The organism is Paenibacillus sp. 8b26, from assembly GCF_050626875.1.
Classification (GTDB): Bacteria; Bacillota; Bacilli; order Paenibacillales; family Paenibacillaceae; genus Paenibacillus.
This window is the reverse complement of sequence record NZ_CP192445.1, coordinates 4,528,015-4,585,685: the sequence shown is the minus strand read 5'-3', so window position 1 is coordinate 4,585,685 and position 57,671 is coordinate 4,528,015. Positions and strand designations below refer to the sequence as shown.

The 57,671-nt window shown below is 48.3% G+C and carries 58 protein-coding genes and 1 pseudogene (2 of these 59 only partly in view); 24 read left to right on the top strand and 35 right to left on the bottom strand.

Translation table 11 applies throughout. The features are described 5' to 3' along the window. The 3 genes from ACQ4MX_RS21370 to ACQ4MX_RS21360 all read left to right on the top strand — a co-directional run. On the top strand, positions 1 to 1,409 hold the 3' portion of the coding sequence (locus tag ACQ4MX_RS21370) for a methyl-accepting chemotaxis protein (RefSeq protein WP_431087186.1). Its footprint begins 586 nt before the window's first position; 1,409 of the gene's 1,995 nt are visible here — the last part of the coding sequence; the start codon falls outside the window, past its left edge; the stop codon is at positions 1,407 to 1,409. Between the two features lie 37 nt (positions 1,410 to 1,446). Continuing rightward, complete coding sequence (locus tag ACQ4MX_RS21365; RefSeq protein ID WP_082067275.1) at positions 1,447 to 1,623, top strand: YjfB family protein; 177 nt, start codon at positions 1,447 to 1,449, stop codon at positions 1,621 to 1,623. A gap of 188 nt (positions 1,624 to 1,811) precedes the next feature. After that, the gene (locus ACQ4MX_RS21360) at positions 1,812 to 3,167 is read left to right on the top strand and encodes a dipeptidase (protein ID WP_431087184.1); all 1,356 of its coding nucleotides are present in this window, start codon (positions 1,812 to 1,814) and stop codon (positions 3,165 to 3,167) included. Positions 3,168 to 3,243: 76 nt separating this feature from the next. On the opposite strand, the gene ACQ4MX_RS21355 is transcribed toward ACQ4MX_RS21360, so the two are convergent. From ACQ4MX_RS21355 to ACQ4MX_RS21325, 7 genes are all read right to left on the bottom strand, one after another. Further along, entirely contained in the window at positions 3,244 to 3,621 is a 378-nt protein-coding gene (locus ACQ4MX_RS21355) for a hypothetical protein (protein ID WP_431091379.1), read from the bottom strand. Positions 3,622 to 3,684: 63 nt separating this feature from the next. Next, a complete protein-coding gene (locus ACQ4MX_RS21350) occupies positions 3,685 to 3,948 on the bottom strand; it encodes a hypothetical protein (protein WP_431087182.1) in 264 nt (87 codons plus the stop codon). Between the two features lie 87 nt (positions 3,949 to 4,035). Then, entirely contained in the window at positions 4,036 to 4,527 is a 492-nt protein-coding gene (locus ACQ4MX_RS21345) for a hypothetical protein (RefSeq protein WP_025686288.1), read from the bottom strand. A 136-nt stretch (positions 4,528 to 4,663) separates the two neighbouring features. After that, complete coding sequence (locus ACQ4MX_RS21340; protein ID WP_014277719.1) at positions 4,664 to 5,146, bottom strand: hypothetical protein; 483 nt, start codon at positions 5,144 to 5,146, stop codon at positions 4,664 to 4,666. A 298-nt stretch (positions 5,147 to 5,444) separates the two neighbouring features. Beyond that, positions 5,445 to 5,897, bottom strand: a complete 453-nt coding sequence (locus tag ACQ4MX_RS21335) for a DUF5071 domain-containing protein (RefSeq protein ID WP_431087180.1) — start codon at positions 5,895 to 5,897, stop codon at positions 5,445 to 5,447. After that, positions 5,869 to 6,054 (bottom strand): hypothetical protein, encoded by a 186-nt coding sequence (locus tag ACQ4MX_RS21330; RefSeq protein WP_431087178.1) that lies wholly within the window; start codon positions 6,052 to 6,054, stop codon positions 5,869 to 5,871. Before ACQ4MX_RS21330 ends, ACQ4MX_RS21335 begins: the two co-directional genes overlap by 29 nt. Positions 6,055 to 6,418: 364 nt before the next feature. Continuing rightward, positions 6,419 to 6,646 (bottom strand): helix-turn-helix domain-containing protein, encoded by a 228-nt coding sequence (locus tag ACQ4MX_RS21325; protein WP_007431813.1) that lies wholly within the window; start codon positions 6,644 to 6,646, stop codon positions 6,419 to 6,421. A 304-nt stretch (positions 6,647 to 6,950) separates the two neighbouring features. Here ACQ4MX_RS21325 and efeO point away from each other — a divergent pair, with 304 nt between their 5' ends. The 3 genes from efeO to ACQ4MX_RS21310 are packed head-to-tail and all read left to right on the top strand — an operon-like array spanning position 6,951 to position 11,064. Further along, positions 6,951 to 7,829 carry an iron uptake system protein EfeO gene (gene efeO / locus ACQ4MX_RS21320; RefSeq protein ID WP_134912962.1) on the top strand — a complete coding sequence of 293 codons (879 nt, stop codon included), beginning with the start codon at positions 6,951 to 6,953 and terminating at the stop codon, positions 7,827 to 7,829. Positions 7,830 to 7,833: 4 nt separating this feature from the next. Next, positions 7,834 to 9,219 carry an iron uptake transporter deferrochelatase/peroxidase subunit gene (gene efeB / locus ACQ4MX_RS21315; RefSeq protein ID WP_431087177.1) on the top strand — a complete coding sequence of 462 codons (1,386 nt, stop codon included), beginning with the start codon at positions 7,834 to 7,836 and terminating at the stop codon, positions 9,217 to 9,219. Positions 9,220 to 9,243: 24 nt separating this feature from the next. Next, positions 9,244 to 11,064 carry an FTR1 family iron permease gene (locus ACQ4MX_RS21310; protein ID WP_431087176.1) on the top strand — a complete coding sequence of 607 codons (1,821 nt, stop codon included), beginning with the start codon at positions 9,244 to 9,246 and terminating at the stop codon, positions 11,062 to 11,064. 128 nt (positions 11,065 to 11,192) lie between these two features. Here the strand turns inward: ACQ4MX_RS21310 and ACQ4MX_RS21305 are convergent, their stop codons facing one another. The 12 genes from ACQ4MX_RS21305 to ACQ4MX_RS21250 all read right to left on the bottom strand — a co-directional run bounded on the left by ACQ4MX_RS21305 (position 11,193) and on the right by ACQ4MX_RS21250 (position 23,362). Then, positions 11,193 to 12,479: a type III PLP-dependent enzyme gene (locus ACQ4MX_RS21305; RefSeq protein WP_431087175.1), complete on the bottom strand. Its 1,287-nt coding sequence runs from the start codon at positions 12,477 to 12,479 to the stop codon at positions 11,193 to 11,195. 28 nt (positions 12,480 to 12,507) lie between these two features. Then, positions 12,508 to 13,554, bottom strand: a complete 1,047-nt coding sequence (locus ACQ4MX_RS21300; RefSeq protein ID WP_431087174.1) for a Gfo/Idh/MocA family protein — start codon at positions 13,552 to 13,554, stop codon at positions 12,508 to 12,510. Then, positions 13,551 to 14,711, bottom strand: coding sequence for a UDP-glucuronosyltransferase (locus ACQ4MX_RS21295; protein WP_431087173.1), 1,161 nt, complete (start codon positions 14,709 to 14,711; stop codon positions 13,551 to 13,553). Before ACQ4MX_RS21295 ends, ACQ4MX_RS21300 begins: the two co-directional genes overlap by 4 nt. A gap of 11 nt (positions 14,712 to 14,722) precedes the next feature. Next, positions 14,723 to 16,258 (bottom strand): hypothetical protein, encoded by a 1,536-nt coding sequence (locus tag ACQ4MX_RS21290; protein ID WP_431087172.1) that lies wholly within the window; start codon positions 16,256 to 16,258, stop codon positions 14,723 to 14,725. Positions 16,259 to 16,313: 55 nt separating this feature from the next. Then, entirely contained in the window at positions 16,314 to 17,126 is an 813-nt protein-coding gene (locus ACQ4MX_RS21285) for an ABC transporter permease (RefSeq protein WP_431087171.1), read from the bottom strand. Between the two features lies 1 nt (position 17,127). Beyond that, positions 17,128 to 17,934, bottom strand: a complete 807-nt coding sequence (locus ACQ4MX_RS21280) for an ABC transporter permease (protein WP_431087169.1) — start codon at positions 17,932 to 17,934, stop codon at positions 17,128 to 17,130. Then, positions 17,924 to 18,916, bottom strand: a complete 993-nt coding sequence (locus ACQ4MX_RS21275; protein ID WP_431087168.1) for an ABC transporter ATP-binding protein — start codon at positions 18,914 to 18,916, stop codon at positions 17,924 to 17,926. Before ACQ4MX_RS21275 ends, ACQ4MX_RS21280 begins: the two co-directional genes overlap by 11 nt. A gap of 109 nt (positions 18,917 to 19,025) precedes the next feature. Next, complete coding sequence (locus ACQ4MX_RS21270) at positions 19,026 to 20,156, bottom strand: hypothetical protein (protein WP_431087167.1); 1,131 nt, start codon at positions 20,154 to 20,156, stop codon at positions 19,026 to 19,028. Then, a complete protein-coding gene (locus ACQ4MX_RS21265; protein WP_025682535.1) occupies positions 20,149 to 20,394 on the bottom strand; it encodes an acyl carrier protein in 246 nt (81 codons plus the stop codon). Before ACQ4MX_RS21265 ends, ACQ4MX_RS21270 begins: the two co-directional genes overlap by 8 nt. A gap of 17 nt (positions 20,395 to 20,411) precedes the next feature. Beyond that, complete coding sequence (locus ACQ4MX_RS21260) at positions 20,412 to 21,788, bottom strand: peptide ligase PGM1-related protein (protein ID WP_431087166.1); 1,377 nt, start codon at positions 21,786 to 21,788, stop codon at positions 20,412 to 20,414. Between the two features lie 52 nt (positions 21,789 to 21,840). Continuing rightward, positions 21,841 to 23,034, bottom strand: a complete 1,194-nt coding sequence (locus ACQ4MX_RS21255) for a radical SAM protein (protein WP_431087165.1) — start codon at positions 23,032 to 23,034, stop codon at positions 21,841 to 21,843. Between the two features lie 49 nt (positions 23,035 to 23,083). Then, entirely contained in the window at positions 23,084 to 23,362 is a 279-nt protein-coding gene (locus ACQ4MX_RS21250; protein WP_431087164.1) for an acyl carrier protein, read from the bottom strand. A gap of 497 nt (positions 23,363 to 23,859) precedes the next feature. Here ACQ4MX_RS21250 and ACQ4MX_RS21245 point away from each other — a divergent pair, with 497 nt between their 5' ends. The 3 genes from ACQ4MX_RS21245 to nagA are packed head-to-tail and all read left to right on the top strand — an operon-like array spanning position 23,860 to position 26,674. Then, positions 23,860 to 24,726 carry a MurR/RpiR family transcriptional regulator gene (locus ACQ4MX_RS21245; RefSeq protein ID WP_192510710.1) on the top strand — a complete coding sequence of 289 codons (867 nt, stop codon included), beginning with the start codon at positions 23,860 to 23,862 and terminating at the stop codon, positions 24,724 to 24,726. A 2-nt stretch (positions 24,727 to 24,728) separates the two neighbouring features. After that, complete coding sequence (gene nagB, locus ACQ4MX_RS21240) at positions 24,729 to 25,457, top strand: glucosamine-6-phosphate deaminase (protein ID WP_431087162.1); 729 nt, start codon at positions 24,729 to 24,731, stop codon at positions 25,455 to 25,457. Further along, on the top strand, positions 25,454 to 26,674 hold the full coding sequence (gene nagA / locus ACQ4MX_RS21235) for an N-acetylglucosamine-6-phosphate deacetylase (protein WP_431087161.1): 1,221 nt from the start codon (positions 25,454 to 25,456) through the stop codon (positions 26,672 to 26,674). The genes nagB and nagA overlap by 4 nt, the downstream gene beginning before the upstream one ends. 104 nt (positions 26,675 to 26,778) lie before the next feature. Here the strand turns inward: nagA and ACQ4MX_RS21230 are convergent, their stop codons facing one another. Continuing rightward, positions 26,779 to 27,774, bottom strand: a complete 996-nt coding sequence (locus ACQ4MX_RS21230; protein WP_431087160.1) for a YhcN/YlaJ family sporulation lipoprotein — start codon at positions 27,772 to 27,774, stop codon at positions 26,779 to 26,781. A 193-nt stretch (positions 27,775 to 27,967) separates the two neighbouring features. Here ACQ4MX_RS21230 and ACQ4MX_RS21225 point away from each other — a divergent pair, with 193 nt between their 5' ends. Continuing rightward, positions 27,968 to 29,545 (top strand): esterase/lipase family protein, encoded by a 1,578-nt coding sequence (locus ACQ4MX_RS21225; protein ID WP_431087159.1) that lies wholly within the window; start codon positions 27,968 to 27,970, stop codon positions 29,543 to 29,545. 114 nt (positions 29,546 to 29,659) lie between these two features. Here ACQ4MX_RS21225 and ACQ4MX_RS21220 read toward each other — a convergent pair whose 3' ends face one another. After that, complete coding sequence (locus ACQ4MX_RS21220; protein ID WP_252361499.1) at positions 29,660 to 29,791, bottom strand: hypothetical protein; 132 nt, start codon at positions 29,789 to 29,791, stop codon at positions 29,660 to 29,662. Between the two features lie 23 nt (positions 29,792 to 29,814). Continuing rightward, positions 29,815 to 30,177, bottom strand: coding sequence for a sigma-70 family RNA polymerase sigma factor (locus ACQ4MX_RS21215; RefSeq protein WP_431091378.1), 363 nt, complete (start codon positions 30,175 to 30,177; stop codon positions 29,815 to 29,817). A 185-nt stretch (positions 30,178 to 30,362) separates the two neighbouring features. Here ACQ4MX_RS21215 and ACQ4MX_RS21210 point away from each other — a divergent pair, with 185 nt between their 5' ends. Further along, entirely contained in the window at positions 30,363 to 30,566 is a 204-nt protein-coding gene (locus tag ACQ4MX_RS21210) for a hypothetical protein (RefSeq protein ID WP_431087158.1), read from the top strand. A gap of 73 nt (positions 30,567 to 30,639) precedes the next feature. Here ACQ4MX_RS21210 and ACQ4MX_RS21205 read toward each other — a convergent pair whose 3' ends face one another. The 4 genes from ACQ4MX_RS21205 to ACQ4MX_RS21190 are packed head-to-tail and all read right to left on the bottom strand — an operon-like array spanning position 30,640 to position 34,839. Next, a complete protein-coding gene (locus ACQ4MX_RS21205) occupies positions 30,640 to 31,581 on the bottom strand; it encodes a DUF4340 domain-containing protein (protein ID WP_431087157.1) in 942 nt (313 codons plus the stop codon). Further along, a complete protein-coding gene (locus ACQ4MX_RS21200; RefSeq protein ID WP_431087156.1) occupies positions 31,578 to 32,969 on the bottom strand; it encodes a GldG family protein in 1,392 nt (463 codons plus the stop codon). The genes ACQ4MX_RS21205 and ACQ4MX_RS21200 overlap by 4 nt, the downstream gene beginning before the upstream one ends. Positions 32,970 to 32,974: 5 nt before the next feature. Next, a complete protein-coding gene (locus tag ACQ4MX_RS21195; protein WP_134912943.1) occupies positions 32,975 to 33,697 on the bottom strand; it encodes an ABC transporter permease in 723 nt (240 codons plus the stop codon). After that, positions 33,694 to 34,839 carry an ABC transporter ATP-binding protein gene (locus ACQ4MX_RS21190; protein WP_431087155.1) on the bottom strand — a complete coding sequence of 382 codons (1,146 nt, stop codon included), beginning with the start codon at positions 34,837 to 34,839 and terminating at the stop codon, positions 33,694 to 33,696. The genes ACQ4MX_RS21195 and ACQ4MX_RS21190 overlap by 4 nt, the downstream gene beginning before the upstream one ends. A gap of 432 nt (positions 34,840 to 35,271) precedes the next feature. Here ACQ4MX_RS21190 and ACQ4MX_RS21185 point away from each other — a divergent pair, with 432 nt between their 5' ends. The 4 genes and pseudogenes from ACQ4MX_RS21185 to ACQ4MX_RS21170 all read left to right on the top strand — a co-directional run bounded on the left by ACQ4MX_RS21185 (position 35,272) and on the right by ACQ4MX_RS21170 (position 39,915). Continuing rightward, positions 35,272 to 36,321 carry an NTTRR-F1 domain gene (locus tag ACQ4MX_RS21185; RefSeq protein WP_431087153.1) on the top strand — a complete coding sequence of 350 codons (1,050 nt, stop codon included), beginning with the start codon at positions 35,272 to 35,274 and terminating at the stop codon, positions 36,319 to 36,321. A gap of 166 nt (positions 36,322 to 36,487) precedes the next feature. Further along, a pseudogene (locus tag ACQ4MX_RS21180) lies at positions 36,488 to 37,579 on the top strand (glycosyltransferase). 55 nt (positions 37,580 to 37,634) lie between these two features. Further along, positions 37,635 to 38,765, top strand: a complete 1,131-nt coding sequence (locus ACQ4MX_RS21175) for a tetratricopeptide repeat-containing glycosyltransferase (protein WP_431087151.1) — start codon at positions 37,635 to 37,637, stop codon at positions 38,763 to 38,765. Between the two features lie 115 nt (positions 38,766 to 38,880). Beyond that, positions 38,881 to 39,915, top strand: coding sequence for a glycosyltransferase family 4 protein (locus tag ACQ4MX_RS21170; RefSeq protein WP_431087149.1), 1,035 nt, complete (start codon positions 38,881 to 38,883; stop codon positions 39,913 to 39,915). 9 nt (positions 39,916 to 39,924) lie between these two features. Here ACQ4MX_RS21170 and ACQ4MX_RS21165 read toward each other — a convergent pair whose 3' ends face one another. The 3 genes from ACQ4MX_RS21165 to ACQ4MX_RS21155 form a co-directional block, all read right to left on the bottom strand. Then, the gene (locus tag ACQ4MX_RS21165; RefSeq protein ID WP_431087148.1) at positions 39,925 to 40,176 is read right to left on the bottom strand and encodes a hypothetical protein; all 252 of its coding nucleotides are present in this window, start codon (positions 40,174 to 40,176) and stop codon (positions 39,925 to 39,927) included. Between the two features lie 260 nt (positions 40,177 to 40,436). Further along, on the bottom strand, positions 40,437 to 42,287 hold the full coding sequence (locus ACQ4MX_RS21160; RefSeq protein WP_431091377.1) for a beta-glucoside-specific PTS transporter subunit IIABC: 1,851 nt from the start codon (positions 42,285 to 42,287) through the stop codon (positions 40,437 to 40,439). A gap of 139 nt (positions 42,288 to 42,426) precedes the next feature. Further along, positions 42,427 to 43,707 carry a DUF4038 domain-containing protein gene (locus tag ACQ4MX_RS21155; RefSeq protein WP_431087146.1) on the bottom strand — a complete coding sequence of 427 codons (1,281 nt, stop codon included), beginning with the start codon at positions 43,705 to 43,707 and terminating at the stop codon, positions 42,427 to 42,429. A 244-nt stretch (positions 43,708 to 43,951) separates the two neighbouring features. Here ACQ4MX_RS21155 and ACQ4MX_RS21150 point away from each other — a divergent pair, with 244 nt between their 5' ends. Together ACQ4MX_RS21150 and ACQ4MX_RS21145 are read left to right on the top strand one after the other, a co-directional pair. Continuing rightward, positions 43,952 to 44,980, top strand: coding sequence for a LacI family DNA-binding transcriptional regulator (locus tag ACQ4MX_RS21150; protein WP_431087145.1), 1,029 nt, complete (start codon positions 43,952 to 43,954; stop codon positions 44,978 to 44,980). Positions 44,981 to 45,038: 58 nt separating this feature from the next. Further along, positions 45,039 to 45,257 (top strand): DUF5316 family protein, encoded by a 219-nt coding sequence (locus tag ACQ4MX_RS21145; RefSeq protein ID WP_431087143.1) that lies wholly within the window; start codon positions 45,039 to 45,041, stop codon positions 45,255 to 45,257. Between the two features lie 46 nt (positions 45,258 to 45,303). Here the strand turns inward: ACQ4MX_RS21145 and ACQ4MX_RS21140 are convergent, their stop codons facing one another. Continuing rightward, positions 45,304 to 46,599, bottom strand: coding sequence for an arsenic transporter (locus tag ACQ4MX_RS21140; protein ID WP_431087142.1), 1,296 nt, complete (start codon positions 46,597 to 46,599; stop codon positions 45,304 to 45,306). A gap of 112 nt (positions 46,600 to 46,711) precedes the next feature. Further along, a complete protein-coding gene (locus ACQ4MX_RS21135) occupies positions 46,712 to 47,062 on the bottom strand; it encodes an ArsR/SmtB family transcription factor (protein WP_134912938.1) in 351 nt (116 codons plus the stop codon). A 162-nt stretch (positions 47,063 to 47,224) separates the two neighbouring features. On the opposite strand from ACQ4MX_RS21135, the gene ACQ4MX_RS21130 reads away from it, so the two are divergent. The 6 genes from ACQ4MX_RS21130 (at position 47,225) to ACQ4MX_RS21105 (ending at position 53,951) form a co-directional block, all read left to right on the top strand. Continuing rightward, positions 47,225 to 49,150, top strand: a complete 1,926-nt coding sequence (locus ACQ4MX_RS21130) for a BglG family transcription antiterminator (protein WP_431087141.1) — start codon at positions 47,225 to 47,227, stop codon at positions 49,148 to 49,150. A gap of 185 nt (positions 49,151 to 49,335) precedes the next feature. After that, complete coding sequence (locus ACQ4MX_RS21125; RefSeq protein WP_431087140.1) at positions 49,336 to 49,704, top strand: PTS lactose/cellobiose transporter subunit IIA; 369 nt, start codon at positions 49,336 to 49,338, stop codon at positions 49,702 to 49,704. A gap of 18 nt (positions 49,705 to 49,722) precedes the next feature. Further along, entirely contained in the window at positions 49,723 to 51,018 is a 1,296-nt protein-coding gene (locus ACQ4MX_RS21120) for a PTS sugar transporter subunit IIC (protein WP_134912936.1), read from the top strand. Between the two features lie 90 nt (positions 51,019 to 51,108). After that, positions 51,109 to 52,167 (top strand): mannonate dehydratase, encoded by a 1,059-nt coding sequence (uxuA, locus tag ACQ4MX_RS21115; protein WP_431091376.1) that lies wholly within the window; start codon positions 51,109 to 51,111, stop codon positions 52,165 to 52,167. Then, on the top strand, positions 52,160 to 53,596 hold the full coding sequence (locus ACQ4MX_RS21110) for a glycoside hydrolase family 1 protein (RefSeq protein WP_431087139.1): 1,437 nt from the start codon (positions 52,160 to 52,162) through the stop codon (positions 53,594 to 53,596). Before uxuA ends, ACQ4MX_RS21110 begins: the two co-directional genes overlap by 8 nt. 31 nt (positions 53,597 to 53,627) lie before the next feature. Beyond that, a complete protein-coding gene (locus ACQ4MX_RS21105; RefSeq protein WP_134912935.1) occupies positions 53,628 to 53,951 on the top strand; it encodes a PTS sugar transporter subunit IIB in 324 nt (107 codons plus the stop codon). A gap of 116 nt (positions 53,952 to 54,067) precedes the next feature. On the opposite strand, the gene ACQ4MX_RS21100 is transcribed toward ACQ4MX_RS21105, so the two are convergent. The 4 genes from ACQ4MX_RS21100 to ACQ4MX_RS21085 form a co-directional block, all read right to left on the bottom strand. Continuing rightward, complete coding sequence (locus tag ACQ4MX_RS21100; protein ID WP_431087138.1) at positions 54,068 to 54,847, bottom strand: M15 family metallopeptidase; 780 nt, start codon at positions 54,845 to 54,847, stop codon at positions 54,068 to 54,070. A 148-nt stretch (positions 54,848 to 54,995) separates the two neighbouring features. Then, positions 54,996 to 55,925: an NAD-dependent epimerase/dehydratase family protein gene (locus tag ACQ4MX_RS21095; protein WP_431087137.1), complete on the bottom strand. Its 930-nt coding sequence runs from the start codon at positions 55,923 to 55,925 to the stop codon at positions 54,996 to 54,998. Positions 55,926 to 56,051: 126 nt separating this feature from the next. After that, complete coding sequence (locus ACQ4MX_RS21090; RefSeq protein WP_431087136.1) at positions 56,052 to 56,678, bottom strand: DUF1796 family putative cysteine peptidase; 627 nt, start codon at positions 56,676 to 56,678, stop codon at positions 56,052 to 56,054. Further along, positions 56,671 to 57,318: a DUF1796 family putative cysteine peptidase gene (locus tag ACQ4MX_RS21085; protein ID WP_431087135.1), complete on the bottom strand. Its 648-nt coding sequence runs from the start codon at positions 57,316 to 57,318 to the stop codon at positions 56,671 to 56,673. The genes ACQ4MX_RS21090 and ACQ4MX_RS21085 overlap by 8 nt, the downstream gene beginning before the upstream one ends. A gap of 201 nt (positions 57,319 to 57,519) precedes the next feature. On the opposite strand from ACQ4MX_RS21085, the gene ACQ4MX_RS21080 reads away from it, so the two are divergent. After that, positions 57,520 to 57,671, top strand: partial view of a hypothetical protein gene (locus ACQ4MX_RS21080; RefSeq protein WP_431087133.1) — the 5' portion only. 196 nt of this gene lie beyond the right edge of the window; the window shows 152 of its 348 coding nt (coding positions 1-152); its start codon is at positions 57,520 to 57,522; the stop codon falls past the right edge of the window.

Here is a 57,671-nt window from a genome sequence, read left to right as displayed (position 1 = left end):
GTTATGTCATGATATTGGATAGCACTAAGCGCATCGTTACCCACCCGACAGAAGTCAGCGGAAGTACCCAATTGGGTGAAAAACTGCTGAAACTGTTTGCCTCCAAGGAAGGCAGCTTTGGTTACGATCTGAATGGCGTATCTAAAAACCTGATTTTTAAAACCAATACGCTGACGGGCTGGAAAATTGCCGGAACGATGGACAAGTCGGAAACAAGTGCCTCCGCCAAGCCGATCCTCATCACGACCATCGTGGTGCTGGTCATTTCAGCTATCGTCATCGGTGTGCTGGCGCTGTGGCTAATCAGCAGTATACTCAAACCGATCCAAAGATTGCGTAATTCTATGGATGCTATCAGCCAAGGCAATCTTTCCATCAATGTCGCTACGAACAGCACAGATGAAATCGGCGAATTATCGAGATATTTTCAGCAAATGGTAGATAATCTGCGTACTATGATCAGAGAAATCCAAGCCATGACAGGCAATCTGTCGGCCTCCTCGCAAGAGCTCGCGGCAGGTGCAGAACAAACCACCCGCGCAATTGAGCATGTGACCGAAGCCATTCAGGATGTGGCCGCAGGCAGCGAAAGACAAGCCAACAGTGCCAAAGAAAATCAGGATCGTGTGTCAGGCATGTCAACAAATATCGCAGCCATGACCGAGGCTATGACTGAAATGACCACCTACTCTTCACAGGCCATTCAGGCGTCGGATGCAGGCAGTGAGCATATCGGCAATAGTGTCGTTTCCATTGATGGCATTCGTACTACAGTGGAAGAGCTGGATGCGATTATCGGCGCTTTGAGTGAACGATCCGGGCGAATCGGAACGATTGTCACGGTCATTACAGAAATCGCCAGCCAGACCAATTTGCTTGCCCTGAACGCCTCAATTGAAGCAGCACGCGCCGGAGAGCATGGTAAAGGCTTTGCAGTTGTAGCGACTGAAGTCCGCAAGCTGGCGGAAAATTCAGCTCATTCGGCACAACAGATCCGTGAGCAAATTCAAGGGATTCAAAACGGCGTATCCGAGGCCCTGACCTCGATGGAATCTGCCAAAGAGCGCGTAAGCGAAGGCATTAATTCCGTGGATCTGTCCGGCCGCTCCTTCTCTCGTATTCGTAGAGCGATTGTTAAATCGGCGAAGCAGCTTGACAACGTCACAGCTTCTACAGCAGGAGTAGCACAAGGAACAAGTGCAGTGGTCGGCAGTATGGAGGAAATTACACGTATTGCCGAAGAAGCCGCATCCCATACCGAGACGGTATCTGCGGCCGCAGAGGAACAGCTCGCCTCCATGGAAGAGATCGGTTCCTCTGCCGCAGAGTTAACCCGTCTGGCAGAACAGCTCCAAGATTTGCTGGCACAATTCCAATTGGATGAAACAAATAACAGTTCTGACCGATAAATAGTAAGAGTCTTCACGACAAAGGAGGAATGAAAACATGGATATCGCAGCATTATCAACGGGTATGAGCCAGGCCAGCTTGGCGCAAGCCGTGAGCGTGAAAGTATTGGGCATGGCTAAGGATCAAGCTGGTGAACAGGGACAAGCACTGATCCAGATGATGGAAAAAAGCGTACAGCCTCATCTCGGAGGTCAACTGGACCTTCGAGCGTAGCTTCACCGCTATTCGACGGGCGATCTGTTCGGGTCTAAGCAGACCGGACAGGTCGCCTATTTTTTAACACATCTACCATCGCGATTTTTCGTTCAGCGCAAAACGTAGTAAACTATACATATTATCCACGGCCTTGGTTCGGAGGATAGAGCAAAAACCGCACAATGAAAGAGGAGGATACATAAATCATGAGTTATTCTGCATATTTCGAAAAGGTCAGAGAGCAGCAGCTTGATGAGCTGAAGGAATGGTTGTCCATTCCGAGTATTTCCGCATTATCCGAGCATAAAGGAGACATTAACAAAGCAGCCGATTGGCTTGCCGCCAAACTGACGTCTGCCGGATTGGAAAACGTTGAAATTATTCCGACTAAAGGCCATCCGCTGGTGTACGCGGATTATCTGCATGCACCCGGTAAACCGACGATCCTCGTGTACGGTCACTATGATGTACAGCCGGTCGACCCGCTTCATCTGTGGGAAACTCCACCGTTCGAGCCGTCGTTCCGCGACGGAAAGCTGTATGCGCGCGGAGCTACAGACGATAAGGGTCAGGTATTCTTGCACATTAAGGCGGTCGAAGCCATTTTGAAGCAGGAAGGCAAGCTGCCGCTGAATATCAAATTTTGCATCGAAGGCGAGGAAGAAGTGTCCAGCCCGAGCCTGCTTGAGTTTTTGCAGACAGGTGCAGACCGTCTGGCTGCCGACGCTGTACTGGTATCCGACACCTCCCTGATCGAAAAAGGCAAGCCTGCCATTTGCACAGGTCTGCGCGGATTGTGCTCACTGGAAGTTGCGATCCGCACAGCCAATACGGATCTGCATTCCGGTTCCTTTGGCGGCGGTGTGCCGAACGCATTGCATGCCCTAGTGTCCTTGCTGGCAACGCTGCATGACGACAAGGGACGCGTCAGCATCGACAGCTTCTACGACGATGTCGCGCCACTATCGGCTGAGATGAGAGCAGAGTTCGTGAAGCAAGATTTCAATGAGAGCAAGTTGCAAAAGGATCTTGCGCTTGATTCCCTGTACGGCGAAGAAGGATTCAGCTTCGTCGAGCGTGTCGGGGCACGTCCGACGCTGGAGCTGAACGGCGTGTATGGCGGCTTCCAGGGCGAAGGCACGAAGACGGTCATTCCGAAGGAAGCTCATGCGAAAATTACGTGCCGCTTGGTTGCCAACCAGAATCCGCAGGACATTCTGGACAAAATCGAGCGCCATCTGCGCGCCCATGTTCCGACAGGTGCCACGCTGGACATCCAGCAGGGTGAAAAAGCGAACGCCTTTAACATCGACCCGTCACACGCATTTTTGCAAGCGGCGGCGGATGCTTTTGAGAAGGTATACGGTGTACGCGCCCTGTTTACCAAGGACGGCGGCTCCATCCCAATTGTGGAAACCTTCTCCCGTGTGCTAACCGCTCCAGTCGTACTGATGGGCTTCGGCTTGCCGGATGAAAACTTGCATGCGCCGAACGAGCATTTTAATTTGGAAAATTTCGATAAGGGTCTGCTGACCATTGTGGAGTTTTTGAAATCTGTGTAAGCTTATACCAAAAAAAGCATTCACGACATGTGATCAACCATGCTTCGTGAATGTTTTTTTACATGGCTGCTGTCGCTTAAGAAAAACGGGTGTAGCGCAACAGGTGAACCAGCCGATTCAACCGCTCTATTTCCCGATCCAACTCGTGAAGCGGTTGCCCGGCCAAAGCAGCGTTCGCTCTCAGATCACGCAGCGGGTTCATTTTCCGACCCATAAGTTTTAGCACCGTGGCCTTCCCCATGTTGTTCACAACCGCATATTGCGTTAGCGGGTCAAGCTCAATCCACAATACATGATGCTGCTGAAAAAACGACAATAGTTGCTTTTTCAGCTCTTCAAGCTCACCTGTAATTTGCGGATGATGATGAAAAGCCACATAGCCCATCACCCGCAGGTCACTTATAATTTGTTCCAGATGAAGCGTTTCGTTTATGTACACATTATTCGTCCTCATGCGATTCCTTGCGCCGTTCGTATAATTTTCCCGAATGACGTTCACCACCTGACTATCGTTATATCAAGATTTCTCTTTCCCCTCTTCAAATAGCTGCACAAGCCAGAAGCCTCCAAACAACAATGCTCCTACTGCGAAAATAACAGTATACACCGTGTACAACGTTGTCAGTTCAAACAAGCTATTGTACCGATTAAGCAAGATACCCCACAAGCATAGCAGAAAACTGCTACCATTTTGCTGATGAAAGCGATGCTTGTAGATCTGTTGAATCAAAACAGCCAGAAATCCTATTAACAAAACGTGATTCAGCAAAATACTCCACATTTCCATAAGCCCCCCTTTTCACTATAACGCACTCGGCTTTGAAAAATTAGGATATATACAAACCTTACGTACAAAAAAACAACCGGCTTATACGCCAGTTGTTTCTCGTTCCACAAAATACTTATTGGTCATAAAATGAGCCTTGCCTCTGGAAGTGTCGACCATTCCCTTTTTGTTGTCGAGAAAAACAATTTCCCGGCATTTAGTGCAGTACCACTTGGTCCGCTTAAAGGGAGATTCCGTTACATAGGAGGTGCCGCATTTGCAATCTACTTTGATCAAGGTTTCTGTTGATTTGTAAGCTTGGGACAGCTCTTTCAAGCCAGTATCCGGCTGTTGAACCGGGATAATGACTTCCTGATAGCTTGAATATTGATTATGAACTTTAAAATCAGCCACCAGTTCCGCATGCAGCCCAAAGTACTCTTTGCCAATCTCGGTTACAAATTTCTTGCCGATTCTGTAACACTCAAGCCATTCCTGTATCTGTTGATTAGACAAAGGCACTGTGCCCTTGATACCGCTATTTAATGTGTAAGTCATGATGTATAAAGTATCATCTTGTCTATGTCCGTACATGAGAAGCCTCCTTATAATACACTTGATAATGTACTACAAAGCGCAAAAAACATCAATTTTATTATTTGGCAAAAGGTTATAGCTGATTTATAAAGTTCAGGGAATGGACATATAGAATAAAAGCAACTGACCTAGGTCAATTGCTTTGTCTTTCCACATAGTATTTGTTGGTCATATACCACGCCTTGCCTTTTTCCGTATCCACCATGCCCTTTTTACGATCCAGGAACACAATGTTATTGCATTCCTTGCATGACCACTTGGTTCTTTTGTGCGGCGACTCTTCTATATAGGAAGCTCCGCATTTGCACTCTACCTGAATCAACGTTTTATACTGACTGTACGCCTCTACCAACGGGTCTACGTCTACAGCTTTACTTACCATTGCAGGCTGTATCATGGATATATGATCCCGCTGCTCCGAGTATTCATTATGTACCTTAAAATCTGCTACCAATTCAGGATTCAAACCAAAATACTGTTTACCAACTACCGTTACAAACTTGCTGCCAATTCGATATGCTTTTATCCATTCCTGAACCTGCTTACTGGATAGGTCGACTGTTCCCTTTATGCCGCTGTTCAGCGTATAGGTCATCAAATGTTCGTTGTGTGTCATATGTCTCCCCGTTCACCTCCGATCAAGAATATACTACAGGTAGCTCTATGGAAAAGCTACTTCCTGCTACCTGAAGCAACGAGCCTTTCTGCCTTGTGATCCTATTTCAACATTTTTTTGCAGAGATCTTTACTCGCCTCCTCAGAATACCACAAGATGCATTTTTATCTTTTTATAACTTTGTGGTACAGCCTTCTACATTAATCATTCATATGAGTCGGTGGATGATCTAATGGTAGTTTCTTCCTTCCCTATATAGTACAACACTTATGCACAAATTCCTACATTTTTCAGCGGTTTAATCGTTTAAAATCTCCTTCGCAATCTGATCGATCTCTTCTAATTTATCGTTTTCACTCGGATTGGTGCTGAGTCTGTTTAGTTCGTATGTTAACTTTTCAAGTAAAGCATTGGGAAGCTGCTTACAAAAATGTATAAGCACGAAATACTTCCATGAACTATCGTTTGAATTTAATATTTGCCGGATGACTGGAATTAGCTCCATATCGAACTGAAACAAAATACTTCTTACTTCCGCTGAAATGGGCCAATTACTGTCTTGTAACCAGGCAAAAAGCTCAGGAATTATGGGCCGAATTTCTTCCTTACTGCACAATTTCAATTGATTAATGCTATCAAAATCCGACTTATGTTTAGGGATAAAAGGCTCTATAAGAGTAGCCATAGTAATATCTGATTGTGTGCTTAGTATGACAACTCCATTAAATTGAATTGCCCAACAACTCTTCACTCTCTTTTTTAATTTCCTCAAGACGTAAATCTATTTTATCTAAATCTATGATCGTTTGATCAACACTAGCTGCAAATAATAATTTAAGCCAGAAGGCATCTTTTTGAGCATAATTTCTAATGGCTTGCTCAATATTTTCTGCTGTTAATGACTTCACAATAATGTCTGGTGGAGGGGTGGGAAAGAAATTAATGTTTTCTACGGTAAAATTTTGATCTACTTAAATTCTATTAAAATCTTAACAATGCCCATCTATGTGAACTCTATAATTATAAATATTCCACAAAATAGTTTAATTATTTCGAGTGTATGTTCCAAAACACATTACATTGATAACGCGTTTTGAAACACACACTCGTTAACTTGATGCTCTTGTTCATATCTAGACGATACCATACGACTGTTGTGCATGGTTATCGTTTTTAAATGTATACATTTTTACAAAACAAAAGCCTTCCCGACCAGCCTTCACTTTTGAAGGATCATCGAGAAGACTTTGCACCCCGCAAGGAAACAAGAGGTCAGATTTTTAATTCGCCAAGCCTGATTAATTCCACGACCGCCTGTGAACGACCTTTTACGTTCAGTTTCTGCATTACGTTAGAAATATGGTTACGCACCGTCTTCTCACTAATAAATAGTTGTCCGGCGATGTCACGTGTTGTTTTGTCCTGCACAAGCAGTTCAAATACTTCACGTTCACGGTGAGTTAACAAAAACTTGTTTTTGTGGTCGTTACCCTTCGTCAATTTCACCCCTCCTTGCTCGGGTTTTGTGTGGTGTAACAAGGTTAAGGGATACAGTCAACACATTTTATGTCATGTGCTTAGGTATGGTTCAATATGCGAATAAAAATGGGCTTAGGCACTTATTTCCAGCCTTTGCTGAATCGTTAGACTCTGCGTCTAATTTTATGTATTGACAGGCATATGGGGCAGCCTTATGATAAGAAAAACCGCGACTGATAATCATTATCAAAATAGTGATACATATAGATATCGCGCAACAGACTATTGTTCATGGCCGCTTGGTCAGAAAGGGTGTTCATTAATTATGAAATTACGTTACGCTGTACCGGCCGGAGTGCTGGTTTCTTCTATTCTGTTCGCAGGTTGCGGACAAACCGGAACTGCTACTCAGCAGCCCGCTGCAACGACCAAAGATGCAGGAGCAACAACACAGACAACGACTCCTGCGGCCTCTGCCCCCAATTTTGATCAAGCGGTAGCGGCTTACCGTGCCTATGCCATAGAGCAATGCGATACGTTTGTGAAAAAGACAGAAGAATTCACGAACGCGGTCAAAGCTGGCGAGCTGGACAAAGCCAAGGCGCTGTATGCTCCTGCACGTATGTACTATGAACGGATTGAACCGATTGCTGAAGCGCTGGGCGATCTTGACCCGAATATTGATGCGCGTGACGGTGATGTGGATGCAGCGGATTGGCGCGGTTTTCACCGGATTGAAAAGACATTATGGGAAGAAAATACCACCAAAGGATTGGACGAGTTTTCCGACCGCCTGTTGAGTGATGCAAAGCTGCTGCGTGCCAAGGTGGAGACGGTCAACATTGACGCCAGCCTGATGGTAACAGGCGCAGTCGAGCTGCTGAACGAAGTGTCCACCTCCAAGGTGACGGGTGAAGAAGAACGTTATTCCCACACGGATTTGTACGACTTTGCAGCTAATGTAGAGGGCGCACAAAAAATATATGAGATTTTGAAAACAGATCTGAACCAAAAAGATGCAGCGTTGGAAACGCAAATTGGCGAGCGCTTTGAGGCATTGCAGAAAGAATTGGCTCCTTTCAAGAAAGGCGAAGGCTATGTATCTTATACGAAGCTTAAACCGGAAGAAATTAAAAAGCTGAGCCAAAACCTTGATGCTCTGGCAGAGCCGTTGTCCCAAATGGGAAAATTGTTAGGAGTGTAACGATATGAAAGGCTTTAAGCGGCAAAAGGGAACGAGACAGGAACCGCAGCAGCGTACAGATTCCCGTGAAGAACAGGTTGATCTGGCCAAAAAGAATGCTAAGCCAGAGGATGTTCTGCTAGAAAATGATGTGCTGTCTACAAAGAGTAAATCTGTATCACGCCGGGATCTATTGAAGCTGGCCGGGGTCGGGGGACTGGGTCTCCTGCTCGGCGGCGGTGGCGTGGGGGCTGTGCTGACAGCCAGCCAACGACTCGAAAGCATGATGACGGATGCGGATACCAAGGATGTGGTTCCTTTTTACGGGAAGCATCAGGCTGGAATTGTGACTCCGGCACAGGATTTCATCTGCTTCGCCGCCTTCGATCTGACGACGAGTGACAAGGAACGGGTGCGCAGCCTGTTTAAAGCCTGGACAGAAGCCACCGCTACGATGACTTCCGGCGCGCTGATCGGCAACGATAACGAAAATCTTAACCTGCCTCCGTCCGATACGGGCGAAGCGGCGGGGCTGTCGCCGTCACGGACGACGATTACCTTTGGTGTGGGTCCGTCCTTTTTTGATGGGCGCTTCGGTCTGGCAGGGCTTAAACCTGTCGGGCTCCGTGAGCTGCCCCGTTTTCAAGGGGATGCGCTGGACGACCAATGGTGTGGCGGCGATATCGGGGTACAGGTATGCGCCAATGATTTGCAGGTAGCTTTCCATGCCCTGCGTAATTTGGCGCGTATCGCCAGAGGAACAGCGGTGCTTCGCTGGACACAGGAAGGCTTCCAGCGAACAGCACAGGCCGATCCGGCGGGAAACACGCCACGTAACTTGCTCGGCTTCAAGGACGGTACGGGGAACCCGGATACCTCCAAGGCTGACGAGATGAACCGTCTGGTATGGACACAGGCGAGTGATGGCCCCGCGTGGATGGGCGGCGGCAGCTATATGGCTGTGCGCCGTGTACGCATGCGGGTAGAGGTATGGGATCGCTCGACACTGGGCGACCAGGAGGATACCTTTGGACGCCATCGCAGCAGCGGGGCCCCACTAGGCAAGGCCAAGGAGTTCGACAAGCTCGATCTGGCAGCCACAAGTCCGAATGGCAAGCCGATTACGCCCCCCACCTCTCATGTGGCATTGGCTCATGGGGACGGGAGCATTAATATTTTGCGGCGGTCTTATTCTTATTCGAGCGGATTGGATAAGCAAACAGGACAGCTCGATGCCGGGTTACTGTTCATCAGCTACCAACGTGATCTATTCAAGCAGTTCGTCCACATTCAGGAGAAGCTTGCGCGCAATGACAAGCTGAACGAATATATTGTACACAAAGGCAGTGCGGTGTTCGCCTGCTTCCCGGGTGTATCGCGAGGCGGCTACATCGGGGATACGTTATTTTAGCAGCAGGCCAGGAAGGGGATTTATATGAATCGGCGCAATAAAAGCTTGGGATGGGTGTTTCTGCTGGTGGCTCTGCTGCTGACAGCAACTCCGTTCATATCCGGCTCCGGCTCCGGGTCGGTCGCTTTTGCACAAACAGATACCAAAGCTGCTTCCAACGATCAGCTCATGCCTATGGTGGGTGGTGCACTGGTGGAGGCGGGACAATCCCAATGGACGGAAGCCTCCAGGGACGTCAAAGAATTCCGTACGCTGTGGGAAGCTGCCAAAATAAACGGCGGTGATGCAGCCCATATCGCAGCGGTGGACAAGGCTCTCGCGGATGCAGAGCAGGCGCTTGCCAGCGGCGGCGGAGAACCAGCAAAAGCTGCACTGTCCGTGCTAGCTCGTTCGGTCAACGAATTTGTGACTGCTGCGGAAGGCGACAAACCCGCCCCGGCTGGAGCCAAAGCAGCGGAAGAGCTGCTCCCCATGGCGAAGGGCAGTCTGGCTGCCATGCAAAAAGGCGACTGGACTGCGGCCCGTGCTGATTACGACCGGATCGTAAAAGCATGGTATCAGGTGGAGACACCGATTCGTTCGGACAATTTTCCGGTATACAGTGCGCTGGAAACTAAAATCAGCCTGATTCGCATCTCCATGCAAGCCGAGCCAATACGACAAGAGCAGGCTCTCAAGGAAATGCAGGAGCTAACGACTTTGTTGTCGGATTACAGTCAAGGCAAGTTGGTGAATACGGGTCAAGAAGCTGGAGCAAACAACGCGGCTAATGGTTCAGTAGCTTCGCTAAGTGATGCGGTCAAGCTCCTCGAATCCGCACGGCAGGCTGCGACAGCCAATCAGCCTGAGCAAGCGGCTGACAAGGTAGGGCGGTTCATCGCCCTGTGGCCTTCGGTGGAAGGACATGTGCAAATTTCCGATCCGGCGTCCTATACCGCGATTGAAAATGAAATGACCGAAACTTCCGGTTATCTGCTGTCTTCTCCATCGAACACAGTCAAAGCCATCCAAACCCTTGATCAGATGCTGGAAAGGCTCCGTCCGTTGACGGAAGAACGTTCCTACACCGCTTGGGATGCGGCACTGATTTTGCTGCGTGAGGGGCTGGAAGCCATTCTCGTGCTCGCGGCTCTGCTGGCGTATGCCAAAAAAAGCGGCGAAGCTGTGGCTGGTCGCTGGATATGGGCCGGTGCCGGAACAGGGCTGGTACTGAGCGGAATCCTGGCAGTGCTGTTCACCACACTGGTCGCGGCCGCCGCATCGGGAAGCATGCGTGAGCTGCTGGAGGGTGTGACTGGACTGGTCGCGGTCGTGCTTATGCTGACTGTCGGTAGCTGGCTACATTCCAAATCCAATGCTGCCGCATGGAACCGCTTTGTCGAGAACAGCGTAGACAGCGCGCTGGCGCGTGGTAGCCTGTGGTCGCTGTTCGCAGTTTCTGCACTTGCGATTTTGCGTGAAGGCGCCGAGACGGCTATCTTTTATATCGGTATGGCCCCTGCCATCGAAACCTCTCAATTGCTGATTGGTATTGGCTCGGCAACTGTCATACTGGTTGTGCTGGCATTTGCGATCATCAAGTTTAGTGTACGATTGCCGATTCGCGCCTTTTTCCTGACAGCCACTGTACTGATTTACTATCTCGTATTCCGGTTTCTGGGCGAAAGTATTCACTCACTTCAAGTGGCTGGCAAGCTTCCGGCGCACACAGCCTCCTCGCTGCCATCCATTAGCTGGCTGGGCATGTATCCAACTTGGGAAACGTTTATCCCACAGGTCGCTGTGCTGATCTTCATGGTGTGGCAGCTTGTGCGTCAGGAAATGCGCAGCTCCAAGCAACGTTAAAGTCCAAACTGCAACACATACAATCCAAAGATAACGAAAAAAAACGTCAAAACGCAGGTCCGATCTCTATCGGCTCCGACGGTTTTGGCGTTTTTTTAGTCACGACAAGCGAGTGCTGACTTTTATGATCAGAAAATATCCTCCAGCAAAGGGATCATACGCTGATGATGGAGCAAGTCTGTACGGTCACCGTGCTCACGAATCACATGTACCTCACCGCGAAAATCCAGCAGCTCCGCCGGCGTAGCATGTCCCAGAAAATGCACCGGACTATAGCTTAGTCCATAAGCTCCTGCATTCGGAATGACAATATAATCACCCTCCTGAATCGGAGGAAGCTGCGCTTTTTTCACAAGACAATCCTCGGGTGTACAAAGCGGTCCGACAATACTTACGGTTTCCAGATCCAAGGTTGCTTCTGGCGGAAGCTCCCCTTGCCCACGCATAATTCGCACCGGATAGTTGTCCCTAATCCGACGTCCTCGAAAAGCAGCCGAGGCATAATGATTCATACCGCCATCAGCCACGACGAACTTCTCGCCCTTGGATTCCTTGGTGTACAGCGCCCTACAGACGTACATACCTGCCTGAGCAACCAGATATCTGCCGCTTTCAATAATCAGCGTAACACCTGGCAGACGGGATCGAGTCTGCTCTGCCATCGCGTTCAGTCCATCGATCACTTGCCCCATATCCAACGGCTGCTCATGAGTAAAATAAGGAACGCCAAATCCGCCGCCCAAATTTACCGTATGCATCGCCACACCATACTGATCCTGTATGCGTTCTGCCAATTGAAGGGTATTCGCGAATGAAGCTAAAATCTGATCCGCTTTCAGCATTTGCGTGCCTGTATACACCTGTATGCCTTGAAAATATACATGCGGGCAATCTTCCAGCACCGTAAAAAAGTGATCCAACTGCCCCTCGTCCACACCAAAGGGACGAGGAACGCCGCCCATTTTGATCGTCGATCCCGACAAATCGTTATCGGGATTCACACGAACCGCAGCGCGGACAAACAAGCCTGCTCGGGCAGCAATATCCTCCAGCAAGCGCAGCTCCCGCACCGACTCGACATGAATGCTGCCGATTCCACAGGCTACCGCCTCACTCAGTTCGGCTACCGTTTTTCCCGGCCCGGCGTACAACACATCTTCTGGGGCATACCCGGCCTCCATCGCGACGAACATTTCCCCGGCCGAAGCGATTTCGACGCCGCAGCCTAACGTGCGAAGCAATCCCGCCAAGGCTACGTTCCCATTGGCCTTGAGTGCGTAATGCACACGCACAGCCGGGTGCAGCCGGGTTAGCAGCGAGCTGACATGGGCATGCAGTGCGTCGCCATCGTAATAATAAAATGGCGTCGGATGTTCACCGAAGCGTTCCAGCAAGGCTTCGTCCTTTTTATCCATCTGCTGAATCTCCCCCCTTCTTCTTTTCCTATTCCGCATAGATCGTCTGGCCTGAACGGGCGGCCTCATGAATAGCTGCCAGCAATCTGACGCGCTCGGCGGCCTCGTGGAACGGAATCGGCTCCGCGACTCCCCGGATGATATTGCAAAACGCATCCAACTGATTAACGTAATAGTTCATCGGCTCGAAAACGGTTTTATTTTTGGATTCTGCCATCCTATCCTTCGTTATTTCCGTCTTGAGCGTTATTTTATAAAAGCCCAGATTCGCCCGAAAGCAGTCCTGCAAAGTAACTACCGCCGAATCAAAGGTTAATACATGAGCGCAGCGGTATGGCCGCTCGAATGAAAAGAGGGCAGATGCCTCCACTCCCTCCGGATAACGGGCCTGCGCACGAAATGTCCAGTCACATCCGTTAGGACCATCGAAATCCGATTGACTGCGAAATTCCACCTGTTCCAGTCCAATGATTGCCTGAAGAAACTGGAGCCAATACACGCCCAAATCCCAAAAGCATCCCCCGCCCTGCTCGGGTCGGGACCTGTAATTCTCCGCATGCCCGTCCTTTGCGGGAATGCACAGGCTGGTCGCTATGGAGCGCAAACGGCCATAGCGACCAGAATCCACAATATTGCGCAGCTCGCGCTGCCAAGGATGGTGCTGCACCATGACTCCTTCCAGCAGATGAGCGCTGCTCTGACCGACTGCCGCTTCCAGGGGAGCCAGCTCCGCCGGATTCAGACATAACGGCTTCTCTACAAGCACATGCTTGTGAGCCTGTAATGCTTTACCGATCCACTCGGCGTGCAGATCATTGCTTAGCGCAATATACACTGCGTCAATCTCCGGGTCGCTTAACAGATCCTTGGCATGCCGATAAACGACACTAACACCGAAACGGTCCGCCAAATCTCCTGCCTTGGCAACGGTCCGGTTCGCAAGCGCGGTTACACGGGCCCCGGTAACGTAACGGATCGGCTCCAGCAGCGCCCGAGGGGCAATGGCTGAACAGCCAATAAGGCCAAAGCGGATATCCCGTACCGCAGGCTCTTGCGCGGCTGCGGCGGTATTCATGACCCCTTCTCCAATCCCGTTGAGCTTGCTTGCACCTGGATGTTCCTCACATATGACTCCACATAGCGTGGTGTCTGATTACGTAGCTCCACGATCCTCCGGTGCATGTCCTCCAAAATCTCAGCGCTGCCACCATAGATTTGCATCCACGTATCGTACCGTATCCCCAGTCCCAGCCGTTCCCACAGATCCGCATTATGCATCTCATGTACACCGAACGGCTCCAGCATAATGAGTGGAGTGGCTGTGGCGAACGAATCTGTCAGACTGCCCCCGCCGGGCTTGCTGACAATGGCCTGGACATGACATGCGCGGTCCAGCATGCCATGGTAATCCGCCCCGACCTCATACAATGTCTCCTCCCCCGCCTTCACCTCACCGAAAGGCGAAAATGTATGCTCCCCGGCTTCATTCCGTTGCCATGTTCTCCACTGCGGGTCCATTCGGAAATAGCGTATACCGTCCCGCTGCTCATCCGGCTGATCCTGATCATACAGCAGCAAATCCAGCTCCCAGCCCGCCTCTTCCAGCCGTCCGACCTTTTCACGGTACGTGCCCATGCCCCAACCGCCTCCATGCACAAATAAGCGGGATTTCCGGGCCTCAAAGGGAACATGCTCCACAGCCGGGACATCAATATAGTGGCTGACTCTATTTCGGTCATTTTCAAAAAATGTCGTTTCTCCACACCCATCGGCAAAATGCGGATTATGCTTGGCTAGATTTTTCCATGAAGGGGAAGGTGTGGAGTCCATATATACAATGTCCACATGCACCGATCCAGGCTCCCTACGCTTGCGATACTCCTCCAGCACATACATCCAATGACCGGAGAAGCATATAAAATGCCGCCGATCTTCCTCCATCCATCGGGTCAGCAGCACTTCCATGGCAGCGAGATCAAGCGAATTGCGCATATCTTGCGGAACCTTCTGTGACATTAAGGCTACAGCGAAATTATCATGGTAAGCTTTGCGGCTTTTATCCACCTTGAGACGGGCCGACTCGGGCAGCACATTTTCAAATACATGAATCGCCGTCTCCACGCCCAGCCTGCGAAGACCCGCTTGCATCAGCAAGCCGGGGGTATAAAAGCCCAAGCCAAAACCGGAGCACAAAATCGTTACCTTCATACTTTGATGCATACTCATGCTCATACGCCTCCCGTTTAATTCAGCACTGTAAAATGATGCTCCGCCAAAAAATGCTCCAGCTTTGTAGTCAGACGCATTTTTTCCTTATCACCCGCGGCAACCAACTCCAAATAAAGACGACCTTTTCCACGTGCCCGCTCACTTCCTGTTGCCCCTTCTTTACCTTGGATATTCGTTACGCCTTCAGTCCCACCAGACACGGAAAGACCGTCACCATTGCTAATCCCGCTAACACGAACCTGCTTGGCAGATGACCTGCCCCCGCGCTCTGTTGTATTTCTGCTTGGCGTGCTTTTATGGCCTGCATTCCTGTTTTCGCCATCTCGTCCGCCCGTGTTCACATACAGCGTATTGGCGCCCAGCGGCATGACGCCTTCTTCGCTTTCGCCTGTGAACAGCAGTCCTTCACATTCCAGCCCTTCCAGCAATTCTTCATAGGACAAACTGCCGTCATGGGACAGCGAATAATTCGTCAACGTGCCACGCATATTTTTTCTAGCCAAAAAGGTGTCCAATTGGTGCTTGATCAGACTCATGGATTTACGGGCGTTAATTTCGATAATAGGCTCCAGCTTCCCGCCGCGAAGTGTCATCGAGTCAATGCAGACGTCGCCGTAATAACCGTCCTGATACAGTTGCTTCCCTACATCCTGCATTAAGCGAAAATAACCATCGCGCTCCAGCCGCTCCATAAAAGCCTCATCCGGCGACAACGATTCCCGGTAGGCGAATTGGGTGTTGGCCAGCCACTGCACAGATAGGATATCGACACTTCCGTTATCACCAATCGTAAATTGGCATGAAAAATCCTGCTCCTTTTCCAGAAAAGGCTCCAGAAGGAACAGTACCCGTTTGCCTTTTCGTTCCTGTCCACGTAAATACGATACAATCCGGTCCAGCATCTGTGTTGAGGTAATGTGCAGGTTTCCTTTGCCCGATACGCCAAAATCATCCTTGATTAAAAAGCTGCCATCCCGCAGCAGCTTGCGTCCCGCCTCGGCTACATCCGCAAACGAAGTCACAATATAGCCGGGATGGCGCAGACCGAGACTACGTTTTAAATCGGAAGAATAGGTTTTGGCATTCACCTTGCGGATCGTTTCCAGCGGCGGCTGGTGCAGCGTAATACCCCAAGCGCGTGCGGCCTCCTCGACATGCGGCAAACCCGCAAACGGGCTAAGCACACATCCCTCCAGTTGCGGGAACCCCGTACTGGTATCCGCCTTGCGACTCCCCAGCAGTTCAAAAACGGAAGCCGCCGACACATTCCCCGCCTGCTCTGTTCCGTCAGTCAAATCCCGTTCATTTACAGCCGGGCGAAAGCCCAACTGCGCAATATACTGACGATGCACAGGCGAAATCGCATAGCGGGTCAACAACGCATCTCCCGGCTGGCAAAAGCTGAACAGCAGCTCATCCATAGCCGCTACAATCGCAGAGGAAGCCCGGTCAGGAATGGCGGGCAGGGAAGCTAACTGGGCATCCCGCCAGTACACCTCCGCTTCGAACGTTCCCATATACAAATGACGCTGGTTCGGTATCGCATTCATGTATCTCGCTTCCTTTCTTGCTTCATTATTCTCTCTCCACAAGCAGCAGTTTCCGTTACTGGCTTGCACTTGTATAATCACGCAAGGCAAACTGCCATATAAAGCGGATCAACGCCAGTAGCCAGATCGGGGCGAGGAATGCCCATAGGATCAAGCCGGGTTCCATTTTGCCCAGAATAAACATCGGTGGAAAATTACAAATCACAAACACCGGAAGCACGAACAAGCCGATACGCTGGATCAGATTACTATACACCGCCATCGGCACATAGTTCGTCTCGAAAATGCTGTTGGACAGCTCTGTCACCCCGTTCGTGCGGATGATCCAGAAGGCTAGCAGCTGGGGCAGCAAAAACACGGAATAGGCCGTCAACACTCCGCATCCTAGCAACATAGAAAAGCCCCCTACCGTTTCAAAGTTAAACGGCAGACCGAGTTTAAACCAGCCAATGCCCGTCATGATTCCGCCGCCGACTACGTTTGGAATGGTGTAGCCCAGCTCAAATTGCCGCAGCGTCACCATAAATTGCAGGGACACCGGCTTGGTCATGAGCACGTCCAGTGAACCGGTACGGATTTTATCGGGCAGACTTGTAAAATTGCTGTAAAACAAGCCGCTGTAAAAGCCGCTCATCATCGTAAATACGCCGATATATAACAGCACCGCGTCAGGAGACCAGCCATTAATATCCGTTCCGGCCCGGTACGGAACCGAGGCGTACAGCAGTTTGATGAGCAAATAAGCGGCTTCGACCAGAAAGGCAGTAATGAAATTAATGCGGTATTCCATCTGCGACATAACGGAAAACTGGATGAACTTCCAGTACAGCCGAATATAACGTCCAACGTTTCGGTAAACATTTTTCATGTTAACCTCCTACCGAGACAAAGCGTTTGACCCCGGCTTGCCACACCCGGCGCGATACGGCCGCCAGCACTACAATCCAGAGCCATTGCACGCCAATGCCTTCAGCGGCTTCCAGCATGGTCAGCTTGCCCGTTAATGCATTCACCGGAAAAAATACGGTGTAGCTGAACGGTAGCAAACTGAACATGCGGGCCAAAACGTCTCCAAAAATCGTCAACGGAAACACCGTGCCACTAGCTACATAAATGACGAGCGACAGCGTGTAAAACAGTCCCGCCGATTCCGTCACCCAAAAGGCTATGCCGCTCAGCGCGTAATAGACCACAAAATTGAGCACCAGCGCCCCCGGCAACGCCAATATGTAAAGCAGGATATACGACAGCCCGAAGCTGATTTGTCCTTCCAGGCTAAGGCACAGCAGTAGAATCGCAGCCGCCAGCAGCACCACTGCGGACTGTACCGTCTTACCTCCAATAAACCGACAAAAACGGTAAGCAAAATAATGTACAGGCTGCACCATGAATTTGGCCAGTCCGCCTTCCTTGATGTCTGTAGCAATTTCGTATTCAAACCCCGTGGCGATCAACTTCCCGGTTACCCCTGCCATGACTACATACACCAGCATTTCCGACAAAGAGTAGCCCAGCACCCTTGCTTGTCCCGAAGAGCCGAATACCGCGAGCCAGAGAAAAATTTGTGTCATGATCGGCAACATAAATCCCGCCATCTGGAGCCAGTAATTGGCCCGGTATTCCATTTCGTTTTGCATGCCAAGCTGGAGCACCTTCATGTATTTATTATTTCGCATTGGCCAGCCTGCCTCCATCGTACAAATTGGCTATCCCCTCTTCCAACGGGACGTCCTCAATCGTAAAATCAACGACAGGCAGCGCATCCAAAATCTTTTTGGACCAGGTTAGAGTATCTTCTGCATCCAGCTCAAATACCGCCTCCAGCTCCGAGTTGGAGCGCAGCTTGCCAAGTCCCGCCAACGTCAGGTTAGGCACAGGGGTCTCCAGTCGAACCTTGAGCAGCTTGCGGGCGCCGATCACCTCATTCACCTTGTTCAAATCCCCGTCATACACCAGTCTGCCCCCGCTGATAATGATGGATCTGCTGCACAAATCCTCAATATCCTTCATGTAATGGCTTGTCAGCAGGATGGTCGTCCGGTGTGTGCGGTTATAGGCTTTGAAAAACTCGCGAATCCGCCTTTGGGAAACCAGATCTAGTCCAATGGTAGGCTCGTCCAGCAAAATGACCCGTGGACGATGCAGCAGCGCGGCAATCAGCTCCATTTTCATACGCTCGCCGAGAGATAAGCGCCGAACCTGAACATGAAGCTGCTCCTCCACCCCAAGCAGGGTAACCAGCTCGTCTAGCGCCTCCTTGTAACGACTTTCATCTATTTCGTAAATAAGCTTGTTCAGCTCGAACGACTCGCTTGCGGGCAAATCCCACCAGAGCTGGTTTTTCTGTCCCATCACGATGGAAAACTGCCGTTTAAACTCCTTTTGCCGCTTCCATGGGGTAAAGCCGAGCACGGATGCCTCACCGTCACTGGGATGGAGAATGCCGGACAGCATTTTGAGCGTCGTTGTTTTGCCCGCCCCGTTCGGGCCGAGAAATCCGACGATTTCTCCTTCCTCAATGGTGAAGCTGACATCTCGTACGGCCTCTTTGGTCAGCTTTTCCCGCCTGAACAGGTTTTGTAATGATTTGCGCACGCCCGGCTCCTTTTTATAGTACGTAAACGTTTTCGACAATTGATTCAATGTAATGGACGGCATTCAATTCTCCTCCTCTTTCATCTGTCCGTGACACCTTGATGAGCATTCCTGATACAACTGGCCTAAAGCGGTTTACCTGATACGATTTACATAATCTGGCTTGCCTGAACTACTCGGCTGCCTGCTCGGCTAAAATCATCAATTCCTCCAGCATATGCCGCTGTTTGTCAATCAAGCTGAGGGCGCGTTCGATAATGTCAGGCATCCGATGCTTGCGCAGTTGAAGACCTATTTTGTAAATATGCAGATTGAGCTTATGCCATTCCGCATTCAATGACTGTGCCAATTCCACCACATGCTGCGCTCGCGGTCCCAATGTGGCTTCATGCAGCCTGCAATAATCCGCCGTATAATCGGTCAGATGAAGGGCGCTGCCCAAACGCAGATTGTAATAGATTTCATGGCAGTACGTACGGAAGTCCGCATCCTCCATGTCTGTCAGCAGGCGGAAATCCTCGACAAAGGCCCGGTAGCCCTCATCTCCGCGCTTGACCTGTTTGCCAACTGCGACATTTCCGGCTTTATTTCCCGGGTCATTGGACGAAGGTACACCTCTCCAGACCGCTTCATGTCCAGTCACATATTGACGAATATGGTATGCACACGCCGCATGCAGTTCGCCTGGCGAAAGGGGCGCGGGCTGTTCCACCACCCAGGCATATTCAATAATGCCCTGCATCAGATCGTCGAGCCGGGCCGAACCGACGTAAGTCATGGCATGGCCCGAAGAATCCAGCAGGAAGCTGTCATTTACCTGTGCTGTTCGCTCCTGCAAGTCCAGTCCAGACAGCTCAATGACATGGCCCCTTGGGTAATTTTTCACATACACGTCGTGGTAGGTTAAAGCGGTACTCGATGTGTGCAGCATCGTACCGTAGCCTGATGTCAGCGCCCGCAGCAGGTCGGTTTCATCGCTTACACCAACAATCCACGGCTCAACCCGAATCACTGGACCGCCGCTGGCTGCCATTTCCTGAAGCTGCTCCGGATACTTCTCGGGACCGAAGCGCTTCAAATCTCCGCTATATTCCGCGCACATACTGCCGCACAGCATGAACAGCTCAGATTCCGCCATGTTCACGCCATACCGCCGCAGCGAGGTGCGCAGGGATGAATATACACAGTGCTTGCCTGGAGGAGCATCTATAATTTCTTCAGCAGCGTAATCGACAACGGAGTCATGAACGTTCTTCATGCCCGATGCCTGCACAGGTCTGATCTCTGCCGCCCCCTTATGCATATTTGCCCAGTAGACGTTCAATGCCTTGAAGTGTTGAAAGATGCTCCAGCACCAGATCGTCGTCCTCCATCGTAATATCCAGCTCATTTTCCAGCTCTACAATCAATTCAACAGCGGATAGGGAATTCAGCCCCAAGGTTCTCAAATCCTGCTCCGGAGTCAACTGTTCCAGCTCGCCCGGAGCCAGCTTCAATACCTTTTCCAGCAAGGGTACTACATGGTACACATCTGTTTTCATCCTAAATTCCTCCCGGTTTATAAGCTTGCCAATCCCGCAATAACATCTTCCAGCCTGTGCGCATAGGCTTCGGCTTCCTGCCAGCTATCTGCCATAATAAGCGTGAAAATCCGATTCACATACCCCCGCTTCACCGGAGTACCGGACAACGTACCTGCCGTATAAACAAACACCCCTTCGGGGCGTTCGGGCGTGTAGAGCAAGCCTTCCTCTGCCAGCAAGCCGCATAAGCGACTGTAGGTCAGCGGTGTGGTGGTAATGTTGCGGTAGTAGCGAGACAGCGTTTTATGCTGCTCTCCCAATACCGAAGACAGGAACGAAATATAAGTAGACAAGGTAAATCTGCCGTTAATCTCGATCACCGGAACCAGCAATCCTCCTTCATCAACAAAACCGTCAATGGAAGCCATGCCCGTATAACCGATAGAATACAGATACGTTCCCAACTGGCAGGCACAGCGTCTCACTTCTTCCTCCAGCGCATCGCCAAGCTCAGCCGGAACGCGGGACCCGGTGTACACCGTGCCGTCCACGTTTTGCCTTTTCAGCGAAAACATCGTCACCCCGCCGCCCTCGTCAATACAGAGCTGGTAGTTCAGATCCATCTGCTTGTTATGCCAGCGCTCCACCAGCCAGCCTCCAGAAGAAGGCGATGAGCCGCCAAAGCGTTTCATCACACTCAACAGCGTATCCAGTTTGGACAGCTCGTCCAGCATATACATGCCTTGTCCCGATGCGCCATGCGGCTGCTTAATGATCAGCTTCACAGGCCCGTCCGACAAGTCGGCCAGTCTGCCACACTCCCTGCGGATCGCCGCTTCATCTGCACATACAGCCCCCTCGCTGACGGCAAAACCAAGCTTTTGCGCAGTCAGGCGGCTGAATATTTTATCATTCACCCGGGCGCTGACCGAGGACGGAGCGCCGATCAGCTCCAGCCCACAGCGCTCCGCAATCGCTTCCTCCTGCGGGGTAACCGCATATGGAACGAGCCACGCTTTGGCTCCGTTACTACCGCGGCCTGCTTCCGCAACCACACGCAGCCGTGCCAAAAGTGCCTCGTCCGCCAGCACCAGCTCCGAAATCGGTGTTAACGGATCAGAAGGCTCCGGCACCTCAATACGCGGCAGGCTAAAGCCCAATCGCTGAAGCATGTCCAGAAAAGCCTGATCCGGCTGTTCCCGCAGCACGATCACATCCTGATTTCGACACAACAGGAGATTCATTTCCTCCATCCGGTTTACAACCTGTTGTTCATCACGATCTACCATGCCCCCCTTACGGGGGGATGGATGCCACACTTGCTCTGCGCCAATATTAAACAGCCAAATCAGGACCCCATGATCCCGTTCATGAGCAAGCGCTTCCACAAGGTTAATGGTTTTGGTCGTCACGTCCTGTCATCATCCCTCTCTTCAAACAATAACAAGCCACATCCATAGAAAACTAAATGTATTTCAGAGAGCCGGCCCCGTGCAGATACAGTACGCTGCATTTGGAACATACCGGCGTCAGTCCTTCATGATTGATCTTTTGACGGGTTTTCTCATACGCATCCGAATTCCATATTTCCTTCAGGCTGTGGTCACGCAAGCTTCCAATCGTAAATTCACTGAAAAATTTGCAAGGCATGACCTTTCCATCCGGCAAAATATCCGTTCTGGAAGTGAGTGCCAAGCAATGATTGGAGCAACGGCTGACCATTTCCTCACCATGTATAAATTTGTCGATCTCCTCATAGTCCAGACCGGGCTGATAGCGCACGCGAATGTTCCACACCCGCTCATTAATCCGCTGTAGCTCCTGCATGAGAGGGTCGATATTATCCGGGTTGATTTTATATTTGAAAGCATGCCAGCTACTAATATTTTTTTCCTCCAGTTGTCGGAGCCAAGAAAAGTTTTGTGTAAAATAGTCATCCATTTTGAGGGAAGTTTCTTTGGAAATGTACCAGGGGAACGTCAACAGCACCAGATCCAGCCTCTTGTCCTCCAGCATTTGCAGAAACTCGTACATCCGTCCGATCATGTTATCGTTAATGACGGCATGGACGGTCACCCGTCCCTTGTACAATCCCTGGTCACGCAGTTCAATCAGCTTATCCATCTGCCGCATTGTTTTTTGAAAGGTGCCTTTACCGCGAATCAGATCATGTTCTCTTTCAAAGCCTTCAATCGCTATTAACAGCTCCAGATTTTCAGATAAATCCAAAATCCGGTCCAAATATTTATCAATGAGTAGTCCATTGGTACAAAAGGTCATTTCGCGCCGATCTTCCGCCAGCACGTCCAAAATTTCGTCAAAACGCCGGTGAAACATCGGCTCTCCGCCCCACATATACAGCCGGGACTTGGCCTCCTTGGTCTCGCTCAAAATTTGCCGAAGCATATCCGGGGCAAGATCCATGTTTTGCTCCTCTTTATCCATTTGATGATGATAGCCTTCCTCGTTCCATTCAAAGCAGTGCGTACATCTAAGGTTGCAGCGGTTGGTCAGCTTAATGCCGATCGTCTGGGGCATGTCCGTTTTGAAGGCAGGGTCCTGTGTTGCGTTACGGTAAGATACAGAAGCGTTTTTCAGGTTGCGCTTGATGAGCTTGAACGCTTTCTCATCAATCAGCACATTGCTTTTGGGCTGCATGCTAACACCTCGTTTAATGGATTTTCAGGCACATGTACCAAGCTGTACGTCAGACCGTCTCCATTCCCTCCGGGTGCGGCGCTTTTTCCGCATCGCTAATCCCCTGAATGTAGCTGCAAAACGCATCTACCGAACTCAAATGCTCCAGCTCAAAGGAATCAAAATCAATTTCCACGTCAAACGCATCCTCCACTTGCAGCATGAAATGAACCAACTGCAACGAATCCAGTCCTGCATCATGAATAATGTCCGAATGTCCATCCAGCTTACTGACCAGTTCAGGATCTTCCTTGACCGCGCTGATCATTTCAATCACTTGGCTTTGCATAGCAAACTCCTCCTTGTGAATGATCCTATTCGTTCCGCCCGACAATGCCATCTGCAAAGCTCCTCGAAAAATTCCTACACTGGAACTTTATTCAATTATACTCCTCCATTGAAGAGACAAGTCAATAGGTTGTTTTGTAAATATATCTCGCAATATGTAAATTAATGTGTGTTTATTTCTACAATTTTCGCTAACTTTTTTATTCATTTTTATTCATTATTTTGTATAATCCAAACTTAAAAGTTACCTCTGGTGCCACTACGCAGTCGGATGGTGCTTCCCATCGCCACCGCCCCGCTTGTACAGCACCATTCCGCCTACTCCGTTTTGGTGTTCATTTTTCGAGTTCGATATATATAGCTCACATCTTGCTTCCAACTGCTTGCATGTGAGACAGGATTATTTTACAATAATAATGAAAATATTTTTCTTTATATTATTTATTTTAACGATAATTATTTTCACATGAAATACTCTATAGCAAAGGAGTGCAGCTCATGTCCCCTATTCTTCATACCTTAACCCACAGACTGGAGCAGCTTCCCGTGCAAGAGCGCAAGCTGGCGGAATCCATTCTGCAAGCTCCGGGAGAGGTGCTGCATCTGGGCATTCGGGAGCTGTCGGAGCGTTGTGGCGTGAGTCCAGCGACCGTTACACGGTTTTGCAAATCACTGCATTTTAAAGGCTATCCGGATTTCAAAATGAAGCTGGCCGCCGAGCTGCCCCGTTCGAACAGTGACGGTGAAACCTCCTATCAGGACATCGTCGCCGGAAATTCGCTCTCTCGAATTGTGGAAGCTATTGAGGCGAATCATACCGCATCCATTGCGGATACGACCCGACTACTGGATTTTGGCAAACTGGAGCAGGCGATTGCATGGCTGTCCGCCACAAGCCGCATTGATCTGTACGGCATGGCGACCTCCTCGATTGTGGCGCAGGATTTTTATCAGAAGCTCATTCGAATTGGAAAAAATAGTACCGCCTTCGCGGATTCGCACATGCAGATTACCTCTGCCTCCTCGCTCGGGCCGGGAGATGTCGCCTTTGCCGTCTCCTATTCGGGGGAAACCCAGGAAACCATCGCGGCTCTGCGCTGCGCACAGGAACAGGGGGCCAAAACATTGTCCCTGACCTCCTTCGGAAATAACACGCTGGCGGGTATTGCGGATATTGCGCTGTTTTCCTCCTCGCTGGAAGAAGGGATGCGGCGTGGAGATATGGCGTCCCGCATTGCCCAGCTTCATATCATAGATATCCTGTTTACAGGTATGGTCAGCGCGGATTTTGACAAATATATTCCGAGACTGGAAGGTTCGTATCAACAAGTAAGCAAGCTCAAAAAACAACCAGGGGGCCACTGAAGATGAACATACGTATTTTGAACAGCCGTGAAGATCTGAATGCTACCGCTGCCGCTGTGATCACCAGCTTACTGCTGAACAAGCCACAGGCCATGCTGGGCCTCGCTACCGGAAGTACACCCATAGGTATTTACCGTCACCTTGCAGAAATGTACCGTAAGGGCCAGGTGAGCTTTGCACGAGCCTACTCCGTGAATCTCGATGAATACGTTGGTCTTCCCCCGGAACATCCGCAGAGCTACCGCAGCTTTATGAATGAGCACTTGTTTCAGCACATCGACATTCCTCTTGCCCATACGCGCGTACCTGACGGTAATGCGTCCGATCTGGCAGCAGAATGTGCGGCCCACGAGCAGGCAATTCTGGATCATGGACCCGTCGATCTCCAATTGCTCGGCATTGGTCACAACGGTCATATCGGCTTTAATGAACCTGGGCACAGCCTGACGGGAGTCACACATGTGGTGGATTTGGAAGAGAGAACACGCACAGCGAATGCCCGATTTTTTGGTAATATAGAAACTGTACCCAAGCAAGCAGTCACAATAGGAGTTGGCACGATTCTGAAGGCGAAGCAAATTGTACTGGTCGCTTTTGGCGCGGATAAGGCAGACATTGTAAAGCAAGCTTTCACCGGACCTGTAACCACAGAATGCCCGGCTTCTCTGCTGCAATGTCATCCCAACGTGCTGATTTTACTGGATCAGGAAGCGGGAGGCTGGTTGAATTGAACTCGGATGAAACGAATGGTGATTTAACCCAACTGTTGTATGGACGAGTCGTTATAGGGAATCACATGATTGAAAAAGGGGTTATCGCCATAGAGGGACAATCCATCGTATATGCTGGTGCAGAGGATGATTTGCCTGCTGATCTAGTTGCAGCAGCAGTGCAAAATAAGAGTAATGGTGCAGCGGTGGGGGCAAACATCGTGCGATTGGAAGGTGGCTATCTGCTGCCGGGCTTCATAGATATTCATGTTCACGGGGGTAACGGCGAGGACTTTATGGACGCCAATCCGCAGGTGCTGGATACGATTACCTCTTTTCACGGCTCCCAAGGAACGACCGCAATGCTGGCTACTACGATGACCGCACCCAAGGATCGAATCGACCGGGTGCTAAGTGAGGTTCACGCCTACATGGCGCAGCCTATGCCCTATGCACAACTGGAGGGCGTACATTTGGAAGGGCCGTTCATTAGCCCAAACTGGCCGGGAGCGCAAAACCCGGAGCACATTCAACCACCTAATCTGGCCTGGGCAAAGGAATGGGAGCAGCGCTACCCGGGCCTTGTCCGCCAGTTAACGCTTGCGCCCGAACGGGAAGGCGCACTGGAGCTGATTGCATGGCTGCGCAGCCATAACATTACTGCGGCTCTCGGTCATACGGATGCCACGTATGAAGAGGTGGAGCGCGCAGCGGCGGCGGGCCTGAACCATGCGGTGCATACGTTTAATGCCATGACTCCGCTGCATCACCGCAAGCCGGGAGCCGCCGGAGCCGTGCTTGCCGATCCGCGCATTGAAGCGGAAGTTATTGCGGACGGTATACACGTGCATCCCGCTGCTGTCTCCCTGCTCGCCAATCTAAAACGTGAGCACAATCTCATTCTGATCACCGATGCCATGTCTGCCACCGGGCTGGAGGACGGACATTACACACTCGGCGATTTACCAGTAATCGTGCAAGGCGGCGTGGCACGACTGGAAGATGGCGTCACTCTGGCAGGAAGCACACTGACGATGATTGAAGGCTTCCGATATCTGGTTCGTCATGTGGGTCTGACCATTCCCCAGGCATCACAAGCCGCCAGCCTGAATCCGGCCAAATCCCTGAACATTGCGCATCGAACAGGTTCGCTTGCAGCAGGCAAACAAGCAGACGTTCTGTTACTGGATGCGGACTTAATGCTGCAAGGCGTATGGATTAAAGGAAAACGAAGATAAAGATAATTTCTTCTTATGATTCCCCCTAAACCAAAGAGCTATCCCTCAGCGATTTCGCCGAGATGGATAGCTCTTTCTTTGGCATTACACATATATGTGGTGAATTAGCGATGATTCATAGGTGCAGGGGTATAATTTTGTGGACGAGTTGGTGCGGTTGTTGATCCATCTGTTGGATGAGTTGCACCAGCAGCAGGAGTCGGGAATACCCGTTGGATGATATCCGCCAATTGGGCACTCATTCCTTTGATCGGATGACCGTTTTGCACACTGCGTGTAAAGTCAGTGGTATGCTTTACAAAATCGGGGTTAGCCGATACATATACCTGTTCAATCGAAGGTGCGAATTGCTTCACCTTGTTGGAGATACGACTTTTGACAGCTTCGGTCAACGTGTTAGGCTCATATGCAGTTCTTGCGCCTTCCACTGTAGTTCCATCTGTGCGTCCGATATCCGTGCGGGTACCGTCCGTCAAGCCACGAATCATACCATAAGAACCCGTACCCATCGTGCCGTACAATCCATCGCCACGACGCGCAGGGGTTCCGGGACCGTTAACTCCATTGTCTGTAAGTCCCGGCGCTGTACCATCGGTGGTATAGTTACCTCTTGTACCATTAATCCCATGTGTAGTTATGCCATGTGTAGTCGTGCCCTGTGTAGTCGTGCCCTGTGTAGTGGTACCATGTGTATTCATGGAATGCCCCGTACCTTTAACGCCTGAAGTGCCAGTGCCTGTTCCATTGGCTTGGTCCTTCAAGGAAACCGCTACATAAGCATTACGATCACCGACCAGCACCGTCGCAGATTTTACCTCTGGCAGCTCGGCTATGCGTTTGGACAAATTGCGATCGACTTGCAAATTACCAATTTGGTGTCCGGTTCCATTGGCGTTTTGGTTTAAACGCATCCCGTCCATACCGTTGGACTTAGCTCCGAAACGGTTCACACCATCCATATGATGTGTACTTTGCGCGTTATAGCGGGTAGTGTTCGTGCGGACGTTATGATTCGCAGTCCCACACCCTGTCAAAGCAGCCATACTGGCGAGCAAAGCAGCAGAAATCGTTAAACTGATTACCTTCTTAGTCCCTGGCATGAACTCATCCTCCATACATATAAAATGTGTGACGAGAATAGGATGCGCTATGATTCTCAGGGCTATCCTGACTAAAAAATGACTAAAAAATAAAATTTTAATGTAAAAATGAAATACAATTGATGATTTACCACAAGATGGCATGTATAATAAGTTTGAAAAATACTTTATTTTACAAAGGAGGATTTTCAGTTTGAAAAAGATCACCGTTTGGATGCTCATTTTTTTGTTATCCGTCACTCTTGTCCCCGTCGGCGCTTTTGCAGGCTCCACTACACCCCAACCCCCAAAAGATCCTGGAGGAAGCTGGGCAGAAGGCCCACCACCTAATCGCGTTGATCCTGCCAAGCCCGCACTATTATTTGTACATGGTTTGAACAGCAGCGCGGAAGTCTGGAATAATAATAACGACATGCTTCAGCGCGCACGTGACGCCGGATACCAGACGGCCACCGTTAATCTGTACGATGCCAACGGCACCTCACAGGATATGTGGGACAATGGTAAGCTTTTAGCCGACAAAATCAAGGTCATTAGTAATCACTTTGGAAAAAAACTCATCATCATTGCCCACAGCAAAGGTGGAGTGGATACTCAAACTGCTCTTGCATATAACGGAGCCACTCCCTATGTACAACGTGTGATCACCCTCAGCAGTCCCCATCATGGCTCACAACTTGCAGATCTCGCCTACAGTAGCTGGGCCGGGTGGCTGGCAGATATTGTTGGCTCACAAAATCCCGGCACCTCTACTTTACAAACCTCTTATATGAAGTATTTCCGATCCAAGACCGATGCACTCAGCAACGCAACTACAATCCCGTTCTTCACATTTGCTGGTGATAACTGGTCCGACGGCAGCGCTTCCTACATACTGGGCGGACTTTACCTTTCATCCTTTGGCAAGAATGATGGAGTAGTCACAGTCGACAATGCCAAGCTTCCTGGTGGACGTGTAGTCAAAGTCGGGTCCTGGGATCATGCCAAAGTTCGTACCGGATCTTACGTCTTCTCCCTGATCCAACCTTACCTCCAAGCGAATACTCCAGCATTGAATCAGGATACTGAAGCACTTTCAGCAGCATCTTCCCTGCCTGCTTCCGCTTTAACATCCACCTATAGCGAGATCGACAATTCATACTTTATCCGCGGCGGAGACTATAACGGAAAAGCCTCCGAAATCCTCACCGTTGAAAATGGCGTCAAATTCATTGATTTGGACTGGATCAGCGATAAACGTGTAAGTAAACTTGAGCTGACCAAGCCTGACGGTACCAGCGAGATCGTTAATCTGAAAGCAGGTTATGATGACGAAATTTTTGCTGGTGCCTGGCATCATAACGCCGTCATTAAAAATCCAAAACCGGGTATCTATAAACTGAACGCCACGATTCCTGATAAAGGAGCGTATCTTCTGATCGCTCGCTACCATGCTGCTCAGGTGCCTGAACTAAAATACAAGCTTAATGTCGTAGGTCCGAAGCTGAATCTGGAACCACAGGATTCTAAGGACAGCGTTACACAAGTCACCTACCAGGTTCAATACTACGGTGACCCACAGCAAGGAATGACTCCTGCGACCAAAGGTCTGACGGTACAGCAAAAAACCGTTAACCCCACTGGACAAATCGAGCTGTCCAAAGCGGACAAGCCTGGCATCTATTCCATAACCTATGAAATTAACGGTACGACAGAAGCTGGCTATCCATACCGCCGTACAGCGGTTCAATCCGTCTATATTGACACTGACGGGAATAAGTATGTTGATTAAATTATCCCACGTATTCATCGATATCATGTACGTATAAAACAGGAAGGTGCAGGCCCTCAAAAGCCTGCACCTTTTCTTGTCTGTAGCATAATATTCACGTCTGGCTTAATCACTTCAAATATCGTCACGCTTCAGATCTTCTATAAAATCAGTCACAATACTTTGGACGGCATCTTCCCGGGACATTCGGATATACCGACTGGTTTTCTGAATATCTTCCTCGAACAGATGAAGTATACTGCTCATAGCTTCCTGATCTCCGCCTCGTGCTAATTTGAGCAGTTTGATGAACTCAGCATCTGAGATAATTGATTCAGCATTTTCTTTTTCCATTTATTCACCGCCTGTTGGGATAGCTTCAGTTCTCTTGCAATCTGTGCTTCGGTTTTGTCTAGTATGTAAAGGTCAAAGATGATGGTTTTTCCGATCTCAGATGGTAGAGAGTTAATGAGCTGTAGAGTGTACATTTTAGAGTTTGCAGAGTCTGTAAAAGATGGAGTAGCGACGGCTTCGTTCTTTTCCATAACAAATTCATGATTCGTTTGTACCCGGGCACGATACTGAATTCTCCATGCAATACGGTACAGCTTTTTACGATATTGTTCAACCAATGTTAGCTGAGATTGATTCATCATAAACCACCCTTTCTCTTTGGATTTGACTTTTCGAAATCCTCATATTATAGGGTAATTTGAGAACATATTTTACAACGAAAACAGAACATTTGTTCTTATTTATTATACTATTTTTTGGGTCGGTTGTATACGGTTCTTTTTATTTACCTTCCTTTATATATGGCTAAAAAGGAGGGAAACCATTGCAGATAGATGATGCTCTTTCTATCATAACCAACGTAGGCTTTCCGGCAGGTCTTTGCTTTATTTTGTTGCGGCACATCCTGCACACCATGGAAGAAAAACTGGATAAGCTGGATCTCTCGCTTCATGAGCTGATTGAGGTCATTAAGGAATTAAACGATGGGAACCAGCATTCTTCCAAAAGCAGAAAGCCTGACGAATAACGAACACAAAGAAGCTCCAACCGACGATCCTCGCCGATGGAGCCTCTTTGCCGTGCATTACTATTTCTAACGTTTATTTTCCAGTTTGAGCCTGGTCATGTCCAGCTTGTTCAATACGCTCCAAGTCTGATGCCGACAGCCCATACGCCCAGTTGCTTTGCGGTGGCACAACCCATACAGTATCCGGGTCACCGTTTACCGTCCAGCCCTGATACACCAACTGTGGATTGTCCTGCTTGCCCAGCGATACGCTCAGCGTAAAGCGATGAACAGGTTTGTTCAGTTCGGATGCTTTGCGCAAAGACTGGCTGCTGGCCAGATTCTTGATTTGCTGTGATAAGGACGTCCCCACATCACTGGTTACCGACTTTCCATTCAGCGTCCAAGCTGTGGAAGAGCTTTCCCCCGTTCCTCCGTCACCGGAAGACTTGAGCATCCAGGAGGCTGACTGACCTTCCCACTCCAGTCCGCTCAGCTTGTCATCATCCCAGTCGAACGGCGTCGTATCCGTAAAATCGGCTGCACCCAGTAGCAACCCGGAAAGAGCGTCCATAGGTACAGAAGCCACTTCTTTTTTATCTGACAGCACATAGACAGCATCACCGGAAGGCAGCGTTTCACCAAAAGCAAAAGTATGCTCGCTTCCATCCTTGGTCTTGATCTGAATTTGGTTGTTGGTAGCGCTGATTCCGTATTTGGCTACGTCTTTTGGAGAAGATTCCACCACCTCACCGAGCTTCACGTTTTGAATAGCGGCTAACCAATTATCAATCGTATAGCCGTTTAACGGATAAGACCGAGGCTTGCTCATGCTCCATTTGCCATCATGTTGTGTAAGTTCGACCGACTTGCCTTCCTTCCCTGTTATAGCAAAAGACGAAATATTCCCCTGCGTAAGCTGAACCAACTGGCGAGCTGCAGGAGCTTGTTCACGAAAAAAGTTTTGGCTCTTGGCATAGACTATACCCGCTCCCAATACAACTAACAGCAGCACTGTGGGTATCCATTTTCTCATGCTCTTCTTCGCCTCCACCATAATAAGATTCCGGCTGCCGCGAACAACAACGGCAATCCGATCACGGATAGGGTCAATATAGTCTTCGCTTGCGCAGGAGTCAAATAAACCACCTTATAATCCTGCTCCTGACGAGGACGAATGGTAAGCCCGTCAGATTGTTCCTGTACATAATTCAGACTGTTCAGGACAAAATCCCGATTGCCTCCCGTGCTGATCTCGGTGTCGCTCAGAAGGGCCGACGTTCCGAGAATAATTGCTTTAGGCTTGCCGTCCTTGCCATCTACCGCGTAACCCAGATCAAGCGGCCCCTGCGGGTCCTTGTTATCCTTCTGTGTTTCGTTGTTCAGCAGCCCTTGAATATTCGTTTCTCCATAGCTGGCGGCAGAAGATTTGAGCAAGGCCGTAGTCTTCCAATTCTTCTGTTCCCCTGCTTGCAGAGCAATGGACAGCGAAAGCACCGGGTACAGATTGGACGCAGCCAGCTTATCCGTAATCGCATGACTGCCAAAGGTAGGCACTGTAAACAGAGGTCCAAGCGTATTCGTCTGCTCCTGATCCACCACGATCGCATGTGTATCCTTCACACCGTAATCAGCCGCCAGTGCGTCAAGGTTTTTCCAGTCCGATTGCATGTTCGGATGAAAGCCCAACGCCAGAAACAGCTTTCCACCACCCTCCAAATAGGTGCGAATGCTTTTCAGCTCCGTCGCGCTGATATCCCGTTGCGGCCCAACAATAGCCAGCACCGATGCATCTTTAGGCACGCTACCCGCCTGATTGAGCTGCTCTTCTTCTGTTTTCACATTATCCTGCGCCAGTGAATTGCTCAATCCGGTCATTTGGGACAAGGGGATTTCCTCATGTCCGGTCAGGAAAACGGCTTTTCCCTGGCGGGTAGACGATAGCCCCAGCAGTCCGCTGGTCAGCTTTTCTTCTCCTGTAAACTGGTACGCCCCCTCGCTACTTCCCTGTGCCTGTGTAAACAGACTACCTATATCAATAACACGTTTCTTCTCACCCTGAACCAGCACGATGGATGCTTCGGTGACACCGTATTCCTTGGCCAGCAGCGGCTCCTGATTCAGATCATATTGCTCGACCTTGAGCTTGCTGTTACGCTTGGCGTATTCCCTCAGCATATCCGTAACGTCCCGGTTCAGCTTTTGATTTTGCGAAGTCGATACGGTAAAAGCAATCAGACGCACGTCTTCCTTCACTCCCTGAATGGCCGTCAATGTCTGATCAGACAACGAATACTGTTTGCCTGCCGTCAAATCCAGCTGAAAGCCTCCCAGCGAACGCAGAAACAACGTCAGCAAAATAAAAATACCTACAGCAGCAACCGACAATACCACACTGTTTGTATGACCCAGCCATTTTTTCATGTTCATCACCTCCACCGTTTCCGTTCGACCACCTGAATACTGAATAACAAAAAGAGCGCCGCCACCGTCACGTAATACAGCACATCGGCTCCGTTCAGCAATCCTTTGGTGAAGCTGTCAAACCGTGCGGTTAGTGAAAAAGGCTCCAGCCATTGCTGCAATGCCGCAGACGCGCCTGTTTGTCCACCAAACGAATCCAGCATCCAAAATACAAGCAAAATAATAAAGCTGACGACCGCGGACATCATCTGATGCTGCGAAAGCGTCGAAGCGAACAGACCAATGGCCATCATGGCTGCACCCAGCATAAACAGACCGATTGCGGATGTAAATACGAGTGTCCAGTCCAGCGACCCGTAAAAGGACATCACGACCGGATACGCAAGGCTGCACAGCACCAAAATCAGCAGCATGCCCAGCGACGCCAGAAATTTACCTACAATCATTTCCGTCACACTCACAGGCGAGGTAAGTAACAGCTCATCCGTACCCTGCCTGAATTCCTCCGCAACCAGCCTCATCGTGAGCAGTGGGACGACAAACACCAGCATGGACAGCGTGTCACCGAGTACCAGCCGATAATCCAAGATGCTAGGCTGATACATGACAAAATTCGTGTAAAAGAGCAACCCCGTCAGCAGCATGTACACCGCAAGCGCAAAATACGTTGTCGGCGTCCATAGATAGGCTTGCAGCTCTTTTTGACAGACCGCGAACAAACGCCTCATGCCCGCTCACCTCCTGTGCCCTTGTCTTGCCCGGCTTTGTTGTTGCCAGACGCAGCTTCTTGGCTGTCCTCAGCAACACCTGCGGAAATTTCATTTTCCGTCGAATGCTGGACTTGTTCCACTACATTCACTTGATCGGCCTGACCTGCTTTTGATTCGCGAGTTGTTAACTGCTGGAATATATTTTCCAAGCTGAGGCTTTCTTTTTTCAACTCCAAAATCGGAAGCTTCGCACCAGACAGCACATAAAAAAGCTCCTCGCGGAAATCCTCACTGGAAGCGCCTGTCAGTAAGCATCCGGTCAAATCTTCCTCAGTTACAGTCTGCTTCGTGTCAGCTTGAGACAGGCCAGATGTTAATAGCTCCACCTCTACTTTCCCCCAACCGCGAAGAACGTTCAGCACCTGCTCACGGCTGCCTTTGACCTCTACTTTTACCTTAAATCCGTCTTCCATCGAACCGCCGAGCGCCTCAGGCCGTCCATCCAGCACCAACTCACCCTCATGGATGATAAGAACCCGATTACACAAGGCGTCCACCTCGGGCAAAATATGTGTGCTGAGCAGCACCGTATGATTTTCTCCAATCTCCTGAATGAGCTGGCGAATTTCGAGAATCTGATTCGGGTCCAAACCTGAGGTCGGCTCATCCAGCACCAGCAAATCCGGATTATGAATAATCGCCCCCGCCAGTCCCAAACGCTGCTTATACCCTTTGGACAAACTGCGTACCAGTTGCTTTTCACGCCCGTTCAGGCCAAGCCGGGAAATCATCTCGGAAATGCGCAGCTTTTGTTCTCTCGCAGGCACATCTCGAATGCTTGCCACAAACTTTAAATAGGATCGAACGGACATATCTCCATACAGAGGGGGCGTTTCCGGCAAATAACCGATTTTGGAACGAGCCTGTCTGCCCTGATCCTGAATCGGGATGCCATCAATCGTAATCACTCCCTCATTCGGCTGGAGATACCCTGTAATCATGCGCATCGTCGTCGTTTTGCCTGCACCATTAGGCCCCAGAAACCCAACAATCTCGCCACGCTGCATTTCAAAATCCAGCTTATGTACGCCCCGGTTACCCTCATACCACTTGCTCACCTGCTGCACCTTGAGCACACGCTTCACCCTTTCTTTTATCATAATCATAGTCTTCCAGTGTAACTACCCATTCGTCCAAACAACTCTATTCCCTTTTCACACATCCAAAATGTTGCGTAGCGGGGGATTTGAAGCTGGAGAAGCGATAGCGCTCGCCTTTGCCGTGGGATTATTACCTTCTCATGTCTTATACAATCAAAGAGAATCCCACGACAACAGCGATCGTAAGCTCAAATCCTTCGCAAAACTGCTCTTTCTGGTTCCCTCATGCGCCTCATGCAACATTTTTAAACTCTAATGTTAATCCCACACATATAGCTGCAGCTTAAAGTCACTTAAATATAAGCTTAAAATAATGTGTCTAAAATGTGAACGAAAGATACGCTTTTACCCTCGTAAACTTGTACGGTTCGCATTGGTTCTCCTTCGCATTTACTAACATTACAACGTGTGAAGGGAGTGTATAAAAAAGCGATGAGCGTATTGTTTACCAATCTAATCTCAAACGGCGACTTCGAAGTCGGATCAACACTTTTTTGGAACTCAGTCAATGTGACGGTCACTAACCTATCCGTTAAAAAGACAAACTTTTATAGTGCGATTCTGGCAGGAGGCGCGGTGGATGCATCTCTTTCCCAGGTCGTTTTTGCTGCTCCGGGCGAAAGCTATACGTTAAGCCTGTCAGCCGCAAAAATAGGAAGCCAGTTCAATCCTCAAGTCAACATTTTCCTGTACTACTATGACGCAGCGTTTACCTTCCTTGGCACGGGGCTAACTACCTATTTGAGCGCAGGCACATTGCCGGACGCTGTTAATGGAACATGGCAAAGCCTGTATGAAGTAACGGCTCCTGTTCCAGCGAACGCAGCTTATGCCTTTTTGGTGATTGGCAAAGCTGCCTTGGCTAACTCCGCTGATGTGGCCATTGATGCCGTTGCTCTTGTTAAAGCGAGCGCGGCTGGAGCCGTTGGACCAACAGGACCTGCGGGGCCTACCGGTGACACCGGGGCTACCGGGCCAACTGGAGCTACTGGCGTTACAGGTGCTACCGGACCTGCCGGAGTTACGGGTGACACCGGAGCCACAGGACCTGTCGGACCGACAGGCGATACCGGGGCTACCGGGCCAACTGGAGCTACTGGCGTTACAGGTGCTACCGGACCTGCCGGGGTTACGGGTAACACTGGAGCCACAGGACCTGTCGGACCGACAGGCGATACCGGACCCGTGGGACCTACTGGACCGACAGGGCCGTTCGGTCTTGGATTTACGGGCCCTATTGGGCCGACAGGCGACACCGGCGCTACAGGGCCGACCGGAGCTACTGGCGACACGGGCGCTACGGGACCGACCGGAGCTACTGGCGTTACAGGTGCTACTGGACCTGCCGGAGTTACGGGTGACACCGGAGCCACAGGACCTGTCGGACCGACAGGCGATACCGGTCCCGTGGGACCTACTGGACCTATAGGATCAACCGGACCGACAGGGCCGACCGGACCCACTGGACCGACCGGACCTTAGTCTTTCCATATCTTAACGACAAAACCGCCGCCCATGATGTTTGGCTTTGTCTAACCTTGCCCTGCCGCAAATGCGGCAGGGCTTCTCTAAATCGCAACTTATGTAAAAGCGACTATGAACGCTTGAATTAAACCCGCTTGATTGCTTCCAAAGGAGTGATGCACCATTGATCAGTATCAGCCTGTGCATGATCGTGAAAAACGATCAGAATACCATTGGTCGTTGCCTTGAATCCGTCCATCATATTGTGGATGAAATCAATATCATCGACACGGGTTCACAGGATCGGACCCTGGACATATGCCGCATCCTCACAGATCGTATTTTTCCATTTGAATGGGTGGACCATTTTGCCCTTGCCCGTAATTATTCCTTTGAGCAGGCTACGCAAGAATTTATTCTCTGGCTGGATGCCGATGACATGCTGGAGAAACAGGATGCCGCTAAATTGCTTGAGCTGAAACATACCCTTGACCCTACAACTACACCAACCGTGGATTCGGTGTCTATGAAATATCACTATGCCTTTGATAATCACGGCAATGTCACGCTGCATTTTCGTCGAAACCGACTGGTCAGACAGTCAGCAGGGTTCCGCTGGCATGGGGCCGTGCATGAATATCTGGCGGTAGAAGGAAACATCTAGCATGCAGATATTGCCGTGACTCATACCCGAACCCATACCACCTCCCCTGGACGCAATCTGCGAATCTACGAAAAACAGCTCACCCAAGGTCACAACTTCGCGCCCCGCGACCTCTACTACTACGCCAACGAGCTAAGGGATAACGGAAAGTATGAAAAAGCAGTGCAAATCTATCAGAATTTTCTGGATACCGGACAATGTTGGGTGGAGGATGCCATTAGTGCATGTGGCAAACTGGCCGACTGCCTGCAATCGCTCGGCAAAATGGAGCAAAGTATTACTGCGGCTCTCAAAAGCCTGATCTTTGATACACCCAGAACGGATCTATGTTGCCGAATGGGTCATTATTTTTTAGACAAAAATGAAGCCTCCAAAGCCGTCTATTGGTACGACATGGCTACCGTTCTGAAGCCCGCTGACACGATGGGTCCAGTACAGGATGCGTATCGAACCTGGTTCCCCCATATACAGCTATGCATTTGCCATTATCGTCTGAAAGACTATACACGTGCGAATTGGCACAATGAACAAGCTGCAACGTACGTCCCCAACGACCCGCATGTGCTGCATAATCGGCAGCTATTCAGCTCCATCCTGAACTCTCCAGAATAGACGTACTTTTCTTGCCCATCCCCACCATCTTACAATTAAAGGAGGAGCAAGCAAGATGCAACCACTTCATCCAGCCGATCCGTCTTCACTAGAGAAACACCGAAATCGATACAAGGTAACTGTCTATGCCATCAGTAAAAATGAAGCTCGTTTCGCCGAGCGCTGGATGCGCTCCATGCGGGAGGCCGATATCGTCATTGTGGCGGATACTGGCTCTACGGACAACACCGTTTCCCTGCTGCGAGAGGCAGGAGCAGAGGTGCGTCCCGTCCAAGTAGCTCCATGGCGCTTTGATAACGCCCGCAATGAATCCCTGCGACTGGTTCCCCATGATGTGGATATTTGTGTATGTACGGATTTGGATGAAGTATGGGAGGAAGGTTGGCGAGAAAGGCTGGAAAAGAACTGGGCCCAAGGGACAACCCGGATACTGTATGCCTTTACTCATGGCCTGCCCGGGCAAGACAGCCCCTATACATGGTTTTGGAAGGAAAAAATACACACTCGCCACGGCTACCACTGGATACGTCCCGTTCACGAGGTACTTGAATATATCGGGGAGGGTGAGGAACGCAGCATCCGATCCGACCAGCTCCGCTTGTACCATGATCCCGATCCGCACAAGTCCAGAAGCCAATACCTTCCGCTGCTGGAGCAGTCCGTACGTGAATTTCCCGAGGATAATCGCAACATGCACTATCTGGGGCGGGAATATATGTATCATGGCAGTTGGGAGGAGTGCATCGCTACACTGGAACGCCATCTGGCCATGCCGCAAGCAACCTGGGAGGACGAACGCAGCGCCTCCATACGCTACATTTCCCGAGCCTATGTCGCAAATCAACAATGGCAGGAGGCTACCCGATGGCTGCACCGCGCTATTGCCGAAGCCCCACATTTGCGTGAGCCTTACACCGAAATGGCCCAGCTTGCCTATCGTAACCGGAACTGGCCTGCCGTTTATCATATGGTCGAGGAAGCACTGCGTATTACAACACGCCCGGATACCTACATGCAGGAGCATTTTTGCTGGGACGCAACACTATATGATCTCGGAGCCCTCCCCTGTTATGAGTTGGGACTACTGCGCCAAGCATGTGATTTTGCCAGAGAAGCAGTGGAGCGCTCCCCCGAGGATTCCCGCCTCAGCCACAATTATATGCTGATTCAATCCAGGCTTCCATAGATACCCACACCCCGTCCTTTTGCTGGAATACCTTGGTATATAAGAAGCTTTCGATTGGCCGAAGGGGGTTATTGAGATCAAAGTTCTATTTACCTTTTATATACCCAGCGGCGGCGTGGAAACCTTGAACCGCCAACGCTGCAAGGTGCTCAGCCAAGACGGGATTGAATGCCATCTTCTCTACTATCAGCAGGGTACAGGGATGCAAAACTTGCATGGGGATATTCCCGTGTTTATGACTTCCTCCGAGGAAGATATTCGTAGTCTGATACACACTCACCGTTACGATGCCATCGTCGTCTCGTCGGATTACCAGATGCTCGCCAAACTGCGCATGTTAGGCTATCAGGGTGTGCTAATCTATGAATCACAGGGCTTCGGTCTGCACGTGGAAGCTGCATTGGTAGTAGGCGAAGCCACACCGTTTCTTCAAAGATACGCCAATGCAGTACTGCTGCCCACCACTACACATCTGGTCGAACTGTTTTCCAGCATGTGCCCTTGGCTTGATCGTTATGCATTTCCGAACGTGCTGGATACCAGCATATTTCAGTATGTCCTTAACACTCCCCCGACCAGCCCGGTCATTGCATGGATTGGGCGACTGGAGCCGAACAAAAACTGGAGGCATTTTCTCGATATCTCTTACTGGATGCTGCAAAACCGCGCGGATCTTCGCATCTGGATGTTCTATGATGATACCCTCTCCCAGCCAGAGGATAAGATACAATTCGAGAATATGATGACACAGCTTGGCTTGTCCTCCATTGTAGAACGTTTCAACAACGTGCCTCATGCCAAAATGCCTCTGTATTACTCCATGATTGGCGATTCAGGCGGGTATCTGTTGTCCACTTCGCTGGTAGAGGGTTTTGGGTACGCCGTAGCTGAGGCCATGGCTTGCCGCTGCCCCGTACTCAGCTCTGATTCTGACGGGGTGCGAACCTTCATCGACCACAACGTAACGGGTAAATTTTATACGCAAGGAAATATCTCGCAGGCGGTATTGGAGGGACTGGATCTGATGAACAACGTGCCACAACGCGAATCCATTCGCCAGAAGGGGCTGACAAGGATCGTCGACCTGTTAGCACCGGATAAATATGTGCAATCCTTCCGGCAAATGATGAATGCGCTGGGCGTGAGGTAATTTATTATTTTAGCGAATGTCCGAAAAAGTCACCTTCCATGTTGCCGTCTGTACTCCATCAGAAGTTGCCGTAATGCATCCGTTGACCGCTTCAAACACCACTTCCACCACCACGGGTACGGGTGCCTGGGGAATCGCAATAAGCTCTGTACCTTCGAGTTTCCCCGGTGCTCCGTATATCCGCCATTCAATCTGGCTCCAGTCCATATCCGCTGTACTTTGAGCCAGTGGAATGTGCGGTATAGCGGCCCCTTCTCTCACAAGCAGGACAATCGGATACGAGACGTAAAAACGATTCTCCCGCTCGAATATTTTCTCGCCCGGAGATAATGAAAAGCTGGCCGCAATCTGCCTGTTCAGATCATAAACAGACCGGACGTGGCAAAACGGCGCAGGTCTCCATCCAAGGCGATACAGAAACCATTATCCTAAAAAAATAACTGACGACAACCCGTGTTATCTAACACACCGGTCATCGTCAGCTTCACGAATTTCCTTTTTTAGCACTTTATATTTGGCAACTATCTAATATTTAATAACGAATCTCCAGCATGGATATCCTTTTTCCCTTCAACGATGATATCCGTGTACACGGCTGAGTTGGTTACAATGATGGATGTGGTGAGATCATATCCTTCACCTGCTATAGCCTCTGGATCAAATTCAACCAGCTTGTCTCCTTTTTGAATGGCATCCCCTTCAGAGACAAAAGAAGTGAAATGTTCTCCCTTCAGGCTTACTGTATTAATTCCAATGTGAATGAGCAGTTCAACACCATCCTCAGAGATAAGTCCGATCGCATGCTTTGTTTTGAAAACGGTAACAACCGTTCCGTTAAACGGCGCATAGGCCACCCCTTCTTTCGGAATAACAGCCACTCCCTGACCCATCGCACCACTGGAGAAAGCCTCATCTTTTACAGCGGTTAAAGGAATCAATTCACCGTTCAAAGGACTGAATACCACTTTTTCCTCCACTTTGCTTTCATCTGCAACCTTAATCTCAGGCGTTGGTTTAGCATTTTTATAGCCGAAAAGATAGGTCAGGATAAATGCGAGTACAAAAGCCACAACCAAAGATATGATAAAGCCGATGAAACCTGCATCTATACCTTTTGGATTAATGAACAGAGGAATACCGAAAACGCCGCCTGAGGCAAAACCATATGCCGTTGATCCCAGAAAACCTGCTGTGGCTCCCCCTATACCTGCGGCAATGGAAGCTAAAATAAACGGCTTTTTGGCAGGTAGCGTGACCCCGTAAATAGCTGGTTCCGTAACTCCCATCACCCCCGCAATTGTAGCAGAAGTGGCAATAGGTTTTAATTTAGGGTCACGTGATTTCAAAGCAATGGCAAAGGCCGCACCGGTTTGAGCAAAAGTAGTACAGAACAGCATCCCGTTAATCGGATCAAACCCGTTCGTAACTACATTGTTCAGGAGAATTGGAATAAATGCCCAATGCAGACCAAAGATAATAATGGCCTGCCAGAACCCGGCCAGAACGAGACCAGCTACAGCTGGACTTAACTGGTAAATCCACATGGAGCCATTGGCTAACCCATCGCTGACTATAGTTGATATCGGTCCGACAACCAGAAAAACAATCGGTGATATGATGACCAAGGTCAGAAAAGGCACAATGAACATTTTAATGGAGACAGGTGCATACTTACTTATCATTTTTTCGACCTTAGCTGCCAAAAATGCTCCAATAATGATAGGTATAACAGAAGAAGTATAATTAATCAGAACAACAGGTATGGTCAAAAAGGACAGCGCCGTTTTATCCGTAAAGGCGGAAGTCATGGTCGGATACACCAAGGCGGCCCCCAAAACAGCAGACAGGTACGGGTTTCCTCCAAATTTTTTACCTGCTGAAAATCCTAGAATAATCGGAAAGAAATAAAACATAGCGTCTGCTGTCGCGTATAAAATTTTATATGTGCCCATCTGATCCGTCATCCAGCCCAGGGATGTGCATAAGGCCAGCAGTCCTTTTAGAATCCCCACAGCGGCGAGTACGCCTACAACGGGCATGAACACGCCTGAGATCACATCGACAAATCGGCTGAATAAACTGGATTTCTCATTGTTTTGCTCTTCTTGACTCGCTTGATCTGGCTTTACTCCCATCGTCTCCAAAAGAGCTTCGTATACCTTAGGAACCTCATTCCCGATGACCACCTGAAATTGTCCGCCGCTTTCTACGACAGTAATGACGCCATCAATCTGCTTGATTTGTTCCTTATCAGGTAATTGATTATCCTTCAATTTAAACCTCAATCGGGTTACACAGTGAATTACACTGTTTACATTTTCGTTTCCTCCCACTGAACTTAATACTTCTACGGCTGTTTTTTTGTGATCCATCATATTCACTCCTTCTTGGATGCGCTTTCTATTTTTCTATTTGTAGTAGCTCGATGTGCAATAGCAGCGACAATTATGACGCTTATACCGCCTGCAAGCTTACCCACGATCATAGCTGCCATCATGTTCGTCTTTTGTTTTATTTTGTCCCGATGATCACGACGTCATTTTCAAAACTATGCATTTCCATGACGGATTGATCATCCTGAACGTACACCTCCGTTTGTGCAAATCGTTTCTCCGCTAAATCAATCGTTGTAAACTTGTAATCCTGCACATTTATGCTTAACCGCACCTTTGTGTTAACCGGAATATACAAAACTACGGTATTCTCGTTTCCGGCGGCTCTAATCTCTTCTGTCTTATTTAGAACAATATCCAGCGGCCTAATGCCAACAAGCTTATACATTTCAAACAGATATTTAATAAATGAATAATCCCATGCACCTTCAAAACGTAATGCCGTTCTCCAATCATAGGGACTATCAAAGCCTTCCCCTTCTACGATGCCGAATTTCTTCCCTTTTTTATGCCAGCTCCAAATTCCGTGCGCTCCGTATGTTACTCCTGCTCCCCCACCTGCAAGGAGACTCTGCCATGCTGCTTTTCTGGCATCCAGTGCAGTATATCTGCCATACACATTACGACTATAACTGATCTGTTCATAGCATGGTTCCCCATTAATGACAGGCCGTACATCCGACTTATGATAAAAATGTTGAGCAATCTCATGAGATACATATTGAAATTGTGAATTATGCCCGGATTGATACATATAAAATCCTAGTCCATTGTGTTTTTCAAAAACTTCAGGGATTTCTTTCAATCTTCCTTGAATGTGGAGAGTAGTTAAGCTTTCCGGGCTTACTTGTTGTACAATTTCCAGTGCCTTTAAATAGTAGGCGTTGGCACGTTCTGTCGGAAAATCGGTATCCCCGCTGATCAGAAAAATAGGATTAAATTTGGAAAATCGACTTGCTGCATACGTTACATAGCTTTCAATACATTCAAACGGCATTTTATTGTCCTTCTGAAACATATTAGCCCATGTATCCGGTACATAGTTACACCACAGAAGGACCAAAGCTGGAATAAATCCGCGCACCACAGCCATCTTAATCATGACTTCTGCCCGATCAAAATAAGCTTCGTTTAATGTATGGTAGTCAAAATCTCCATTCTCCATTAAAGCAAACGGCTGAAGGTTCAAGTCCGATTCACTAGCATCCCATTGTCGGAGCATGTTAATTTGCAACACATTGAACCCCTGCATCTTCCTATAATCAAGGTAATCACTCCACTCCTCAATGGTTGCGTTGGTAAACGCGCTCCAAACCGTATCAGCTAAATAAAAAAAAATTTCTCCCTCTTTTGTAAAACTTCTTTGATCTTCAGCAATGTTTAATCTCAAATGAATCACCTTTCCTTCCTTGCTACATTCTTGTTTTTTTCTAAATATAACTAAACTAAAAAACTAATTTTATATTTTTTTCGTAAAATAAACTAAATTAAAGCGCTTTACATCTGAATATTAACATCAAAAATCATAATCGGTCAACATATTTTTAATTATCAAATTTTTAGTTTAGTTTAGTTTATAAACTAAACTTTCTCGTATAATAATGTTATAATTTATGTAGTTTAGTCCAATAGGAGGATCCACATTGAAAATTGATGATATTGCAAGGCTTGCCGGTGTTTCGAAATCTGCCGTCTCTCTTGCTTTTAATAATAAGCCCGGAGTTAGCGAAGAAACGAAGCAGCATATTTTGAAAATCGCTGAAGAACATGAATATAAACCACGAACCATGAAGACAAACAAGGAATTCTCTAAAAATTACAATGTGATTCGTTTTGTTGCGTGCAAAAATACAGACATCGTAACAGAGCATTATGACTCGCTTCCATTTTTTAATGAATTAATTCATCATATTACCAATCAGGTGAGAGAACATGGAAACACCCTTATTTTTTCGTCTTTTGATAGCCATAGCCTTGAAGAAGAATTATCTGCTCTGGAAAAAGACCACCCCTCCTCTGGGGTGCTTCTGCTTGGCACCAATTTAACTCCCGAGGATATTTATTCTATACAATCCATTCATTCCAATATCGTTATTTTGGATACCTGCTTTGAACACGTCGATGCCAGTTTTGTATCCATTAACAACTACCTTGGCGGCTATCAGGCAGGTCAATATTTAATTCAGTTAGGACACAAGAAAATAGGATACGTACAATCCAGTACCAGAATTCTTAACTTTAAAAAACGAAAGGAAGGGTTTATGGCAGCTTTGGAGGAACACAATCTTTCCATAGAAAATGGGCTTACATTTGATTTGAATCCCCTGCTTGTAATGTCACAGGATTCATTTAAAGCAGCTATTCATGAATTGGGTGAGCTGCCTTCGGCATTATTTTGCGAAAATGATTACATGGCGATCAGCGCCATTAAAACGTTTCAAGACATGAACATACGCGTGCCTGAACAAATTTCTGTTATGGGATTTGATAATATTCATGAGGCCAAGGTTATTAGCCCGGAACTCACAACCATTCATGTGAAAAAGGATATTTTGGCCCAAACTGCTGTAAAGTTGCTTATGGAGAGGCTTAACAACAATCAGAAGCATCATACTCAGGTTCTGGTGAATACAGAGGTTATTGAAAGAAAATCTTGTTTAGCCTTAGAATGACCTATGATAAGGTAAACTAAATGGGGTGATAGAGAAGATAACAAGAGGGGGGTTCAACATGATATATGATTATGTGAGCTGGACAGGAGCGGTCTTCATCATACTCGCTATTATTTTAAGTGGAACAGGGGTTAGTGGTGACCGTATGCGTGCCAATTTTTATAATGAACAGGCGGCGGACCCCGAGGGGAAAGATAGAAAAGGCAGATGGAAATGGTCCTTTATTTTTATGATCATAGGTTTACTTTTATCTGCTATCTCTACGATTCTAAAATAAAGCCGCTGGGTAGGCGGCCTGATGATCGTCTCCTTTAGTGTTTAAATCAAAATATCGTCAACCACAAATACAAACCCAAAAGCGTGAAAAAAAGCGTAGGCAAGGTCAGAATTACACCTGTTATAAAGTAGGTTCCCCACCGAATCTTTATGCCTTTAGAAGTAAGCACATGCAGCCAGAGCAGCGTAGCCAAGGAGCCAATGGGTGTCATCTTGGGCCCTAAATCCGACCCGATTACATTGGCGTAAACAAGTGCCTCCCGGATCATTCCCGTTGCGTTCGTAGCATGGATCGCCAACGCATTAATCATGACCGTAGGCATGTTGTTCATCACCGACGAAATGACGGCAGCCATAAAACCCATAGCCATCGTAGCCACAAACATCCCCTCGTCTGCTGCCGCTTGAATAAGATGAGCTAGCAAATCTGTCAAACCCACATTACGCAACCCGTATACTACGACGTACATCCCGATGGAGAAAAATACGATGGCCCATGGCGCGCTTCTCATGACTTCTTTTACAGGTACCACAGGACTTTTACGAGCAATAAATAAGAGAATAACAGCAATGATTGCCACAATTACTGAAACCGGAATGTTGAAAAATTCGCTGATCAGATAACCTGCAAGCAGGAGGGACAGAAAGATCCAGGAAAGCCGGAACATTTTCGCATCCTTAATCGCTTTAGCAGGAGCCGTTACATGAGCAACATCAAACTTCCTTGGAATGCCTTTACGGAAAAAGAGATACAGCACCAACATGCTCGCAGCTATAGAAAAAAAATTCGGAATAATCATGCGGCCTGCATACTCCATAAATGTGATGTTGAAGAAATTGGCGGTCACGATGTTAACCAAATTGCTGACGACGAGCGGAAGCGAAGCCGTATCTGCAATAAAGCCGCTGGCTATGATAAAAGGGAATACCCTTGTTTCTTCAAACTTGAGCGCCCGTACCATCGCCAGCACAATGGGAGTCAGGATCAAAGCGGCACCATCATTTGCAAAAAAAGCAGCTACCACCGCTCCCAGCAAAGTCACATACATAAACAGCCGGACCCCGCTTCCCTGCGCAGCCCTCGCCATATGTAAAGCGGCCCATTCAAATAGTCCGATCTTATCCAGCACCAATGAAATGAGAATAATAGCTACAAAAGCCAGCGTGGCATTCCACACGATTCGGGTTACTTCCCACACATCTTGAATATGAACCACGCCAACAAGCAGAGCCAAAATTGCTCCTGCACAGGCTGACCATCCAATAGACAGGTTCTTGGGCTGCCATATCACCAGCGTCAAAGTTAACAGAAAAATAGTGCATGCCAAGAAAACCGATAACACGCTCAAACCTCCGATCCAAGATGTAACATCATATTAAATCATTTTATAAGCATATGCTTAAATATCAGACATCATTTTCCATGCTCACAGAGGCAACTTTTCCATCGAATCTTTAGCAGGAGCAGGAATTCGAAGCAGGTCCGCAAGCAGCGGTTGGTTCTTCTTTATTTAAAAGCTTCAAAATTTGCTTCTCATCTGGCATACATTGAAGGACCGCTTGAATATGAGGCTTGTCCTCCACATTGAGAGAATAATACACCCACTGTCCGCGTCGAGCTTCTTTTACAATCCCTTGAGACTTTAGCTTTCTTAGATGCTGGCTGATACCCGGTTGCGAAATATCAAAAATCTCGACAAATTCGCACACACACCATTCCCTCTCTTGGAGCAAAGAGAGCATCGTCAGCCGTGTTCTATCACCCAATAGCTTTAATTGATCCGCTACATAAGCCAGTTGGTCCAATATGATCACCTCTTCTCTCTATATAATCATTTGCTTATATCTTAATTGTATACTCAACACCACTCTTTTTCAATACAATCGTATAATCGAATTTTTCACTTTTTCATAACCAATCTACCGTTGTATACTGTTCATCAGAACAGCTATGGAAGGAGGCTCATTTTGCGTATTTTTGATATTCTTCGTATATTGGTTGCAGAACAGTTGGTCAACGGAGAACACTTGGCAAATGTATTGAAGGTATCCTCTCGAACCATACGAACGGATTTAAAGGAATTGGGTGCGCTGTTGTCGAAGCATGGAGCAGCAGTCAAACCTCTCAAAGGATCGGGCTACAAGTTAGAGATTCGGGACGAACAAGAATTTCATCATCTGCTGAAGCAGTTAAAGGATTATGAACATAATGTGCCCTATCCATTAGCGAATTCCTCTGAAGCGAGAAATCGTTTTTTAATGAAAAAGCTGCTGCTCACCAATGCATATATCAAACTTGATGATTTAGCTGAGATCCTGTATGTTAGTCGATCTACTTTACAGAATGACCTCAAAGAACTGCGCAAATTACTGGCAACTTACGGACTCTCTCTGGAGAATAGACCGTATCATGGTATTCGAGTCAAAGGTAATGAGGCCAAGCTGCGTTATTGCATTTCCGACTATATATTCAGTAGGACAGATGAAATAGGCGAGCAGCAGATGCCCCACCCTTCTCTGATCTCTAACGAAGAGATGGAATGCATAAGAGAAGTGATTCTGGATCGCATTGAGTTCAATGATATTCAGTTGTCGGACATTGCCTTGAACAATCTGGTCATTCATATTGCTATAGCATGTAAGCGTATTCGTGAAGAAAGGTATGTTTCGTATTATCCTCAAGAAATGAAAAAAATTGAAGCGCAGAAAGAGTTTATGGTGGCGACTGAGATCGTATCTGCATTAGAACAAAAAATGAAGCACTCCTTTCCACTGGTTGAAGTTGCGTACATTGCTGTGCACCTGCTGGGTGTAAGGACAGTTGTTAGTGCCCATTTAGATGAAGTGGAGATTAAAAAGATCATTGATAAAGATATCTACGAACTGACGATTGAAATACTAGACCAAATTGATCAACAGTTGAAAATGAACATTCACAACGACAAGGAATTGCTGATTGCTTTTTGTCTTCACCTCAAACCGGTCATTAACCGTTATCAATACGGAATGAATTTGCGTAATCCTATGCTGGATGAAATCAAAGCCAATTACCCGCTTGCCTTTGAAGCAGGTATCATTGCTGCGGAAGTCATCAAGCAACGGCTTCATATACACATCGAGGAAAATGAAATTGGGTATTTAGCCATTCATATCGGAGTCGCGATGGAAAGAAAGAAAATGGAGGGCGCACCCAAAAGGTGCATGATCGTATGTGCTTCCGGACTCGGCAGCGCAAAGCTGCTGTATTATAAGCTTCAATCGGTCTTCGGTTCCAGGTTGGATATCGTGGGAACCACTGAATTTTATAAGCTTAAACAAATGCCGTTGGATACACTGGACTTTGTCATTAGCACGATCCCCATTTCAGAACCGCTTTCTGTACCCATGATACATGTGAATACATTTTTGGGCGGTTCCGATATCACTAAAATTGAACAAGCAATCTCAGAGGCAAGACTTCCTGCTGTGCAGTATGTACGAAAAAAATTGGTTTTTCTTCAGCAGAAGTTTGATAACAAACTCCAAGTGCTTGAATTTATAGCCGCCAAAATACACGAAGCCGATCTTGTGAAAGGCCCGCTGCTGCAATCTGTGGTAGAGCGTGAAGCTGTTTCCCCAACTTCATTTGGCAATTTTGTCGCGATCCCGCATCCGATGGAACCTTTCGCTGATTCCACGTTTTGGGCCATCTGTACATTACAAAAAGCCATCGATTGGGATGGCAAACCGGTACAGTTTATTTGTATGCTCTGCATACAGCGCACCAAATCAGAAGATTTACAGAGTATGTATCATATTTTGCTTGAAATCTTAAATAATGAAAAGCTCGTCCAGCAGCTTATCCGCTGCAAAACGTACACGGAATTCGTAGAAGTGCTGCATATAAATAGCTGATGTAATGCAAAGGAGGAACCTGAAGCCTGCAAGGCGGGGGTCTCTCCTTTTTTGGTGATGATGAAGTCATTTAGAAGAGACGATTTTTCCGTTAAGAAGCGGAAAAAGTATGCGTTAAATTGAAAGCGATTCCAAATTATAATAAGCATACAGCAGAAGGCATCTTTTGAAGGGAGATAAGAAACATGAATAATGATGAAACGACAGAGCACGACATGAGTATGGAGGACATGGATGATACAGAAATTGTATTCCAAATTATATTATACGCTGGGAATGCACGCAGCTCGGCCATGGAGGCGATTGAGCTTGCAAAGGCGGGAAAGTTTCAGGAAGCCAAAGAAGAATTAGCCTCAGCTAAAAAAGAACTGGTGTCCTCCCACAAAATTCAAACCAGAATCATTAATAAGGAAGCAGCGGGTGAAAAAACAGAGATGTCGGTCATGATGGTACATGCTCAAGATCATTTGATGAATGCCATCACCATTCGAGATATGGCCTCAGAGTTTGTAGACCTGTATGAACGTATTGATCAATTCGTACCAAAATCGTAGAGGGAGGGGCGCTATCCCATGGCTTTCAAAGACAAACTGGTTGACGGCCTCACATCAGTGGCAAATGCAATCAACAATTTTAAATATATTATAGCGATCAAATCAGCCTTTATCACATTAATGCCTGTCATCATTGTGGGTGCCTTTGCTGTTCTGATTTCCAATATGGTGATGGACCCGGTAAATGGTCTGGCCCATTTTAAACCTTTCTCCTTCCTGGCAGAGTACAAACCGATTTTCTCAGGCATTAACTATGCCAGCTTGAATATCCTTACCATCCTGGCTATTTTCATGATTGGTCTGGAGCTAGGAAAAATTAACGGGGAGAAAAATCTCTTTCCAGGACTACTCGCTGTAATCTGCTTTATATCTGTGACGCCAACCACGATAGAGTTGATGGTTAACGGAGAAATGCAAAAAGTAACGGATGTCATAGCCCGCCAGTTTACGGATACCAAAAGCTTGTTTTTAGGTATTTTCATAAGCATTCTATCCGTTGAGCTGTACAGCAAGCTGGGCAAGTCCGATAAGCTAAAAATTAAAATGCCTGAAAGTGTTCCCAGCAATGTGGCTGTTTCTTTCTCTGCACTCATTCCAACCATCATTACGGTGACTGTCTTCTCGATGCTTGGATTCTTCTTTCATAAATTTACAGGTCTCTACCTGTATGATGCCGTCTATAATGTGGTGCAAAAACCTCTGGAGACCGTGGTGCAAGGACTGCCGGGTATACTGGTACTGATGCTGGTTGCGCAAATCTTCTGGGTGATCGGCATTCATGGGAACCAAATGGTAAAACCGATTCGTGAACCTCTGCTGCTTGGAGCGATTACCGTCAACATGACTGCTTATGAGCAAGGACTGCCGATTCCGAACATTATTACGATGCCTTTCTGGGACGTATACATGAGTATCGGTGGTTCAGGGATTACGCTGGCCCTGTTGATTTGTATTATGATCGCCTCCAAGCGTGAGGATATGAAGGAAATTACCAAGCTTTCGTTTGGACCGGGCCTGTTTAATATTAACGAGCCTGTCATTTTCGGACTTCCGATTATGTTGAATCCATTGATGGCTATCCCTTTCATTATTACTCCGCTTATCACAGGAACGATTGGATACTTTTCGACGTTGCTTGGATTTGCAGGTAAGGCCGTCGTCATGGTTCCATGGACTACTCCGCCTATTATTAATGCCTACCTGTCTACAGGTGGAAGCATTGGCGCCGTCGTAACTCAGATCATTTGTATTGTGGTAGCGATTATCATCTATTTCCCGTTCGTCAAAATTGCCAACAAGCGAACGGCTGAATAATGCGCTACTATAGAAATATATCATTCAATTGAAAGCGTATTCTTAATGGATTGAGGTTAACGCCAACTTTAAAGGAAGAAGCTGATTATGGTGAAAATGACTTTTCGGTGGTATGGCGAGCAGGATTCCATTCCACTCTCTTACATCCGGCATGTCCCCTATATCAAAGGAATTGTAAGCGCGGTTTATACCGTTCCGCCTGGAGAGGTATGGCCTATGGAGCGTATCACTGCTCTCAAGCAGCAAATCGAGGAAGCGGGACTTACATTTGAAGTCGTGGAAAGCGTTCCGGTACATGAAGCGATCAAGCTGGGACTCCCCACCAGAGATAACTATATTGCCAACTATAAAGAAACGCTGAGAAGGCTGGGTGATGCCGGGGTAAAAGTAGTCTGTTACAATTTCATGCCTGCCTTTGACTGGTTTCGTACCGTCATTGACAAGCCTCTTCCCGACGGATCATTGACATTGTCCTTCTCGGGGGAAGAACTGAAAAAGATTGAGCCGATCATTGCTGATTTTACACTCCCAGGTTGGGATTTATCATATCCAAAGAAAGAGCTTCCTGCTTTGATGAAACAGTATAAACAACTGGGAGCCGAAGGGATCTGGGAAAATCTAGCTTATTTCCTGGCAGAAGTGATTCCCGTAGCCGAAGAGGTCGGCGTGAAAATGGCGATCCATCCGGATGACCCGCCATGGCCTGTTCTGGGTCTGCCGCGTATTCTTAGCAAAGAAGCGGATTTTGACCGTCTGCTGGAGCTTCAGCCCAGCGTGCATAACGGTATTACCTTTTGCAGTGGCTCGCTAGGCAGCTCATCAGACAATGATTTACCCAAAATGCTAGACAAATACGCCGCGCAAAAAAGGATTCATTTTGTTCATCTACGTAATGTCAAACGTTATCCTAATGGTGATTTTGAAGAGTCAGCGCACCTGTCAGAATCCGGTAGCATAGATATGGCGGAGCTGATTCATATCCTGCATCGTCATCAGTTTGAAGGGTATGTAAGACCTGACCACGGGAGAATGATCTGGGGAGAACAAGGAAAGCCCGGCTATGGACTGTATGACCGTGCACTGGGAGCGGCCTACTTAACGGGCCTTTGGGAATCAATAGAACGAAAAGGAGAAGCATGTAATGGCTAAACATACGATACAAATTCCGTCGAATTTCATCATGGGTGCTGCGGCTTCCGCCTGGCAGACAGAGGGCTGGAGTGGTAAAAAAGAAGGTCAGGATTCATTTCTCGACCAATGGTACAAAAATGACCGCTATGTCTGGCACAATGGATATGGGCCTGCGGGTGCAACCGACTTCTATAATCGTTACGCCGAGGATATTGCGCTGATGAAGCAGATTGGCCTGACCCATTATCGTACTTCTATTAATTGGTCCCGCTTCTTAACGGATTATGAGAATGTTGTCGTGGATGAAACGTATGCAGATTATATGAGCCGGGTCATTGACGAGTTGATTGCAAGCGGGGTCGAGCCCATGATTTGTCTGGAGCACTACGAGGTGCCCGCTTATTTGCTAGACAAATATGAGGGCTGGTCTTCCAAGCATGTGGTGGAACTGTTTGTGAAATATGCGGAAAAGGTTTTTGAACGGTACGGAGATCGGGTAAAACACTGGTTTACATTTAATGAGCCGATTGTTGTACAGACTCGTGTCTATCTGGATGCCCTTCGCTATCCCTATGAACAAAATACGCGGAAGTGGATGCAATGGAATTATAATAAAACACTGGCAACCGCGAAGTGCGTACAACTCTTCAAGGCAAAAAATTATAATCAGAACGGGGCGAAAATAGGCGTTATTCTGAATCCCGAAGTTACTTATGCCCGATCCAGCGCCCCTCATGACCAGTACGCGGCACATGTGTATGATTTATTTTACAATCGAGTATTCTTGGACCCTCTTATTAAAGGCGAATACCCGCAAGAACTATTCGACTTAATGAGCAAGCATGATATTACATTTGAATCAACCACAGAAGAACTAACAGTGATTAAGGAACATACCGTTGACTATGTCGGGATCAATCTCTATTATCCCCACCGGGTCAAAGCGCAGAGTAAGGCGTGGAATGAAAATATCCCTTTTCATCCCTCTTACTACTATGAGCATTTCGATCTTCCGGGTAAAAGAATGAACAAGTCACGGGGCTGGGAGATTTATCCGAAAATCATTTACGATATGGGGATGCGTATCAAGAACGAATATAACAATATCGAGTGGTTTGTCGCGGAAAATGGTATGGGCATCGAGAATGAAGTTGTCTTCAAAAATGAGGAGCACATCATTCAGGACGACTATCGCATTGACTTTATAACAGAGCATTTATACTACACGTTACAAGCTGTAGAGGATGGTTCGAACTGTACAGGTTATATGCTGTGGGCCTTTACAGACAACGTTTCTCCTATGAATGCTTTTAAAAATCGCTATGGACTGGTGGAAATTAACCTGGAGAATGATCGAAGTCGGCATTTGAAGAAATCCGGCTACTGGTATCAAGCTGCCATCAAAGAACGCTCGTTTGTTGCTGATCTGGATGAAGAGTATAAATAATTAAAAAATCAATTTCTGGAGGCGTTCAAATATGAAAAAAATTATTCTGGCCTGCTCTGCAGGTATGTCGACATCCATTCTGGTTTCCAAGATGAAAAAAGAAGCAGCAGCAAGATCCATAGAGCTGAACATCGAAGCCATCCCCGAAAGTACCATTAAGGAAGAGCTGGAAGGCATTAAAGATTCTGTGATTGCTATTTTGCTTGGTCCTCAAGTACGGATGCGTAAAAAGCCGGTTGCCGAAATTGCAGCTCCCTATGGAATCCCTGTGGATGTCATTGACACGATGGCTTACGGTAGAGGAAACGGTGCCGCCGTGCTGGATCAAGCCTTGAAGCTGGCTGGCGAATCATAATGAACATGTAGACATTTTTCGATGAATAGCAAAAGGCGGCAGTCTCCCATCAGGAAGCTGACGCCTTCCATGGAGGTTAGCTGCCTATCCTTTTTAGTTAAATCGTCCCATATTTCCTATTCCACATCAAAATTGAAGTATGTTTTAGCATAAGGCTCCTTCATCAGCGTAAAGTGCCACCATTCCTTGTTGTAAGGTTTGAAGCCACGCTTCACCATAGCATCCCTAAGGATTTTTCGGTTCGCCTGCTGTGTCTTGCTGATCAGCTTCGTATTGTAATAGGAAATATCACCGAAAAAATCAAACGGACTCCCCATATCGACAGCCTTCCCCGTTTTGATGTGCACCAGCGTCAAATCCACGGTGCTGCCCCGTGAATGGCCGGATTTCCTGGCGATGAAGCCCAGCTTGAACAAATTGCGCTTATCCAGCTTCGGGTAATACTGCTGCTTCATTTTCACATCACCGCTATCCTGCGACCATCTAACAAAATGATTCACGGCTTTTTGCGGACGATAGGCATCGTATACTTTCAACAGATACCCTTTGGCTGCCAGATCGTCGCTAACCCCTTTTAAAGCCGCTGCACCTGTATGGGTCATGATCGCAAAAGGCCCCTTATATCCATCAATCCGTCTGCCGACAAAGTTATTCTCACTATAATAGCGGATTTCATATTGCGCCGCAGGAATCACTTCATCCAGATACACGAATCCCTTGGGCAATTTATTTTTCTTCTCAATGGTCAAGTTCTGCGTAGTACTGCTATCCGTTGTTCCGTCCGAAGCTCCGGCAGCAACAGTTGTACCGGCTGCTAAAGAAAAAGAACCTGCATCCAGCAATAACGTACATGTGACCAGGATGATACCTATTGTTCTTAAAGCCTGCTTCAACATGGGTTCAGACTCCTCCTTTGTGAAACCTGTGATCTATACTGCTGACCATTCTATCAGGTAAGTGCATATTTTCCTATAAGTAGCTGCCAGGCTATCCATAAAAAAGAGGCTGATCCCCCAGCCCCTTCCTGAATCACACGCTTTCCCGCTACATGCCTTCTTTGCCTGAACCCATACTGCTCACATACGTTTCCTTCAATCCGGCAGAGATGCCATATAGCGGCTCCCATCGAAGCCAATGTCTCGCGACTGCGTTGCTAAGACAGCTATGGTGAATGTCTCCCGCCCGCGCAGCTGAATACACGGGCCGAACGGACGAGCCGTGCAGCTTCAGCAAATCGTAGGCCAGCCGATTGATGGACGTGGTTCGTCCCGTACTCACATGCACCGTACGCTGATCCGCTGCACGTATAGCCGCCAGATTCGCTCTAACTACATCCTTGACGTACACAAAATCGCGGGTTTGCGTTCCGTCGCCGTGAATGAGCAAGGGGCTTCCTTTTTTCAGCCGATCCATAAAAAGAGCGACTACACCGCCCTCTCCCTTCGCCGCCTGACCGGGACCATACACATTCCCGTAACGCAAAATCGTGTAATTCATGCCATATAACCGATGAAAAAGACGGATATACGATTCTGCGGTCAGCTTGGAAAGCCCGTAGCCCGAAATCGGCTCCGCGGGATCGTCTTCCTGAATACATTGCTTTTGCAGTTCACCGTATACGCCGGATGTGGACGCAAATATCAGCTTGGATACACCGGCTTCATGACAAGCCTGCAACAGATGAATCGTCCCCATCACATTCACATCTGCGTCCTCATCCGGTCGATGGATGGATTGCTGGACATCGGCCTGTGCCGCCAAGTGAAACACAATATCCGGGCTTTCCCGAATGAGCAGCGTCCGGGTCTCGGAGCTGCGGATATCCGCCATATGCATGACCGCGCGCGGGTCCACATTTGCGACATTCCCGGTCGTCAGATTATCCAGCACATGCACCCTGATGCCCGAATCAGCAAGCGCACGCACCAGATGGGAACCAATAAATCCGGCTCCCCCGGTGACCAAAGCCTTCACTAGCGCACCCTCCTTTTGAACCGAAGCAAGTTTCTTCCTTTCCCATAATGTTATGCGGCGCTCTACAGCTTGGCGCAGGCACAAGCACAAGCACCAAAGACAATCTATGACGTACCTTCCCGTTGTTCAGACATGTAGCCTGACGTTTGCCAGCATAAAGCGCCACATCTCATCCTGCCCGCTCCAAATATCCTCAGGCGGCAGCGCCACTGAAACCAGTTGCTCCAGCCCCCAATCCAGCTCCGTCACACCGGCAGTCCCTGTATAATCCACGAATAACAAACGAAAATCGTGGGTGATCATCCTTGATAACACGGTGTGCAATTCTACCGCCTGCTCCCGGCTGCCCCCCAGACGAACCAGCAGCAGACGGGACGCAAGCTCAGATTTCTCCAATAGACGTGCGATGCGGCGATCAAGCGTCGTTTTAAATGCAGGATAGGAAGTCAGATACTCCGATGTATTCTGGGTAACGGGAAAATGGTGTGCCGCCGTAATCTCATACGACGCGTCCTCGACCATGAAGTTATACTCGCCGTAATCATGCCCCGTGACACGCAGGCTGGCAAGGTCCATAAATCCGGCGAAACGGGCATCCAGCAAGCGACTGATCTGCGACAAGTTGCCGGAAATCATCCAGTCCAGCGGCCCCGCATACGGACGCAGTCCGTTTTTATCCAGTTGAATGGAAGACAGGCAATGTCCTCCCAGGCTGAATACAGCGTCATAATCCCCCTGCAATCGCTCAAGCACGCCGTCCTCCCCTTTCCGATGACAAGGACATTCCCCCAAAAAGCGTACGCCAGTGCGGATCACTTTGGTAATTCCATACATCGGCAAAAGGCATTTCCACCGCGCATACATTCGCAAGCTGCCAGTCCAACTCGGTCAACTCTGTTACACCGGAACAGTTAACGATGAGCAGACGAAATTCATGCGCCACCATGCCGGACAAGATGCGCTCCAGTTCCTCTACCTCTGCATAGGTTCCCAGCATACGGACGAACAAGCTGCGCTGCGCCTTCTGCGTTTTTGCAAAAAAACGTTCGATACGGCGGTCTATCTTCTCCCTGAACTCCGGATAAGTCGCCAGATCGGCGGACGTATTGCGTTCCTGCGGGAAATCATGTACCGAGATCACGTTATAATCGATATCTCTGACCATATAATTCAGTTGGCTCGTACCAACAACACTTAAATTAGGCAAATTCATAAACCCGGCAAACCGGTTTTCCAGCAAGCGATTCACATCGGACAGCGTGTCAGACATCATCCAGTCCAGCACCCCGGCAAACGGCCGCAGGCGGTTCTTTTCCAATTGAATGGCAGGCGTGCAGTTTTGCCCCAAACTGAAGACCGCATCATATTCCCCTGCCAGCTGTGCAAGTCTCATAGCCGTGCCTCCTTTTTTAAAGCGACCCTTTCCTCAAGCCGCAGGTTGTTCCTCGCTACATTACATGCACAGCTCGGCTAAAAGGGTTGGACCTCGGCGCGTATTCTGTCAAAAAAGGCGTACAACTATCCAGTCCAGGCATGACAAATTTTCATATGATATAGGGCTGGTATACAACAGAATTCAAGGAGGCTACATGATATGTCCGTGTTTCTTTTATCTGCTGATCATCACCTCGCTTATCACAGCGCCAGTATACAGAGCTGCCATGTGACCCTGTTCAATCGTGAAAAGAGACCTGTCGATGTACTGTTGGAAATAGGGAATGATAGCGGCGTTTTCCGACGGCAGCT

What these genes read in the sequence shown, in the direction of transcription:
- ACQ4MX_RS21200 (WP_431087156.1), bottom strand. Translation starts at nt 32,969, where the DNA reads ATGAAAAAATGGCTGGGTCATACAAACAGTGTGGTATTGTCGGTTGCT.
- ACQ4MX_RS21255 (WP_431087165.1), bottom strand. Translation starts at nt 23,034, where the DNA reads ATGCAGCCCAAAAGCAATGTGCTGATTGATGAGAAAGCGTTCAAGCTC.
- ACQ4MX_RS21360 (WP_431087184.1), top strand. Translation starts at nt 1,812, where the DNA reads ATGAGTTATTCTGCATATTTCGAAAAGGTCAGAGAGCAGCAGCTTGAT.
- ACQ4MX_RS21340 (WP_014277719.1), bottom strand. Translation starts at nt 5,146, where the DNA reads ATGACACACAACGAACATTTGATGACCTATACGCTGAACAGCGGCATA.
- ACQ4MX_RS21125 (WP_431087140.1), top strand. Translation starts at nt 49,336, where the DNA reads ATGAATAATGATGAAACGACAGAGCACGACATGAGTATGGAGGACATG.
- ACQ4MX_RS21215 (WP_431091378.1), bottom strand. Translation starts at nt 30,177, where the DNA reads ATGAATCAATCTCAGCTAACATTGGTTGAACAATATCGTAAAAAGCTG.
- efeB (WP_431087177.1), top strand. Translation starts at nt 7,834, where the DNA reads ATGAAAGGCTTTAAGCGGCAAAAGGGAACGAGACAGGAACCGCAGCAG.
- ACQ4MX_RS21310 (WP_431087176.1), top strand. Translation starts at nt 9,244, where the DNA reads ATGAATCGGCGCAATAAAAGCTTGGGATGGGTGTTTCTGCTGGTGGCT.
- ACQ4MX_RS21295 (WP_431087173.1), bottom strand. Translation starts at nt 14,711, where the DNA reads ATGAGCATGAGTATGCATCAAAGTATGAAGGTAACGATTTTGTGCTCC.
- ACQ4MX_RS21230 (WP_431087160.1), bottom strand. Translation starts at nt 27,774, where the DNA reads ATGCCAGGGACTAAGAAGGTAATCAGTTTAACGATTTCTGCTGCTTTG.
- ACQ4MX_RS21275 (WP_431087168.1), bottom strand. Translation starts at nt 18,916, where the DNA reads ATGCCGTCCATTACATTGAATCAATTGTCGAAAACGTTTACGTACTAT.
- ACQ4MX_RS21085 (WP_431087135.1), bottom strand. Translation starts at nt 57,318, where the DNA reads ATGAGACTTGCACAGCTGGCAGGGGAATATGATGCGGTCTTCAGTTTG.
- ACQ4MX_RS21290 (WP_431087172.1), bottom strand. Translation starts at nt 16,258, where the DNA reads ATGAATGCGATACCGAACCAGCGTCATTTGTATATGGGAACGTTCGAA.
- ACQ4MX_RS21190 (WP_431087155.1), bottom strand. Translation starts at nt 34,839, where the DNA reads ATGATAAAAGAAAGGGTGAAGCGTGTGCTCAAGGTGCAGCAGGTGAGC.
- ACQ4MX_RS21175 (WP_431087151.1), top strand. Translation starts at nt 37,635, where the DNA reads ATGCAACCACTTCATCCAGCCGATCCGTCTTCACTAGAGAAACACCGA.
- ACQ4MX_RS21280 (WP_431087169.1), bottom strand. Translation starts at nt 17,934, where the DNA reads ATGCGAAATAATAAATACATGAAGGTGCTCCAGCTTGGCATGCAAAAC.
- ACQ4MX_RS21300 (WP_431087174.1), bottom strand. Translation starts at nt 13,554, where the DNA reads ATGAATACCGCCGCAGCCGCGCAAGAGCCTGCGGTACGGGATATCCGC.
- ACQ4MX_RS21350 (WP_431087182.1), bottom strand. Translation starts at nt 3,948, where the DNA reads ATGTGGAGTATTTTGCTGAATCACGTTTTGTTAATAGGATTTCTGGCT.
- ACQ4MX_RS21355 (WP_431091379.1), bottom strand. Translation starts at nt 3,621, where the DNA reads ATGAGGACGAATAATGTGTACATAAACGAAACGCTTCATCTGGAACAA.
- ACQ4MX_RS21185 (WP_431087153.1), top strand. Translation starts at nt 35,272, where the DNA reads ATGAGCGTATTGTTTACCAATCTAATCTCAAACGGCGACTTCGAAGTC.
- ACQ4MX_RS21250 (WP_431087164.1), bottom strand. Translation starts at nt 23,362, where the DNA reads ATGCAAAGCCAAGTGATTGAAATGATCAGCGCGGTCAAGGAAGATCCT.
- ACQ4MX_RS21120 (WP_134912936.1), top strand. Translation starts at nt 49,723, where the DNA reads ATGGCTTTCAAAGACAAACTGGTTGACGGCCTCACATCAGTGGCAAAT.
- ACQ4MX_RS21285 (WP_431087171.1), bottom strand. Translation starts at nt 17,126, where the DNA reads ATGAAAAATGTTTACCGAAACGTTGGACGTTATATTCGGCTGTACTGG.
- ACQ4MX_RS21205 (WP_431087157.1), bottom strand. Translation starts at nt 31,581, where the DNA reads ATGAGAAAATGGATACCCACAGTGCTGCTGTTAGTTGTATTGGGAGCG.
- ACQ4MX_RS21245 (WP_192510710.1), top strand. Translation starts at nt 23,860, where the DNA reads ATGTCCCCTATTCTTCATACCTTAACCCACAGACTGGAGCAGCTTCCC.
- ACQ4MX_RS21145 (WP_431087143.1), top strand. Translation starts at nt 45,039, where the DNA reads ATGATATATGATTATGTGAGCTGGACAGGAGCGGTCTTCATCATACTC.
- ACQ4MX_RS21305 (WP_431087175.1), bottom strand. Translation starts at nt 12,479, where the DNA reads ATGGATAAAAAGGACGAAGCCTTGCTGGAACGCTTCGGTGAACATCCG.
- ACQ4MX_RS21265 (WP_025682535.1), bottom strand. Translation starts at nt 20,394, where the DNA reads ATGAAAACAGATGTGTACCATGTAGTACCCTTGCTGGAAAAGGTATTG.
- ACQ4MX_RS21220 (WP_252361499.1), bottom strand. Translation starts at nt 29,791, where the DNA reads ATGAGCAGTATACTTCATCTGTTCGAGGAAGATATTCAGAAAACCAGT.
- ACQ4MX_RS21365 (WP_082067275.1), top strand. Translation starts at nt 1,447, where the DNA reads ATGGATATCGCAGCATTATCAACGGGTATGAGCCAGGCCAGCTTGGCG.
- efeO (WP_134912962.1), top strand. Translation starts at nt 6,951, where the DNA reads ATGAAATTACGTTACGCTGTACCGGCCGGAGTGCTGGTTTCTTCTATT.
- ACQ4MX_RS21270 (WP_431087167.1), bottom strand. Translation starts at nt 20,156, where the DNA reads ATGCATAAGGGGGCGGCAGAGATCAGACCTGTGCAGGCATCGGGCATG.
- ACQ4MX_RS21345 (WP_025686288.1), bottom strand. Translation starts at nt 4,527, where the DNA reads ATGTACGGACATAGACAAGATGATACTTTATACATCATGACTTACACA.
- ACQ4MX_RS21100 (WP_431087138.1), bottom strand. Translation starts at nt 54,847, where the DNA reads ATGTTGAAGCAGGCTTTAAGAACAATAGGTATCATCCTGGTCACATGT.
- ACQ4MX_RS21160 (WP_431091377.1), bottom strand. Translation starts at nt 42,287, where the DNA reads ATGGATCACAAAAAAACAGCCGTAGAAGTATTAAGTTCAGTGGGAGGA.
- nagB (WP_431087162.1), top strand. Translation starts at nt 24,729, where the DNA reads ATGAACATACGTATTTTGAACAGCCGTGAAGATCTGAATGCTACCGCT.
- ACQ4MX_RS21195 (WP_134912943.1), bottom strand. Translation starts at nt 33,697, where the DNA reads ATGAGGCGTTTGTTCGCGGTCTGTCAAAAAGAGCTGCAAGCCTATCTA.
- ACQ4MX_RS21105 (WP_134912935.1), top strand. Translation starts at nt 53,628, where the DNA reads ATGAAAAAAATTATTCTGGCCTGCTCTGCAGGTATGTCGACATCCATT.
- ACQ4MX_RS21110 (WP_431087139.1), top strand. Translation starts at nt 52,160, where the DNA reads ATGGCTAAACATACGATACAAATTCCGTCGAATTTCATCATGGGTGCT.